The sequence below is a fragment of the Alkanindiges hydrocarboniclasticus genome (assembly GCF_001982605.1).
Taxonomy (GTDB): domain Bacteria; phylum Pseudomonadota; class Gammaproteobacteria; order Pseudomonadales; family Moraxellaceae; genus Alkanindiges; species Alkanindiges hydrocarboniclasticus.
This window is the reverse complement of the sequence record NZ_MLCN01000008.1, coordinates 230,686-288,356: the sequence shown is the minus strand read 5'-3', so window position 1 is coordinate 288,356 and position 57,671 is coordinate 230,686. Positions and strand designations below refer to the sequence as shown.

The following is a 57,671-nucleotide window of genomic DNA, read 5'->3' as shown; positions in this document are numbered from 1 at the left end:
GCTGGTTAATCTCCAGCTTTTTCAGCATTTGCTGGGTATCCAGACCTTTTAAGGTATGGGTTACATTGGGGTCGCTATCCAGACGTTTACGGAGCTGGGCAAAGGTAGTGCCTTCAATCACCAGCACACGATTCATCTGCGCCAGCTTGCCATTACTCAGCATTTGCAGCAATTGCTGAACAGTTGTGCCTTGTTGAATTTCATAAACACCGGCTTTTAAGGTGTCATGGATAAACAGGCGCTGATAAATTTTAGCCATGACCGGCACCCGAATCTGGCCTTTTTCACTAAGCTCTGCAATTAAGCCTGAATAGGTTTGGCCCTGTTTGATATTTAGCATCTGGCTCTGGCTGCGCATGGGAATTTCACGCCAAAGTCCCTGCCATAGCAGCATCCATAGTACCAGTAGGCCTGCAATGGCAGCCACTACCAGCAAACGTATGCTTTTAGACTGGAGAATACCTGCCCCGGATTTTGCTGCTGTGGTTTTGGGTTTTGCTTTCGTGTTAACAGGACGTTTTGCCATAACCGGTTGATGCTGAACAAAGGTAAGCAAGCATAGCAGAACTTGATGGCAAAATTGAGCAGTTCAGATTAAGCCCAACCCAACCTGCTGATTAAATCAGCAACAGTCTGAGGAAATTTTAATAAGACAAACCATGCAGCTTCTGCTTTAACTGCTCCACAGGTTTAGTATTTAAGGGGCGGCTATTTAGGCTTTTTACAGGCACAATGCCACTTAAGGCATTACAAAAAAACAGGGCTTCAATCTGGTCAACCACTGTTTTGGGAATGTGGGTAATAAGATGGGGGATATTGTCGGCCAGCATTTGAGCCAGAATTTCGGCACGCATCACCCCTGCAATACCGGCCTGATCCAGCAAGGGCGTATACCACTTGTCGTCCATGTAAAAAAAGCAATTGCTGTAGACACCTTCTATCAGGTTACCCTGAATATCAGACACCAGCGCTTCAGGCCATGTTGTTGCAGCCAGTTCCTGCCGTAACAAGACCTGCTCCATGCGGTTTAGGGTTTTTAAGCCGGCAATGGCTGGCATCACATGGCCCAAGGTTAGCTGTAATAAACCACTCTCAATAGGCTGTGCTGGTTCAGCAACAACTTCCGGTTTTTCGGCAGGGAAAAACTGGATATAAATATCGGCACTTTGTTCAGGTGGTAAATAGCCACGCTCGCCCAAGCCACGGCTCACAATAATTTTGACGATTCCAAAGGAGCGATCATGGTCTTTGAGGAAGTCCTGAACCTGCTGCTCCAGCACTTCAATATCCAGATTAAAGCCCAGCTGATCGGCACACTGAATCAGCCGCTCGATATGACGCTGCCACAGGCAAAGCTTGCCGTCTTCCAGCCTGATGGTGGTAAAAAAGCCATCACCATATAAAAAAGCACGATCCTGACAGTCAACCTGCTGACAATATTTGCCATTTTTAATACTGATCATGATGCGTCCTCAAACTGGCCATGTTGATGATAACCCTTGCTAGTATTTCCTGAATTCATCTTTCTTTAAATCATATTTTTTCATAAGAAATGCTTTTTTTATTGTTTTTTTATTTGTACAGAAGTTTTTATGCTTATTCCAATCAGTGATGAAAAGCACTGTTCTTCATCTTAAAAAGTGCAAAATTCTGGAGAAATAAAATGGCAATTCGTTTTACCACAAGTTTGACTGCTGGCCTTGCGGCTATTTTGTTCAGTAGCAGTGCTTTGGCAGCGCCTATCAATTTTTTAAATGTGTCTTACGATCCAACCCGCGAACTATACGATGACTTTAATAAGTCTTTTGGGACTTACTGGCAACAAAAAACCGGACAAGAGATTAATTTTCGCCAGTCACATGGTGGCTCCGGCAAGCAGGCCCGCTCGGTTATTGATGGTCTGGAAGCCGATGTGGTAACACTGGCGCTGGCTTCGGATATTGATGCCATTGTTGACAATACATCTTTAATTAAAAACAAAAACTGGCAAAAACAGTTTCCGCAAAATTCTACGCCTTATACCTCCACTATTGTTTTTCTGGTGCGTAAGGGCAATCCAAAGCAGATCAAGGACTGGGGCGATATTGTAAAGCCCGGCGTTGAGATTATTACACCCAACCCAAAAACTTCTGGTGGTGCGCGCTGGAATTATCTGGCGGCTTGGGCTTGGGCCAAACATCAAAAAGGTGGAAATGATACTACAGCGCGTGAATTTGTCCGTCAGGTTTATCAGCACACCAAGGTGCTGGATTCCGGTGCACGTGGCGCCACCACTACTTTTGTTGAACGCGGTATTGGGGATGTGCTGCTGGCCTGGGAAAACGAAGCGTATCTGGCTATTCGTGAGCAGCCGGACAAATTTGAAATCATCACCCCCAGCCTGTCTATTCTGGCAGAACCGCCAGTAGCCATTGTGGACAAGAACGTGGACAAGCATGGCACCCGCAATCTGGCAACCGGCTACCTCAACTATCTGTACTCTCCAGCAGGACAGGAAATTGCAGCCAAAAACTTTTACCGCCCGCGTAATGCGCAAGTTCTCGCCAAATATAAAAACGTGTTCAGGCCGTTAAAGCTGATCACGATAGACAAGGAATTTGGCGGCTGGAGAAAAACCCAGAAGGCACATTTTGACAATAACGGCGTCTTTGACCAGATCGTGGCCCAGAACTCGGGTAAACAGTAGCCAGTCAGGGCTGGATCAAATCAAGAATTGGGCAAGCTTGGGAGTAAGGTGATGAAACGCTTAATTGTTCCGGGTGTTGGTGGTAGTGAAGCGCAACATTGGCAAAGCTGGCTGCAACACGTTCTGCCTGATAGCGAGCGCGTTGAACAGCAAAACTGGCACCAGCCTGTACTGCAACAATGGGTTGCCCAACTGACCAAGGTTGTGCAGCAACAGAACAAGCCGGTGCAGATTGTGGCACATAGTTTTGGCTGCCTGACCAGCGTTGCTGCGCTAAAACAACACCCGGAATTAGCTGATCAAGTGGACTCACTCATTCTGGTTGCGCCTGCCAATCCTGAACGGTTTTCTGCCACTGGTTTGCGCCAATCTGGTCAGGCCAGTATTGCACAGTTGCTACCCAATACATTTGCTGGCAGTACCTTACCAGTCCCTAGCCTGCTGATTGCCAGCCAGACTGATCCATGGCTTGACTTTGAAGCCGCCAAAATACTGGCCAGCCAGTGGCAATCAAGGCTGGTTGATCTGGGCAATGCCGGTCATATCAATGTGGCTGCCAGGTTTGGTACATGGCCACAACTCTTGCCCTATCTTGACCTTTTAACAGCAGGATCAGCCCGTTCACCTTTAGCGCCTGTACGCCAGCCGCTAAACCGTAGTGCCCGAATGCGGGACTTGCCCACCACACAACACTTCCGGTTTTCTCACTCGTTTTAGCAGTTTATTTGAGGTTATTTATGGCAAATGTTAGGGCTAAACAAACCCGCGTCCTGCCAGGTTTTGGGTTATCACTGGGTTTTACCTTATTGTATTTATCGCTGGTGGTACTGGTGCCGTTGTCAGCAGTATTTATCCGTTCACTGGGCATTGGCTGGGATGGCCTGATTGAAATTCTGACTTCTGAGCGAATCCTGAAAGCCTTGCAACTTAGCTTTAGTGCAGCACTGATTGCAGCCCTGGTGAATGTTGTGTTTGGCTTGCTGTTAGCCTGGGTACTGGTACGTTACAGCTTTCCCGGCAAGCGCATTGTGGATGCACTGGTTGACCTGCCCTTTGCCCTGCCAACTGCTGTGGCAGGTATTGCCCTGACCACACTATATTCCAAAAATGGCTGGCTGGGTCAATACCTTGAACCGCTGGGCATTCAGATTGCCTATACCAGCCTTGGCATTACCCTTGCCCTGATTTTTATTGGCCTGCCTTTTGTGGTACGTACTGTGCAACCAGTATTGGCTGATCTGGAAACTGAACTGGAAGAAGCAGCAACGGCTTTGGGTGCTTCGCGTCTGCAAACCATCACCAAGGTGATTTTTCCCATTCTTTTTCCGGCATTGCTCACTGGCTTTGCACTGGCATTTGCCCGTGGCGTAGGTGAATACGGATCAGTAATTTTTATTGCCGGTAACCAGCCATTTAAAACTGAAATTGCACCTTTACTGATTATTTCGCGGCTTGAAGAGTATGACTATGCCGGTGCAACCACCATTGCTGTGGTCATGCTGGTGATTTCATTTGCATTGTTACTACTGATTAACTTTTTACAGGCTTGGGCCAGTCGCCGTACCGGAAGGGTTGCATCATGAGTTTATCTATTACTAGTGGGAATGCCCTGTCAGACCGCTTGCAATCACGTGATGCCACCCGTGAATCGCCGCTGGTGCGCTATATCGTGTTAACCATTAGCCTGATTTTCTTTGCAAGCTGCCTGTTATTACCCCTGATTCTGGTATTTGTTGAAGCCTTTAAACAGGGCATCGAGGTGTATTTTCATGCGCTGATCGACCCAGATACCTTGGCAGCAGTCAAACTCACCCTGCTCACGGCAGCCATTGCGGTGCCTGTGAATGTGATTTTTGGGATTGCGGCTGCATGGAGTGTGGCCAAGTTCAGGTTTCGTGGCAAATCCATTTTAACCACCTTAATTGACCTGCCATTTTCGGTATCGCCAGTCATTGCCGGTTTAATGCTGGTGCTGCTGTTTGGGGCACAAGGCTGGTTTGGGGAAACCCTGCGGGATCATGACATTCAGATTTTGTATGCAGTGCCGGCCATTGTACTGGCTACGGTATTTATCACGGTTCCCTTTGTTGCACGCGAGCTGATTCCACTGATGGAAGCGCAAGGCACCGAAGAAGAGGAAGCAGCCATTGTGCTGGGTGCCAACGGCTGGCAAACCTTCTGGCATGTCACTTTGCCCAACATTAAATGGGGCCTGCTGTATGGCGTGATTTTGTGTAATGCACGGGCTATGGGTGAATTTGGCGCGGTGTCAGTGGTGTCTGGTCATATTCGCGGTGAAACCAATACCCTGCCGCTGCATGTCGAAATTTTATACAACGAGTATACCTTTAGCGCCGCGTTTGCCGTGTCGTCCCTGTTGGCCTTACTGGCGATTTTGACCCTGATTCTTAAGGTATGGATTGAATCGCGCAGCAGTCAGCAAGATAACCGCACCGATTCCACCGCCTAAATCCCGCTTACTTCGATAGTCCATTTTCGACACCCCATTTTTCGATACCAAATTATAGGACACAAGCCATGAGCATTCAGGTTAAAAATATTGATAAACAGTTTGGCAGTTTTCATGCCCTAAACAACATTAGCCTCGATTTTCCCGAAGGTGAACTGGTGGCGCTGCTGGGGCCTTCCGGTTGTGGCAAGACCACCCTGCTGCGTATTATTGCCGGGCTGGAATCAGCCGATGGCGGACAAATCCTGCTGGAAGGTGAAGATGCCACCGATACCCATGTGCGCCATCGTCAGGTGGGTTTTGTGTTCCAGCACTATGCCCTGTTCCGCCACATGACCGTATTTGACAATGTGGCCTTCGGCTTACGTGTACGCCCCCGTAAAACCCGTCCTGTTGAGGCGGAAATCAAAAAACGGGTCAGTAAGCTGCTTGATCTGGTGCAACTGGGTTTTCTGGCAGACCGTTTTCCCGCCCAGTTATCCGGTGGCCAGCGTCAGCGGATTGCCTTGGCACGCGCCCTTGCCGTAGAACCACGCGTGTTATTGCTGGATGAACCATTTGGTGCGCTTGATGCCAAGGTACGTAAAGAACTGCGTCGCTGGTTGCGTAGCCTGCATGATGAACTACACATTACCTCAATTTTTGTCACGCATGATCAGGAGGAAGCACTGGAAGTAGCCGACCAGATTGTGGTGATGAACAAAGGCAATATTGAACAAATTGGTAGCCCGCGTGAGGTTTATGACCATCCCGCCACTCCGTTTGTCTTTGACTTTTTAGGACAGGCCAACCGGCTGGAAGGCCAGCGGCAAGGCAACCGTGTGATATTTTCTGACGACCAGCTGGTGTTACCCCAACATTATCAGCATCCACAGTCCCAGCATGAACCATCTCAGGCTAATAGCCAGAACAATGTCATTGTATTTGCCCGGCCCAATGAGCTACACATTCATACACAAGCGCCTGCCGAGCCAAGTTTGCAGGCCAAGGTTATTCGTGATGTCTGGCTAGCCGGACAAATCCGGATAGAACTACAGGACAGGCAAGGCCGCTTGCTTGAAGTGGCCCTCACGCAGGAACAACAACTCAACCTGACGTTGCAACCGGGGCAAACTGTCTGGGTGACAGCCAGCAACCTGCATCTTTTTAATGGTTATGCCGCTTAATTCGATTTGATGCCAAGCCATAGTGCTTTATGATTCAGGCGTTCATCAGCGCCTGTTTTCCTATTTATTGCAGTTTCAAGTGCAGCATAACGTATAGAAAATCTGGAGATTAACGATAATGAATTTTCAACAATTACGGATTATCCGCGAAACAGTACGCCAGAATTTTAACCTGACTGATGCCTCAAATGCCCTGTTTACCTCACAATCTGGTGTCAGCAAACACATCAAGGATCTTGAAGATGAACTGGGCGTGCAACTTTTTATCCGTAAAGGCAAGCGCATCCTTGGCCTGACAGAACCCGGCCAATCTTTGCTGGGCATTGTCGAACGCATGCTGCGTGATGCCGATAATATTAAACGGCTTTCTGATGATTTTAACCGGGTGGATCAGGGTGAACTGATTATTGCGACCACGCACACGCAGGCACGTTATATCCTGCCGCCAATTGTGGCCAAGTTTAAAAAAGCCTTTCCCAAGGTTCACCTGATTTTACAGCAGGCCAGCCCGGTTGAGATTACGGAAATGCTAATGCACGGCGAAGCAGATATTGGCATTGCGACCGAATCCCTAACGCAAGAAGAAAGTCTGGCCAGCGTGCCCTATTACCACTGGTATCACAGCATTATTACCCCACAGGGCCATCCGTTATCGCAGCAGCAAACCGTTACACTGGATGAACTGGCACAGTGGCCACTGATTACCTATCACGGTGGATTTACCGGACGCTCCAAAATTGATGCAGCATTTGCCAATGCCAGCCTAACCCCTGATATTGTTATGTCTGCACTGGATGCCGATGTGATTAAAACCTATGTCGAACTTGGCATGGGCGTAGGTATTGTGAACTCCATCGCCTATGATGCAGACCGTGACCGCCGCCTGCATCAATTACAGATTGACCTGTTTGGTGAAAATACTACCTGGATTGCTGTGCGAAAGGGCCATTTGCTGCGTGGTTATGGTTACGAGTTCATTTCCCTATGCTCACCCGAGGCAGATATTAAAGCGTTAAAAAAAGCTGCACAGCCTGAGGTTTAACTTGGGCTTTGTAGCGTTAGACCACCCTACTCACTCAATTGCTTTATATGTTTAAACCATAAAAAAAGCAGACCGAAGTCTGCTTTTTGGTTTTACAGGAGGCCTGTAGATTAGAAGCGGAAGCTCAAACCTACTTTACCAACTGGCATCCACTTGTATTTGTCATCATTGCGGATATCGCGTTCTTCTTCATCCAGAGCAGCACGCAGGGTTTGACCATCGTTACCAAGTGCCAATGGCGTATCAGTGTCTAAATGCACTTCTGGGTTACCATTATAGAATGCACCTACCTGAGCAAACAGGCCAATGCGGCTGGTAATTGATGGAGATACACCAAAGCCGATATAAGGAACGATGTCATTTTTGTAGTTGATACGGCCACGGACATTGGCAGTTGCATTATCAAACTCAGTTCCGTTAATTTTGATATCGCCACGGTTGTTACGGGTACTTACCTTATACTCATTGTCATTGTAAGCAGTACCTAAAGCAACGTGGAACCAGTTACCAAATGGACGAATTTCAGCATTCAGATAAGCAGTGTTGTTGTCCTGTTCCAGATCGTATTCAACACCATTATATTTTACTTCGCCACCTACCAGATCAGCAGCATCACCACCGTTGTAACCCAGCACCAGATCAGTATACTGGTTTACACCGTAAGCAATCGCACCACCGTAACCAGTAGTACCACCCTCAATACGTACAGACGCAGGCTTAAAGAAAGAGAAAGTAGCAATACCTTCATCAGTTACTACTTTTTCATCAGCAAATGCTGGGCTAGTCGCTGCAAGTACAGCAGCAGATACTGCTAAAACACGTAAAGTTTTCATATGATTGCTCCTCAAAGGATTATTACGTCTATCTATCGGTCAAGTGCTATTAAACACAGGTTAAAAAAGAATTTCAGTCACCAAATTCATTATTTTTATAGAGTTTCTGTAAACTTTTGACACAATTTATAAAAAGTGTTTAATTTTCAGTAAGCTATTTTTTATCTTTAGCTATAAGCAAACTTCATAATTCCTGTGTGTTTGTTACGTTGTATCAAGATTATGGCTTAAAAGTGCTTATTTCTCAGCTTTTTAACAAAATCCTCTCGTTTTAAATTATTTATTTGCTTATTTTTTCTGTAAGTCTTGGAACCACTGCAACAATTGCGTAAAATTAGCGGGTCTCGAGGGGTGCTGCAACAGTAAAGTAATATACTGCCAGGCTCGAGCATGTCATTTATTGAACGGCATCCGCGAATTGATTGATCTTAAGGAGATCCCTCATGAACGCGGTTAGTGCGTCTATTCAAAATACCTCCGGATTTACTGATTATAAAGTTGCTGATATTAGTCTAGCCGACTTTGGTCGTAAGGAAATCTCGCTGGCCGAAGCAGAAATGCCAGCGCTGATGGGCCTGCGCCGTCGCTATGCCAGTGAAAAACCACTGGCTGGTGCCAAGATTCTGGGCTGCATTCACATGACTATTCAGACCGCAGTGCTCATTGAAACCCTGATTGATCTGGGTGCTGAAGTACGCTGGACGTCCTGCAATATTTTTTCAACTCAGGATCATGCTGCAGCAGCTATTGCGGCCAGTGGTGTGCCGGTATTTGCCTGGAAAGGTGAAACTGAAGCCGAGTATGAATGGTGTCTGGAACAACAGATTCATGTGAATGGCACGGATGAGTTATGGCCAGCCAACATGATTCTGGATGATGGTGGCGACCTGACCGGTTTAATCCATAAAAAATATCCGCAGCTGCTGGACAACATTCACGGTGTCACTGAGGAAACCACCACTGGTGTAATGCGTCTAATTGAAATGCATCATGCAGGTTCATTAAAAGTACCGGCCATTAATGTGAATGACTCTGTCACCAAATCCAAGAATGACAACAAATACGGCTGCCGTCACTCCCTGAACGATGCCATTAAGCGTGCTACCGACATGCTGTTGTCTGGTCGTCGTGCGCTGGTAATTGGTTATGGCGATGTGGGCAAAGGCTCTGCGCAATCACTGCGTCAGGAAGGCATGATTGTCCGTGTATCTGAAGTTGATCCGATTTGCGCCATGCAAGCCTGTATGGATGGTTATGAGGTGGTTTCTCCCTACAATAATGGTGTTGTTACGGGTAAAGAAGCAGATATTAACCAGGCCTTGCTGGGTTCAACTGATCTGATTGTCACTACCACTGGTAACGACAAGGTATGCGATAGTGCCATGCTAAATACCCTGAAAAAAGGGGCTGTGGTGTGCAACATTGGTCACTTCGATACCGAAATTGATACAGCTTATTTGCGTAACAACTACCGCTGGGACGAAGTGAAGCCACAGGTGCATCAGGTATTCCGCTCTGATGCCAGTGATGACTACTTAATCCTGTTGTCTGAAGGCCGTCTGGTGAATCTGGGTAATGCAACCGGTCACCCTTCCCGCATTATGGATGGTTCGTTTGCCAATCAGGTATTGGCGCAAATGCACCTTTATAAGGAAAAATTTGCTGACTTGCCAGCTGATCAGAAAGCCAGCCATATCCGGGTAGAAGTTCTGCCTAAAAAACTGGATGAAGAAGTAGCGGCTGCCATGGTTGCAGGTTTTGGCGGTGTACTAACCCAGCTGACCCAGTCACAAGCTGATTATCTGGGCGTTCCTGTGGAAGGGCCATTTAAAACTGATAGCTATAAGTACTAATTTTTAAAGATAGCATGCCGCCAGCAGTATTTTGATCTCTGGCGGTTTTTTAAAATCCGTATTTATTTTATCAATGGTTTTGACATGGCAACTTCAATTTCTTTTGAGTTTTTCCCGCCCAAAACTGATGTGGGTGCAGAAAAACTAGTTGTGGTACACCAGGAGCTTCAGCAGCTTAATCCACAATATTTTTCAGTCACCTATGGTGCTGGTGGTTCTACCCGTGAACGTACCTTGTCCACGATTGATGCATTGCATGGTCAGGGTGCGCCTGTAGCGCCTCACCTGTCCTGTATTGGTGATGATAAGGCACGCATTGCTGAACTGCTGGACATTTATAAGGCCAAAGGCATTAACCGTCTGGTGGCACTGCGGGGTGATTTGCCATCTGGTCAGGTTGGCTTGGGCGAACTGCCTTATGCCACTGATCTGGTGCGTTTTATCCGCGATCATTCTGGGGATTATTTTCATATTGAAGTGGCTGCTTATCCAGAAATGCATCCGCAAGCGTCCAGCTTTGATCAGGACATCGAGCGCTTTGCCGGCAAGGTTCGTGCAGGTGCCAATGCTGCCATTACCCAGTTTTTCTTTAATGCAGACAGTTATTTTTATTTTATTGACCGCATTCGACAACTGGGCATTGATACGCCAATCATTCCCGGCATTATGCCCATTACCAATGCCAGCAACCTGATCCGTTTTGCTGATTCAACTGGTGCTGAAATTCCACGCTGGATTCGCAAGCAACTGGCAACCTACGGTGATGATAGTGCCAGCATTCGTGCGTTTGGCCATGATGTGGTGGTTAAGCTATGCCAGCGCCTGATTGAAGGCGGTGCGCCTGCATTGCATTTTTACACCATGAACCAGACTGAACCAAACCGTCAACTGGTGAAGGATCTGGGCTTGGCTTAACACCGGGCCAACCGACTCAATGCGCCTTTTAAGTATTCTCAAGGTCTTGTGGCTTATATGCGGCATTACCTTGATGATATTTGGTTTATTGCTCATGATGCTGATGATCGTACTGCCCGGTTTTGTTATGGTGGTGCTGGGCATTGGACTGCTGACAAACCAGTTACTGCGCAGCATTCGGTTGTTGGCTGTACTGGTGGCGCTGCTTATTTTTTATAAGATTGCTGCAAGCCATTTATCTCCTTTGGCAAATTCTCTGCTATGGTTGAGTCTGGCATTGGCCCTGCTGTTATATGCCATATTTGCCCAAAAAATTCAGTACCTATTGATGCAATCAATGCGTAAATCAGCCCATCATTTTTTCAAACTTTAATTTTACGAAAAGACTTGTTATGCATGCTTCTGCACGAACTTCTGCATTGTGGCATCCCTGTACCCAGATGTATCAGCACGATGCCAATCCGGTGCCGCGTATTACCCGCGCCAAGGGTGCTTATCTGTATCTGGACAATGGGCAGCCAGTGCTGGATGGCATTAGCTCATGGTGGGTCAATTTGCATGGGCATAGTCATCCGGCGATTAATGCAGCCATTACCGATCAGCTGCAACAGTTTGAACAGGTGATTCTGGCGGGATTTACCCATAGCCCCATTGAACAACTGGCGGCCAAGCTGGTTGATGCCACACCTGCGCCACTTACGCGCTGTTTCTTTGCCGATAGCGGTTCGGCAGCCGTAGAAGTGGCCTTGAAAATGAGCTTGCAGTTTTGGCATCAGACCACGGAGCAGCAATCAGGCAAACCTGAACGCAATACTTTTATCTCCCTAGAAAACGGTTACCATGGCGAAACACTGGGCAGCCTGAGTGTGACAGACATTCCGCTGTTTTCCAGCCAGTACCGGCCGTTACTGATTCAGCATTTGCGTGCACCTACGCCAGACCTATCCCTAAAAGAACATGACCAGTCTGATGAAGATTTCCTGTTACAGCGCTTTGTCCAGCTTAAAATCCTAGTTGAAGAAAACCAGCAGCGCATTTGCGCCATTATTGTCGAACCGCTGGTACAGGGTGCAGCGGGCATGAAAATGTATCCGCCAGTTTACCTAAGCTGGTTACGGCAATTGTGTGATGAATACCAGATTCATTTAATACTGGATGAAATTGCAGTTGGGTTTGGCCGTACCGGCACCTTGTTTGCCCATGAGCAGGCAGGCATTTGCCCTGATTTTTTATGCCTGTCGAAGGGGTTAACTGCTGGCTATTTGCCCATGTCATGTGTGATGACCACCGATGAGGTGTATCAGGTATTTTATAGTCCGGACGTGGCCAAGGGCTTTTTGCATTCGCACAGCTTTACCGGTAATCCACTGGCGGCCCGTGCGGCACTCGCCTCTCTGGCTATTTTTGAGCAGGAAAACACCCTACAAAAAAACCAGCAGCATATACAGCAGTTTAAGCACAAGCTGGCTGAACTAGGCAAGCACCCCAATGTAGCAAACTGCCGGCAAACTGGCATGATTGCCGCCTTTGATCTAGTACAACCAGATGGCCTGTCTTATCCGGCAACACAGCAGCGCGCCCGCCTGATGGCACAATATGCCCTGCAACACGGCTTACTGATTCGCCCGATTGGCAATCATGTGTACTTTATTCCGCCCTACTGTATAACTGCCGATGAAATTAACCAGATGTTTGAAATAACGATCCATGCAATTAACTGGGCCATTAGCCAGCCTGTTGCAACAGGCACCCACCATATGTTGCACTCCGGCCTGAATCTTCCCTGATTTTCAACGATCTGGTTTTGGCAGCCTGACCCAGTCGCAAACGAATTAACTATTAAGCAGAGCATTTATGACCCGTTTTTATGTGGATGTTCCTTTAAACCTGAATGAAACATTAATCCTGCCTGAAAACGTGTTTCATCACTGGGTGCGGGTGCTGCGCGCACAAACCGGTGAACAGGCTGTGCTGTTTAATGGTCAGGGCGGTGAATATACCGCCACGCTCACTGATATCCAGAAAAAAACAGCCAGTGTGGTTTTGCAGCAGTTTGATGGGCAGGATCGCACGCCGGATTATCAGGTTACACTGGGTCAGGTCATGAGCAAAGGCGACCGTATGGACTATGCCATCCAGAAAGCCACCGAGCTTGGCGTTCATGCCATACAACTGCTGGTCAGTGAGCGCTGCGAAATGCGCCTGAAATACGAGCGTGACCAAAAAAAAATTGAACACTGGCAACAAGTGGCCATTGCAGCGTGTGAACAATGCGGCCTGAATCGTGTGCCTGCTATTTTGCCCCCACTCTCGCTGGAAGACTGGCTAACCCGGCTTGAATCCGTAGATGGGCGTAAACTGGTATTGGCCCCAGCACGCCAGCCTGTGAGTTTTACTGCGCCATTTCCACAGTCATTGTATTTGCTGGTTGGGCCAGAAGGCGGTTTAAGTGCCGCAGAGATCGAACTGGCCAGTTCAAATAATTTTGAATGCTGGACACTGGGTGAACGAATTTTAAGAACCGAAACAGCGCCAGTGGTTGCTATGTCCGCGCTTTTATTTGCTTATTCTTCCTGCAAACACACGGATCTTTTTTAAAAATTACATCATTTGCGAAGACTTTATGGGCATAATGATTGAAGTTCGTTAATCAACAAGCTATGTTATAGTCAGGCGGTATGGTAGGGATTACCAGAAATTGATCTGTTCGTTATCGCGTTCAAAATCAAGAAGCACTATTTAGGATAAACATGTTTAAGTCAGCGCCAGCAACCCCAGTTTTAGATAAATCATCCGTTAGACCAGTAGGAATGCGTGGAGCTTAATCAGGATGATTGAACAGCGCCTCGACAAGGATCTCTATCAGCGTATTTTTAATATGCAGATTACAGAAACCCAGCAGCAGCAAAACCTGCAACTATTGGGCGCTGTAGGCCTTATTCTTATTACTTACCTGTTTTATAAACAATCATCACTGGTTAATTACAATTACCTCACCACATGGTGCATGGTTTCTACCCTGCTGGTGGCACTATCAGCCATTATCAATGTTCAGCTTAATGCCAAAACCTATAAGCTAAAGGCCGCATTTGCTGACTTATACCTGCAAATCAATTCGTTTATCTTTGGTCTAATTTTTGCCTTTGGCCAGATTATTATGGGACTGGAACTCATTAACGTTCCCCATAGCAACCCGCTTGAACCCAACTTTTATGTATTTGGCACCATTGTAGTTTTTGCGCATGTGCTCGGTCTGATCAGCCTGACCATCCGTATTCGCTGTTTTTATTTACTGGTCCTCACCAGCATGGCGCCAATTTTGACCATGCAGCTGAGCAACTGGCCCAGTTTTTCACTCAATGATCCGTTTTACCTGATTAATGACATTTATATACTGTTTATGCTGTTCTGTGGTCACCACCTGTACAAGACCCGTGACCGATTAACCTGGCTGGTCATTCGCAATGACAATCTGGTTGAGCATGCTGAACACCAGCGTAGCATTACCGAGCAGGCCTATCAGCAACTGGAACAGGAAATGCTGGAGCGCCGTGCGGTTGAATGGAAACTCCAGCAAACCAATCAGCGCCTTGAAGAAAAAGTCCGTGAACGCACCTTTGACATTCAGCAAATTAACTCAAGCCTTGAGCGCTCCAAGCAAAGTTTAGAGATGGCGCACCAGACCGCTGGTATTGGCAGCTGGGACTGGGATATTAAAAGCAGAACCATCCAGACCACCAACTTTGACCAGATTCTGGGTTACCAGAATGAAGAAATTAATGATTACAGCGGCAATATCCGTCGCCTGATTCATCCGGAAGATTTTCCCAAGGTACGTGCAGCAATTTCCACTCATTTGCGCAACCACAGTGACCGCTACGAAAGCGTGTACCGTATTCGTCATAAAAAAGGCTACTGGGTGTGGGTGCATGACATGGGCCGCGTAATCCAGCGTGACCCTAAAAACCAGCAACCGCTACGCATGGTGGGTATCCGCCGTAACATCAATGATGAAAAATTAGTGGCCGAACGCCTAAAACTGTCTGCCAGTGTATTTGAACGTGCGGCTGAAGGGATTTTTATTCTGGACAGTAAACTGCACTATCTGGACACTAACCCGCGTTTTGAGGAAATCATGGGCCTGCCGCGTGACTATTTTATTGGTAGTCATGTATTTAGCTATCAGCATCATGGTGAAAAAATCCAGAAGCAACATGCAGAAATTCTGAAATCACTAATGCACACTGGCGAATTTGAAGGCGAAATTGTTGAACGCGATTCCAAGGGTGAAGAGTTGCCGCTATGGATTCACATTAATTCCATCAAGAATGAAAATGATCGTATTACCCACTATATTGGCATTTTATCTGACCTGACCCAGCGCAAAAACGATGAGCGTCGCCTGTCGTACCTGTCCAACTATGATGCCCTGACCGACCTGCCCAATCGCAACCTGTTTAAAACCCAGTTGCACCAGCTCATGATTGGCAGCCATGACAAGAAAGAAAAATTTGCGCTGATGCGCCTTAACATTGACCGTTTCCGCTTTTTAAATGATTCGCTACAAAATGATGGCGGCGATGTTTTGCTGCAACAGGTGGCCAAGCGCCTGCGTACCCTCAGTAGTGATTCCATTATGGTAGCGCGTCTGGGTGGCGATGATTTTGCAATTATTTATGAAAGTACCCGCTTTAGAAATTCTGACGTTAAGTCACAGTGCAAAAAAATCATGCATGCGTTTGAGCAGCCCTTTACGGTGCAGGATCAGGAACTGATTGTAACCCTGTCAATCGGGATTGCCATGTATCCGGAACATGGCCGTCAGGTTGACAGCCTATCCAACCATGCCGAAAAAGCCTTGCAGGAAGCCAAACGGCTGGGTGGCAATACAGCGCGCTTTTATACCAAGGATGAGCGTGTTCCAGCCAGCAACCGGGTTAACCTTGAAAATGCCCTGCGCAAGGCATTAATTAATGATGAATTTGTGGTGTATTATCAACCCAAGATTAATGTTGCCACCGGTAAAATTACCAGCTTTGAAGCACTGGTGCGCTGGCAGCATCCGGAACATGGACTGGTGCCGCCAATCCAGTTTATTCCTTTGGCTGAAGAAACCAGCCTGATTTCCAACATTGGTGAAGTGGTCCTGAAAAAAACCTGCCAGCAAATCAAGGCATGGCTGGCGCTGGGCTTCCATGACATCAAGATTTCGGTCAACGTGGTGGCGCAACAAATTCAGCGCGGCAACCTGATTGATGAAATAGACGATATCCTTAGTACTTACCAGATTAGTCCAAGTTCGCTGGAGCTGGAAATTACCGAGTCTTCCCTGATGGATGATTCCGAAGTGGCCAGTGATGTATTGCAGCAACTTAAGGCACGTGGCATTACCATTGCACTGGATGACTTTGGGACAGGCTACTCCTCGCTCTCCTATCTGGGTCAGTACCCCATTGATGTGCTTAAGATTGACCGCTCATTTGTGTCTAAAATTGGGGCACACTGTCATCAGGAAGCCATTGTCAGGGCTATTCTGGCCATGGGGCACTCACTAAACATGGAAGTGGTGGCAGAAGGTGTGGAAACTGAAGCCCATGCCAACTTCCTGATCAATGAAGGCTGTGATGTATTACAAGGCTATCTGATCAGCAAGCCGCTTAGTTCGACAGATGCCACGCAGTTCCTGCAACATGCCTATTCGCTTGACCATTTTATGACCACAGCACGCTCATGATTGTCGGGTGAACCCAGTATTAAGTAAAATGATTTCAAATAAATTACTTAAACTAAAAACTGACCAGTAAACAGATAATTGTGTATAAGTCCTGACATCAGTCTGATCTAATGCTATAGTTTCGCACTTGTTTAACCGTGTATCCCTAGCCTTTGTGTTGCTAGCCGGTACCTTTGCGAAACCAGAGAACGAGATGGATGATCAAGCATTAAAAAAAGCCGCGCTGCATTATCATGAATTCCCACAGCCTGGCAAAATTAGTGTCACTCCAAGCAAACAACTAGTCAATCAACGTGATCTGGCACTCGCCTATTCGCCTGGGGTCGCTGCACCCTGCCTTGAAATTGAACGTGACCCTTCAACTGCTGCCCTGTATACCGCACGTGGTAATCTGGTGGCAGTCATCAGTAATGGTACTGCGGTACTGGGCCTTGGCAATATTGGGCCGCTGGCTTCCAAGCCGGTTATGGAAGGCAAAGGCGTTCTGTTCAAAAAATTTGCCGGTGTTGATGTATTTGACATTGAAATTGCCGAGAATGACCCGGACAAGATTGTTGATATTATTGCTGCGCTAGAGCCTACCTTTGGCGGCATTAACCTAGAAGACATCAAGGCTCCCGAGTGTTTCTATATTGAACGCAAATTGCGTGAACGCATGAACATTCCGGTATTCCACGATGACCAGCATGGCACCAGTATTATTGTCGGTGCAGCACTGCTCAATGCGCTGGAACTGGTGAACAAGAAAATTGAAGACATCAAGATTGTTGCCTCAGGTGCCGGTGCAGCCGCGCTATCCTGCCTTGACCTGCTATGCGCCCTTGGTGTGAAACGTGAAAACGTCATTGTGGCCGATTCACGTGGCCTGTTAACCACTGCCCGTCTGGGCAGTATGGATGAAAGCAAGGCACGTTATGCACAGGATATTCCGGCTACTCAATTGCATGAAGTCATGCAGAATGCCGATATGTTCCTTGGCTTGTCTACCGCTGGCATCCTGACGCCTGCTATGGTCAAGCAAATGGCCAAAGACCCGATTATTTTTGCACTGGCCAATCCAAATCCGGAAATTTTACCGGAACATGCCCGTGAAGCCCGTCCGGATGCCATTATTGCAACCGGTCGTTCTGATTATCCCAATCAGGTTAACAACGCACTGTGTTTCCCGTATATTTTCCGGGGTGCGCTGGATTCCGGTGCAACCACCATCAATGAAGCCATGAAAATTGCCTGTGTGTATGCCATTGCGAAAATGGCGCACATTGAGCCGGACAATGCCACCTATGGTGAAAAAGCCCAGACCTTTGGCCGCGAATACCTGATTCCCGGCCCACTGGACCCACGCCTGATTCTGGAGATTGCCCCGGCTGTTGCCAGGGCTGCCATGGAATCCGGTGTTGCAACCCGTCCAGTTCAGGATTTCTCAGCCTATCGCCAGCGCCTGTCCGAGTTTGTCTATAACTCGGCTTTCCTGATGAAGCCAATTTTTGCACAAGCCAAAACTGATCCAAAATGCATTGTATTCTGTGAAGGCGAAGATGACCGTGTTTTGCGTGCGGTGCAAATTGTGGTCGATGATGGTTTGGCCAAACCCATTCTGGTGGGCCGTCCTGCCGTGATTGAACAGAACATTGCCCGTCAGGGTTTACGCCTAAAAGCGGGTGTAGATTTTGAAATGGTCAATCAGGATGATGATCACCGTTACAAGGATTTCTGGCAGCATTATTACAATATCATGCAGCGCCGCGGTATTGGTGTGGAACTGGCCAAGCGTGAAGCCCGCCGCCGTACCACCCTGATTGGTTCACTGCTGGTTCATTTTGGCTATGCCGATGGCATGATTTGCGGTACGTTTGGCTATTATGACCTGCATTTGGGCTATGTGCGTGATGTTATTGGCACCAAGTCCAGCAGCAAGAATTTCTATGCCATGAATGTGGTCATGCTGGGTGATCGCAACCTGTTTATTGCAGACACTTATGTAAACCCAAATCCGACGGCCGAACAACTGGCTGAAATGACCTTGCTGGCTGCTGAAGAAGTTAGACGCTTTGGTATGGCCCCTAAAGTAGCCCTGCTATCGCACTCCAGTTTTGGTAGCGCTCATGATGATGCCAGTGCCGAGAAAATGCGTGAAGTGTATCGCCTGTTGTCTGCGCAGGCGCCTGAGCTGGAAGTAGAAGGCGAAATGCATGGTGATGCAGCCATTGATGAATCCATCCGTCTGGAACAGTTTCCAAACTCGCGCTACAAGGGTTCAGCCAACCTGCTGATTATGCCAAGTCTGGATGCAGCCAATATTGCCTTTAACCTGCTTAAAGCAACTGCAGGCAACAATGTGACCATTGGCCCTATCCTGCTGGGTGCTTCGAAGCCGGTTCATATCCTGACCCCGACTGCAACCACACGTCGTATTATCAATATGACAGCCTTAACTGTAGCTGAAATCCAGCATGCAGAATTGCACCAAAACTAGGCAAAAAACGGATTAATACCCTTTTTGCCTTGTCAAAGCCTCTATTGTCCTGCATTCTGTAGCGGCATATAGGGGCTTTTTAATGCAAGTGTATTTGGTAGGTGGTGCGGTGCGTGACCAGCTTTTGGGTCGCACAGTTAGTGAACGTGATTATGTCGTCGTGGGTGCCACCCCTGAGCAAATGCTGGCAGCTGGCTACATGCCGGTTGGCAGTGACTTCCCGGTGTTTTTGCATCCGCACAGCAAGGAAGAATATGCCCTTGCCCGAACCGAACGCAAGTCTGGAGTTGGCTATGGTGGCTTTACCTTTTACACCTCGCCTGACCTTTCCCTAGAAGAAGACCTGATCCGCCGTGACCTGACCATCAATGCAATGGCACTGGCCGAAGATGGCCGTGTTATTGATCCCTATGGCGGCCAGCAAGACTTGCAAGATCGCCTGTTACGCCACGTATCCCCAGCCTTTATTGAAGACCCTTTACGGGTATTGCGGGTTGCACGCTTTGCTGCGCGTTACGCGCCACTTGGTTTTACCGTAGCACCCGAAACACTAAGCTTAATGCAGTCACTGGTGAATCAGGGCGAAATCAATCACCTGACGCCGGAGCGTATCTGGAAAGAAACCCAGCGTGCACTTACTGAAGACCGTGCAGATGTGTACTTTGAAGTATTGCGTGACTGCGGCGCGCTCCAGGTGATTATGCCGGAAGTCAATGCCTTGTTTGGCGTACCCCAGCGGCCAGAATATCATCCTGAAGTTGACACAGGCATTCATACCCTGATGACCCTGCAACGGGCCTGTGAAGCGCAATACAGTGACCGCGTGCGTTTTGCAACTGTCATGCATGATCTGGGCAAGGCACTTACCCCTGTCGACCTGTTGCCGCGCCATGCCGACCATGAAGCACGCGGCGTTGAGCCGATTAAAAACCTGTGTAAACGACTTAAAGTGCCTAGCCAGTATCAACAACTGGCCGAGCTGGTATGTCGTGAGCACCTGTTGTGTCACCGTGTGATGGAACTGCGTCCCGGAACCATCTGGCGGCTGTTGCAACGACTGGATGTGTTACGGCGTCCCGAGCGGGTGGAAGAATTTATACAGGCCTGTGAATGTGATGCGCGCGGTCGGCTTGGGCTGGAAAAACGTCCTTATGAGCAAGCCGACTTCATGCGTGAGGCCATTCAGCGGGTAAGAAACATCCGTGCTGTTGATCTACCGTCCCATATTCAGGGGCCAGACATTGGTGAAGCCTTGATTGAAGCACGCATTGATGCCATTACCGTACTTAAAAATAGCTATGCGGATATTCAGCAGGGCTAAAAACTCATGCGTTAGTTTTTAAAACCACAATAATCAGCTTTCTACCTGTTTTTTAATTCTATTAATCTTCACAATCAGGCTGTAGTGTAGTGATACGTAAAACTGGCCTGATTATTTTTCAGGCAGGTATTTTTTCGGTAAAACCCATAATTTTAATAATTAGCTATTTTTTCATGATTTTTTAACCTCCTATATCACTATTTCTGCTTAAAAAATATTCGAACCTATATTCTTACTCATTTACCTCATCACAACAGATCATTCAGACAGTGAATTTTTTTTATATAACTCGCCTATTGTTAATGTTATTGAGCCGTTTTAATCGCTGCTTGTAAGGAAACGCACCAAATTGGAATATTTGGTACTTGTTCTTTAGCGGGGCTTTAAACCTGAAGGTCAAGAGACGGAGCGGTAAATGAAATTCAAAAAATTTATGATTCCCGTGCTGGGGGTGTTGATCCCGCATGGTGCCTTTGCAGATTCTTCATTATTTAGTATTAAAGATGGCGATGGATTTAAGCGTTTTGCTGTGTCTGCGGGCTGGCTGCATGTGATGCCACAGGGCAAGCCTAATAACCTTGGCAATAAAACCGTCATTCCCGAAGGCTATGAAGCCGGGGTTGGCCGTATCCGGTTAAGTGATATTACCGAAAACGCAGTTGATAAAAATGGCTTAACTGCCCTGCTGGGTTTACTGGACGATACACAGATTACGGGTGGCTATTTGCCTGATCTGGGTCTAAAAGCCAATGTTTATGGCCTCGAGCAATGGCAATCGCCCAATACGGGTCTGGAAGCACAGGATGTGGATACGCTGGGGCTGGTGTTTAATTATTATTTTACCGATCATGTTTCAGTAGAACTGGTGGGTGGCATTCCACCAAAAGTAGATTTAAAAGGCATCGGCAATGTAACTGCTCCCTTGTCTACTCACACTAGCGTGCTTGGCCTTGCTGATCTGGATCTGCAAAAAGACCTGCAAATCACCAATCTTGATTCTTATGACACAGCGGCGTCAGTGCGCGCCTGGACACCGGCAGTAACCTTGCAATATCACTTTGGCCAAACCGGTATAAATAAATTCCGGCCTTATATTGGTATTGGTGCCATGTATGCGTGGTTTGATGATATCAAGCTGAATAAAGGCATTGAAGGCGACCTGATTGCCGCTGGGCACCAGATTCAGAATGTTCTGGATGGCAAGGCTGGCGCTGCATTATCAGGTGAAACATCTTCGGCCAATCCCTATGTGAAGGTTAAGGCAGATACCGGAATTGCACCTTTTGCCACTGCCGGCTTTAGCTATGACTTTAATGACCGCTGGTTTAGCACGGCCTCTGTATCCTATGCAGCGCTAAACAATAAGGCCAAGATTCTGGTGATTAGTGACAAGGACCAGTCGGAGCTGATTCGCTCCGAAACCAAGGTAGACATTAATCCGGTGATTACCTATCTGGGCATTGGCTATCGTTTTTAGCTAGCTTTTTCCAGCGCTGACAACTACAAAAATCCTGCTGCTTGCACTTCCTACCGATCAACTTTTCCTCCTTCGTTGATCGGTTTTTTTATTTTCAACTGTCAACCTGCATAACACTATTTTTAAGGTATGAGGCAAGTCAATTAATGCAGCATTGCTTTTTAAAACAGCCGGTTCATGCCATTGAGTGCAGCCACACGATAGGCTTCCGCCATGGTGGGATAATTAAAGGTGGTATTAGCAAAATAATGCAGGCTATTGTTGGCTTGGCTCAGCATGGCAGCCTGTCCAATATGAATAATTTCTGCTGCGTTGTTGCCAAAGCAGTGAATTCCCAGAATTTCAAGCGTTTCGCGGTGAAACAGAATCTTGAGCACACCCACGGTTTCACCGGTAATTTGCGCCCGCGCCAGATGCCGGAAGGAAGCCTGCCCGACCTCATACGGGATTTTTTCATCGGTAAGCTGTTGCTCGGTTTTACCAATGGATGAAATTTCAGGAATGGTGTAAATCCCGGTAGGCACATTTAGCACAGGCTGTACATTTTGCTCACCCACCATATTGGCTGCTGCACAGCGGCCCTGATCATAAGCCGCAGAAGCCAGTGACGGCCAGCCGATTACATCGCCAGCAGCATAAATGTGCGGTACATCGGTCTGGTACTGGCTGTTTACCGCCAACTGGCCACGGCTGTTTGGTGCAAGGCCAACATTTTCAAGTCCCAGCCCATCGGTATTGCCGGAGCGGCCATTACACCACAAAATGGCATCAGCCTTAATTTTCTTGCCGCTTTGCAAGTGCAGCACCACATAGTCATCATGAGTTTCCAGATGGTCAATTTGCTCATTATGCCGAATTAGTACACCCAGCTCACGCAGGTAATAAGACAAAGCATCGGCAATCTCATCATCCAGATAATTGAGCAATTGCGCTTGCGTGTTGATCAGGTCGACCTTGTAATCCAGCCCAATAAAAATAGAAGCATATTCCGAACCAATGACCCCTGCCCCATAAATAATAATTTTATGAATTGGATAGTTCAGGGTCAGGATTTTATCGCTATCAAAGACCCGCGGATGGCTAAAATCCAGTCCTTCCGGCTGATACGGACGGCTACCCGTGGCAACCACTAGCTGGTCAAAACTCAAGGTTTCACTGCCCCCGTCCAGCATATGCACAATAACGGTGTGCTCATCCTGAACATAAGCACGCCCATGGTGCACATCAATCTGGTTACGCTCATAAAAGCGCGTGTGGGTATCGACCTGCGCTTCAATTACCCGGTGTGCATTGCGTAATACTTCCGACAATGGCACCTGCTTCCATTCGCCCACTTTCTGGAATAACGGGTCACGCTGGTAGCGCATAATATTAAAAACGGTTTGCCGTAGCGCCTTGCTGGGAATAGTCCCTACATGGGCACAGTTGCCACCCACCTGATGCCGCTGGTCAATAACCGCAACCCGCTTGCCGGATTTTGCCAGCTTCATGGCAGCACCTTCACCGGCGGGGCCAGCGCCCAATACAATGGCATCATACTGGTAAGACTGCTTTTTGGTGGTTTTTTCCCGGCGCGCCATCAACTGATCTCCTGATGAATGCTAAAGTAATAATGCTTTATGATAAGGCTATTCAAGCAAATGCAGACGTTTACGCTATGGTACGCCAATTGCATTGCCTTGCGATGCAAAATTTTGAGTTCAAGCTACTACTTTAGTCTGTCGTATGCCACTAACTCTGCAATATTTATGCAAAAATGATACAAGCGTCCTACGTCAGCCTGTGCATAACTTATCGTGCATTTAAGCGAACTGACGTATACTGTACGCCTGAATTTTTCTGACATTCTTCTGCTCAAAAATGCATGGCTCAGCTGAAGGCAGCAGCTTTTTTGAACCATGGCAAGGAATACCGGCATGACCTCACCCAATGCTCCTGTCAACACCTCTGGCCAGCGCGCCGTTCAGGGAGAAAAGCTCCGTGGTGCTGAAAAAGTAGCGCGTATTCCCATCAAGATTATTCCCACGGTTGAAGTACCGCGTAAACCGGACTGGATCCGGGTCAAGATGACTGCGCCCAATGAAGTGCAGCGTATTAAGGACACCTTACGCACGCAAAAGCTGCATACGGTGTGTGAAGAAGCCGCCTGTCCCAACCTGCCGGAATGTTTTGGTGGGGGCACGGCAACCTTTATGATTATGGGCGATATCTGTACCCGCCGCTGCCCATTTTGTGATGTGGCCCATGGCCGCCCCAATCCACTGGATGTTGATGAGCCGCGCCACATGGCAGAAACCATTGCTGGCCTTGGTCTTAAATATGCGGTCATTACCTCGGTAGACCGTGACGACCTGCTGGATGGCGGTGCGCAGCATTTTGTCGATTGCATTCTGGAAGCCCGCAAGTTAAGTCCAAATACCCTGCTGGAAATTCTGGTGCCGGATTTTCGTGGCCGCATGGATGTTGCCCTGCGTATCATGAGCGAATGTCCGCCGGATGTGTTTAACCACAATATTGAAACCGTGCCGCGCCTGTACCGTGCCATGCGTCCGGGTTCGGATTACCAGCACTCGCTGAACTTGCTAAAAAAATTCAAGGAAGCATGCCCGGATATTCCCACCAAGTGCGGCCTGATGGTTGGGCTTGGCGAAACGGAAGAAGAAGTTATTGAGTTGCTAAATGACCTGCACGCGCATGATGTGGATTACATTACCATTGGCCAGTATTTGCAGCCTTCCAAAAATCATGCGCCAGTAAGCCGCTTTGTGCATCCGGATGAATTTGAGCGCTATGCTGAACATGGCCGTAGTCTGGGCTTTCGGAATATCTGGTCTGCGCCAATGGTACGTTCCAGCTATTTTGCGGATCGCCAGTATTACGGCGAACCCTGTCCGCCAGTGCGCCGTGGTGTTAAGGCGGTTGAAGCTTAATTTTGCTATTGAATGTGTTTTTTCATTATTTTCAGGATTTGACTCATGTTACCGACGGGTTTAAAAAAGAATTTACTTAAAGCTGGCCTGCTGAACGTGATATTTGGTCTTACAACGACTACAGCTTTTGCAGCGGATAATCCACTCAGTGTGCATGTGCTTAACCTGCAAAGCGGGCTGCCCTCTGAAAATGTAGCCGTCGTTCTGGAACAGCAGCACAAGGATGGCTGGAAAAAACTCAATGCAGGGACGACCAATCAGCAAGGGCGTATTACAGCGCTATATCCTGCTGATCAAAAGCTGGCCAAAGGCATTTACCGGGTCACCTTTAAGACTGGCGACTGGTTTAAGGCACATCAGCAGTCGTCATTCTTTCCTGAAGTACCAGTGATTTTTGAAGTAGATGGCAGCGTACCGCATTATCATATTCCGCTATTGCTGAGTCCTTACGGTTACTCGACTTATCGCGGTAATTAGTTTTGTTAATTTAGTTGCCATAATCAAGTCTTAAATTTGCGCTGAGCAGCATGAACCCTCTATGGCGATATTGGTTGATGTCGATAGGCTATATGCTGCTAGCGTCTTTTATGGCCTTGCTCAGTTTCACGAGCTTGATGAATTTAGGCAAGCAATTTAGCCAAGCTAACTTTTTTAACAATGCGACCAACCTTGCTTTTATTGTTTTTTTGATAGGTACAAGTGTGGCGGGTTTAATTTATTTAACACTTGCTATTCGCCATTTTTCTTTATCCAGAAATAATATTAAATGCTTGCAACGCATTTCTTTTATCGCCCTGTTACCTGCTTTATTGTGGTTTTTATGGATGTTTTTATTCCATTTAGGGCTTTAGGCTGGATGCTGACCCAACCCCTATATTTTGCTGTACAATATTGCCAATTTTGATTCAATAATGGATTTTTAAATGAGCCAACTTGCCCAACTGATTGAACAAGCTTTTGAAGACCGCATGCAGTTTTCACCCGCCAATGCCCCAAGCGATGTGCGTCAAGCCGTAGAAGAAGCACTGGCTGGACTGGATAATGGCAGCCTGCGCGTTGCTGAAAAAATCGATGGGGAATGGATCGTTAATCAGTGGCTCAAAAAAGCCGTGTTGTTGTCTTTTCGCCTAAATGACAACGTGCCAGTAGATGGCGGCGAAGGCTTGCAGTACTTTGATAAAGTGCCCACCAAATTTGCGGGCTGGACTGAACAGCAGTTTAAGGACTCAGGCATTCGTGTTGTACCTCCTGCCACTGCACGTAAAGGCAGCTTCATTGCCCGTAACGTGGTATTGATGCCCTCTTATGTCAATATTGGCGCTTATGTTGATGAAGGCTCCATGGTAGACACTTGGGCGACTGTCGGTAGCTGTGCGCAAATTGGTAAGAACGTACATTTGTCTGGTGGTGTTGGTATTGGTGGCGTGCTGGAACCGCTTCAGGCCAACCCAACCATTATTGAAGACAACTGCTTCATTGGTGCGCGCTCTGAAATTGTGGAAGGCGTGATTGTGGGTGAAGGCTCAGTAATTTCCATGGGCGTTTATATTGGTCAGTCCACCAAGATTTTAAACCGGGCAACCGGTGAAGTGACCTATGGTCGTATTCCCCCATACTCGGTTGTTGTTTCAGGCAATATGCCGTCTGCTGATGGGACACACAGTTTATATTGCGCCGTGATTGTCAAAACTGTTGATGAAAAAACCCGCTCTAAAACGGGTTTGAATGAATTATTGCGCGTTGATTAATAAAGCAAGGATTAATTAGCACGCTGATTATTCATTGTTTATGCGCCTTGTATTGCTAAATTTATAATTATGGCAAGCAAGGCGTCATTTTTTGCTGCATGGTTTTACCGTACTGTTTTTGCTTTATGCTATTGGCTCAATAGTTTTGCTTGGTGATGTTTTTATAGTTCTGTTTTATGGTTTTCTGCGGTATTGTTTTTAGGCTTAGGTGCTTTTGTATTTTTATCCCTTACAGGTTTTAAACCACCCTTATGCGTTCTGCCCAAATTCCTGTTACTGATCCGGCTGCCGGCCTGCGCCTGACCGAAATCTTTTATTCGCTACAAGGCGAAGCCAATGAATCGGGCTGGCCTTGCGTTTTTGTACGGCTGACTGGCTGCCCGCTGCGCTGTACCTATTGCGATACCACCTACTCCTTTGAAGGGGGTGAACGGGTGTCGCTGCAAGCCATTATGGATCAGGTCAACGAATTTGGTGTCAGGCACGTATGCGTAACCGGTGGCGAGCCACTGGCCCAGCCCAACTGTATTCCATTGCTCCAGCAGCTATGCGATGCTGGCTTGCAGGTGTCGCTGGAAACCAGTGGCGCGTTGTCAGTTCAGGCAGTTGATTCACGTGTTTCCAAGGTAATGGATCTAAAAACCCCGTCATCAGGCGAGCAACACCGCAACATGATGGAAAACCTTGATTTTTTAACCCAGCACGACCAGATCAAGTTTGTCATTTGCAATCGTGAAGACTATGACTGGGCCAAACAGCAATTACAGCAGTATGGCCTGAATGAACGGGTTAGTACCGTATGGTTTTCACCAGCCTTTGCCATTGATAAAACCAGAGCCACCCTACCGGCTTTTGCCCGGCAACTGGCAGACTGGATTGTGGCAGACCGCCTGCCCGTGCGCTTTCAATTACAGCTTCACAAGCTGTTGTGGAATGATGAAAAAGGCCGTTAAGCCACTAGCCCGGCTAACAACGTCCAAGGTAATGTTATGACTCAATCTTCTTCCCCTGATTTTTCAAGTCCCCGTATTTCAAACGACAATGTATCGCCTGCGAGTTCACAAAAGCCGCGGGCCATTGTACTGCTGTCCGGTGGGCTGGATTCAACCACCTGTCTGGCATGGGCACAGGCCCGTTACGAATGCTTTGCCTTGAGTTTTTCCTATGGCCAGCGTCATTCCAGCGAACTGGATGCCGCCAGGGCCTTGGCAAAGCGAGCGGGTGTAGAGCATCGCATTATTGATATTGACCTGCGCCAACTGGGCGGTTCAGCCCTGACAGATGATTCCATTGACGTACCTGAAGATCAGAGCGATGAACTGCCAGGCAGCATTCCGGTCACCTATGTACCTGCGCGTAATACCATCTTTTTATCCTATGCACTGGCTGCAGCAGAAGTTATCAATGCAAGCGCTATTGTAATTGGAATCAATGCTGTAGATTACTCAGGCTATCCCGATTGCCGTCCCGATTATATTGACGCCTTTGCCAAAATGGCAGCTTTGGCCACAAGAGCGGGTGTCGAAGGTAACCCAATTACAATAGAAACTCCATTATTACAATTGACAAAAGCAGCTATTATACAGCTGGGTCTAGAACACGGGGTAGACTACTCGCAGACCATCTCCTGTTATCAGGCGGACGTTAACGGTTATGCGTGTGGTCGGTGTGACAGTTGCCGCTTACGTCGCCAGGGTTTTCTGGATGCGGGCGTTAAGGATCCCACGTTATATCAAGCAGCGACCAATCAAGATTAGGACTAATATGATCAAATTTTCTTCTGTACGTTTAGCATTTATTGCCAGTGTAGTGGCCTGCTCCAGCACAACTTTTGCTGCCCCAACCGATATCAAGTCTGCCATGATTGAACGCTGTGCGGATGAAGCCGTCCAGCTTAAAATGACAGATTCTTCCAGTGCAAAAAAAGTATGTAGCTGTACCATTAATGTTCAGGCCAGCCAGCTGAAACTGGGTGAGTTCTGGGATATTCAAAGTGCTGCGATGAAAGGCCAGAATCCCAATAACCTGTCTGCATTAAAACGCATCAAGGGTGATCTGGATAAATGCCGGTCTGGAGTAAAAATGAGTGAGCCCCAGTTCCCTGCTGCCAGCAAGAAATAATCAGGCTTGCCAATCCTGCATTCTTGCCTGTTAAAATAAATTGCTGAACAAGGCCCGTTATATTTAATGGGCCTTGTTTTTTTAATCTTATTTTTTAATCAAGTGATTAAAACGTCTTAACAGCTTTGGCTTGATCAATCCTGTTTTATACTTATCATTATTTAGCCTGTAAAAAAACCTATGTCTTTACTGCCAGTTTCTACGCCTGAACAACCTGCCGCACTGCCTGATTTAACTGTTGATAGCACCCAAGGTAGTTTTAACCTGCAAACACTTCAGGGCCATTACACACTGCTGTATTTTTATCCAAAGGATTTAACCGCAGGTTGCACTACGCAGGCACAAGACTTTCGTGATTTATTGCCTGATTTTGAAAAACTGGGCATCAAAATTTATGGTGTGTCACGTGACAGCCTGAAATCCCATGATAAATTTACACTCAAGGAAAATATTCCATTTGCCTTGATTAGTGATCCTAATGAAACCCTGTGCCGCTATTTCGATGTGATTAAAACCAAAAATATGTACGGCAAACAGGTTCAGGGCATCGAGCGCAGCAGTTTTTTGTTTGACCAGCAAGGTCAACTGGTTCAAAGCTGGCGCAAGGTAAAGGCAGCGGGACATGCGGCTATGCTATTGAATTTTATTCAGCAGCAAGGCTAATTTAATTTTTACAGTTTTAATTTAAGACTTATTAAAGCCCATAAAAAAGCAGAGTGCTCAGGGTAGAGCCTCTGCTTTTTTAACAACAAATTTTTAAACACTGAAGACTTAAAGCGGGTTTAATACCTTTCACACATTAACTGGTTGCGCTCAGCCGAGCCTGAATAGTCAGATCAACCTGATCAGAAGCCAGTTTTGAATAACCGTCCATGCCCCACTGACTGCGCTTAATGCGGGTATCGGCAGTAAAGTGCAATTGCTGGTCATTACTACGGGCTGGGTCAATTTGCATATTCCAGCTGACAGGCTTGGTTACTCCATGCATGGTGAGCAAACCATCAACTTTTATATTGTTACCAGACTTTGGAATGACCTGTGTGCTGCGAAAACTCAGCGTTGGATAATCATCTACATCAAATACTTTTTCGCCCTTATAAATGGCGGTTTTGGCACCGGCATCTATACTGTTGCTATCAATGATAAAGTTGATTTTCAAGTCTTTAATATTGTCCGGATTATAATTGGCCGTACCCTGAAACTTGCTGAAACTTCCACTGGCACCACCCACACCTTTTACCTGAAAGGCAACACGGGTTTGGGCAGGATCAACCTTTAAAGCCGCAGCTTGTGCAGCAGTGGTTGTTAGGGTTACCAGCAACGGTAGCGTTACAGCACAGCAGGCAATTTTCATTTTCTGAGCAATCATGGATTCACCGATATAGCTGTTAAGTACAGTTATACCTTAAGCGATTGCTGCACCTGTTGCTGTAATGCTCTATAGCTTGATGTTTGCTGAAACTTAATCAGGAAGCTTAATGTGGAGGCTGGAACCTGCATTAAAGTGGGCAAATGGCCGAGCAAGTACTGCTCGCGAATGGGGGTTGCCGATAAATGAAAATAATTGTCCAGCTCAACCAGGGGCCACTCTGGAAACAGCGACAAATAATAGGAGCTCTGATCCTTGAAATGACCAATTAGCCCAACTTTACTGGCTGGATGTGAGTGGCCAGCCTGCATACTGTGCTGAATAATAGCCTGCACCGCCTGCTTGACCATGGCTGTCCACTTTTCATCATTAAAAACATCCACTAAGCCTGCAAAATGAAGCTGGCCTTGTTGCGCTGGTGCAAAGCCAGCACGGATCATTTGCTCACGCTCATCAGCCGTAAATACATTTTTGAGGGTGCGCTCCGGTTGCGCTGAACCCAGCAGGATAATCACTGACTTACTGTGCTTAAAAGCTTCCTGAATTACAGCCTGATGGGCCAGATGAAACGGCTGGAAACGTCCAATAAAAACAAGAAAATCAAACACGGGTAGTACCTGCAAAATTGTGGAGATGCCTTAATGATGCTTACAGGCTGATACCTATTTTAAATGAGTTTAACGACTTTGCTGTCAAAAAATTATTTTTTCTTAATGCTGTAAACGCCTGCTCAATCACCATACAGGCGTCTATTTTTAATTATTGTTGATTAAAAACCCTTTACAGGCTTTTACCATGAAATCAGTTGAATCACATCAAAAGCAGGATGCTCATAAGGATGGGCTTCTTTCATTACCTGCAAAACCTTGGCCAGTTTGTCCCGTGGTAAAACCACCTCTACCCGCCACTCAGGCACCAGCTCAATTTTTCCCACCTCGCCAATATGCGGGTTGGCTCCCTTAAGCGGGCGAAACTGCCCCTGCCCCAATACTTGCCATGCGCAACATTCGTAGTCACCAACCTTGCCTGCACCTGCGGCAAAGATTGCTTCTTTAACCTCATTCACATGGGTATCCGGAACAAAAAAAACCAGTTTGTACATCAATCATTCCTTAACTTTTAATTTATAACCCGTGGTTAATCTGTGCAAATGACGCTGTAAGGCAATCGACAGGTCCCTACTATATGAACCCTGTATTGACTTGCATGTCTTGTTGTTTTGGCACAAATACCAATTATTATGTGTTGTAAAGATAGCGTTAAAAAATAGACACGTCCATTTATTTTCGCTTTAATTTGAAGCCTGAAAACCAGTAAAAATGCCGTGTCATTTGACACGGCATTTTTCTATATACAACCACGACTAAGCTAAGAATTAGCCAACAAAGCGACGCGCATTGCGGAATAAACGCATCCACGCGCCATCATCCTGCCAGTCTTCCGGTTTCCATGAATGCTGCACAGCACGGAAGGTACGCTCCGGATGCGGCATTAAAATAGTGGCACGGCCATCAAGGCTGGTAACGCCAGTAATGCCATCCGGTGAACCATTTGGATTAAGCGGATAATGCTGGGTTGGATTACCCTGACTGTCCACATAGCGCAAGGTAACCTGTTGCTGCGCCGCCAGACTTGCCAAGGCATCTTCGCTGGCAACCACACGGCCTTCACCATGAGCAACTGCAATCGGCAAAATCGAACCAGCCATGTCTTCGAGTAACACAGAACGGGATTTTTCCACACGCACATTCACGGTACGTGCTTCAAAGCGTTCACTGGTGTTTTGGTAAAAACGCGGCCACTCGCTGGCACCGGGAATCAGGTCTTTAAGCTGTGACATCATCTGGCAACCATTACAGATGCCCAAGCTAAAGGTTTCCTCACGCTGGAAGAAACGGGCAAACTGGTCACGCAGGCGGGTATTGAACAGGATGGACTTTGCCCAGCCACCGCCCGCACCCAGTACGTCACCATAACTGAAGCCACCACAAGCCACCAGACCTTCAAAATCATTCAGGTCAATATGACCAGCCAGCAGGTCGCTCATGTGAACGTCGATGCTACAGAAACCGGCTTTTTCAAAACCTGCTGCCATTTCCAGTTGGCCATTGACACCCTGTTCACGCAGGATTGCCATTTTTGGCTTGCGTATATTGATAAACGGCGCTTCAATCGGTTCGTTCAAATCAAATGTTGGCTTAGCAATCAGTCCCTGAAAATCAGGATTACCAATCAGGCTAAATTCCTGATCGGCTCCCTCACTATTATCGCGCAGACGCTGGATTTGATGGCTGACTTCTGCCCAGGCCTGTTGCATGTCCACACGCGACAAGGTCAGGCCAGCCACAGTCAACTGGTCACTCGAATTGACGCGACCAATTTGTACAATGGCATCCTGTAACAGGTGACCTTGTAACTCTTGCTGTAGTTGTGCCCAGTTTGCAGCAGTTAACTGCACCACCGCGCCAATTTCTTCGGCAAACAGTTCAGCCAGTGTATCATTGCCAGTCAGTTGCAAGTCAGCGCCAAGGCGTGATGCAAACATCATTTCACTCACAGCCGCCAGCAAGCCACCGTCACCAATATCATGGTATGCCAATAGCAAGCCACGCTGGTTCCAGTCCTGAATCAGGTTAAAGAAAGCTTTGAGGTCATCGGCAGAATCAAGGTCAGCTGTGGTTTCACCCAGAGACTGATACACCTGCGCCAAAATGGAAGCGCCCAGACGGAATTTGCCACGCGACAGATCCAGACGTACCAGCACCGTGTCTTCAACCCGCTTCAGTTCTGGCGTCAGGGTTTTACGCACGTCCTGCACTGGGGCAAAGGCAGAAATAATGGCAGACATGGGCGAGGTTACCGCCTTGTCTTCACCGGTTTCTGCATCCTGCCATGTGGTCCGCATGGACAGCGAGTCCTTGCCCACCGGAATGGCAATATCCAGCGCCGGACAAATTTCCATGCCCACGGTTTTTACCGCTTCAAACAGCGCCTGATCTTCACCCATCTGGCCAGCCGCAGCCATCCAGTTGGCAGACAGTTTAATGTCACTGAGTTGCTTGATGCGGGTGGCACTAATGTTGGTAATGGCTTCTGCCACGGCCAGACGTGCCGACGCTGCCGGATTAAGCAAGGCAACTGGTGGACGCTCACCCATACTCATGGCTTCGCCAGTATAGGTCTGGTAGCCAGTCGTGGTAACGGCACAATCGGCTACAGGCACTTGCCATGGGCCAACCATCTGGTCGCGTGCCACCATTCCGGTAATTGAGCGGTCACCAATAGTAATCAGGAAAGACTTGCTGGCAACCGAGGGATGGCGCAGTACACGGAAAATCGCATCTTTTAAATCAATCGTGCTGGTATCAAAGTGGGTTCCTTCACGCGTCATGCTGTCAAAACTGCGCTGCATGCGTGGCATGCCACCCAGCATCACCTGCATGGGAATATCAACCGCCTTGTTGTCAAATAACGGATCTTCAACAGTTAAATGACGTGCTTCGGTGGCTGCACCCAGTACGGCAAACGGACAACGCTCACGCGCGCACAATGACTCAAACAGTTCCAGCGAATCCGGGCGAATGGCCAGCACATAACGTTCCTGTGCTTCGTTTGACCAGATTTCCATCGGTGACATACCGGACTCCAAGGATGGAATCTTGCGCAGGTTTAGTACTGCACCCAGCTTGTGGTCATTCACCAGCTCAGGCATGGCATTGGATAAACCACCTGCGCCCACATCATGTACCGATACAATCGGGTTACGGTCTTCCATGCCCCAACAGGCATCAATGACTTCCTGGCAACGGCGTTCCATTTCAGGGTTATCACGCTGTACCGATGCAAAATCAAGCTGCTCGCCCATGGTGCCGCTGTCCACACTGGAAGCTGCACCACCGCCCAGACCAATCAGCAAGGCTGGGCCACCAAGGACAATCAGCAAATCACCGGGTTCAATCGGATTTTTTTCTACATGCTCAGGCCGGATGTTGCCATAGCCGCCTGCAATCATGATTGGCTTATGAAAGCCTTTAACCTCAACGCCTTTTAAGGTTGGAATAGCCTGCTCAAAAGTACGGAAGTAACCACACAGGTTCGGACGGCCAAACTCATTATTAAATGCCGCAGCGCCCAGTGGTCCGTCAATCATGATCTGTAATGCAGACGCCATGCGCGATGGCTTGCCATATGGCACTTCCCAAGGCTGTTCAAAGCCGGGAATGTTCAGGTTGGACACGGTAAAACCGGCCATACCCGCTTTGGGTTTACCACCCCGGCCCGTTGCACCTTCGTCACGGATTTCACCGCCCGAACCAGTGGCTGCACCGGCAAACGGCGCAATGGCCGTTGGATGGTTATGGGTTTCCACTTTCATCAGAATATGTACGGCCTGATTACGGTAGCTGTATTCATGCTGTCCGCTTTCAGGCTGATACTGCTGGTAAAACCGTGCGGCATCAAAACCAACAATCACCGAGGCATTGTCTTTGTAGGCGGACAACACATCATTGGGGGATTGCTTATAGGTATTTTTAATCATCTGGAACAATGACAATGGCTGTTTTTCACCATTGATTGTCCATTCCGCATTAAAAATTTTGTGGCGGCAGTGCTCGGAGTTGGCCTGCGCAAACATCATCAGTTCAATGTCATGCGGATTACGGCCAAGCTGGGTAAAGGCATCGGTCAGGTATTCAATTTCCTGCATGGACAGCGCAAAGCCAAATTCCTGATTAGCCTTAACCAGCGCATCCTTGCCATGACCCAGAATATCTACCGATTGCAAAGGCTTGGGCGCAGTTTCACTAAACAGCGCGGCACCGGATTCAATCGTGGCAAAAATGGTTTCAGTCATGCGGTCATGCAGTAATGCAGACACTTCTGCATTAAGCTGGCTCAGGCCACGCAAGGTATATAAAATCCCGCGTTCCAGGCGATGCACCGGCGCATTACAGTTCTTGAAAATATCTGTGGCCTTGGATGACCATGGCGAAATCGTGCCAATGCGGGTAGTTACCAGCACCTGCACATCGCCAGATTCAGCGACAGTCAGGGTATATTTCTGGCCATCGTTAAGCAGTTTATCAGCAACAGACTGCTGATGCGCGCTTAAGTCCTGATCAAAAAGGTAAACAAATTGGCTTTCTATCGTTGTAACAGTGTTTGCAACTGAGCTAAGCGCAGAAATACGGGATAAAAGCTGACGCTGCTTGAAGGCAGAAAGTGCTGAAGCACCGGCCACAATAAACATGCTGAAACTGGCTCCATGGGCTTGTTACAACTAACAAAACCACAATGTTTGAAAGAAGCGCTATATGATACGCGCAAATGATCAAATCAGCTAGGCTTTCATTTGTAGTGGTCACATTTTAAGCGCTATATTTTTGCTTTCTTTATTTTAATAATTCTGGGTTAGTTTTAAAAAAAGAGAGCCGAAGCTCCCTTTTTGGTATGTCTTATATGTGCCATTACTTAAGGCTATGCCACTTAAGACTGTGTCACTTAACGGGCATCTACATGCGCATGGCCTTGGGTGCCGACCTTGCCGATGCCAGTATTGACATGAGCCTGATGACTTACCTTAACGCTGGCATCAGGTGTATTGACTTGCTGTTTGGTTTTTTCCACACCAGAATGGATCTTTTGGCTGGTTTTACTGACCAGTGTTTTGCTGCCATTAACAGTTTTGTCATAGGCCTTTTTGCTTGTGCTAACCGTGGCATCTTTGGCATTGCCAGCTTTGTCCGCCACATTGGCACTAATACGTTTACTGGTTTCTACCGTGGTATGCGCAGTTTTGCGAGTGCCATCAACAGCCCGATCCGTTACAGTTGCACCCGTTTGCTTGGTTTTATCCCATGCTGCTTCGGTTTTGTCGCCTACATAAGTGGTAGCAGATTTAGTTTCATTAACCACAACCCCACCGGCTTTTTCAAGGCCATTTACAGCACTGGAGCCTAGGCTCTTAATACCGCTTAATACCCCACTACCTTTTGCATCAGCATTGGCATTAATGGATACTCCAGCGTTGGCATTGCCTACTTTAACAGTGGCGTTATTCTGGCTATCAAGGCTGGCAGCAAACGCTGAACTGGCAAGCGCCAGAGACAAGGTTGAAACGGCAAACAATGTTTTTGTACGGAATAGCATATTTTGACTCCACTTTTTAAACTTGATCAATGACTTGAGATAAATTCAAAACTTTTATTTCAGGTGCATTGCTCTCTTTGTGAAGCCAGCATGCCTGTCTCATCATCTGTATGTCGTAATGAATCACACTGTTTTATAGTAAGATTTTTATCTATTTTGCTAAAAGCTGGAAAATTGGGTAGGCCAAAGCGTTTTTAGCAATATTTATCAGTAAAATAATATGTTTTTGTTAAAATAACTTGTATTTTTTACTAACTAACCGAAGCAACCTCCAGCTCAAGTACGTCATATTTTGACGCTTCTAACTTCTGCAAGCCTCGCATAAGCGGATAATTTTTGGCATGATCAGTTATAATTAGCCTTCTGAATAATACTATTACATTCTATGCAAGTCATGCGTTGGGCACAGCTACTTTCCCCCATTCGGCTGGGTAGTAAAAAAAACCGCACATCAGATAAAAGCGGTGAGCAGGGCCGTACTGCCTTTCATAAGGATTATGACCGGATTATCTTTTCCAGCAGTTTTCGGCAACTCAACCGCAAGACGCAGGTGCATCCCCTCACCCAAAACGATGGGATTCACACCCGCCTGACCCATTCGCTGGAAGTGTCCTGTATTGGCCGCTCACTGGGAATGCTGGCCGCTGAAAAAATCCGCGATGAATTGCCTGCATGGATTGATGTGGCCGATGTTGGCGCGATTATTCAGGCAGCCTGTCTGGCCCATGATATTGGTAATCCGCCATTTGGCCATGCAGGTGAATATGCAATTCGTGACTGGTTTGAAGACCCGAAACACCAGCATTTGCTGATTTCACTAACCGCAGAACAGCGCGCTGATGTATGCCAGTTTGAAGGCAATGCTCAGGGTTTACGCGTACTCAGCCGGCTGGAATATCACCCCGATGATGGCGGTATGCGCCTGACTTATGCCACGCTGGGCGCTTATTTAAAATATCCATGGCTGGCAAAACCGCTTGATCCAGCCAGCCTGCATCCCTCGCATAAACGTGCCAAGTTTGGCTGTTACCAGAGTGAAAAAGGCATTTTGCAGGAAATTGCCGAGCATCTGGGCCTGATTCAAACTGGTGATTATCAGTTTTGCCGCCATCCGCTGACTTATTTGCTGGAAGCAGCAGATGACATTTGCTATGCACTGATTGATCTGGAAGATGGCTTGCAATTGGGCATGCTGCACTATCATGAAGTCGAGCCACTGTTTTTAACGTTAATCGCCGATTATGGCGCACCGGATGAAATTAGCCGTAATGTGCCCATTCCACAAAAACTGGCTGCCCTACGCGGCCGTGCCATGAAACGGCTGGTGGATGAAGTAACCGATGCCTTTAAGCGCCAGCATGACCAGATTCTGGCTGGACAGCTTAAAGGCAGTTTGCTGGATCACTGCCCCCCAGATTTGTGTCATGGTGTGGAAGCTGCCAAAAATCTGGCCCGTGAGCGGATTTTTACCCATCCGCAAAAAGCGCGTCTGGAGCTGGTAGCCAATTCCAGTTTGCATATACTGCTGGATGCGTTTATGCCGCTGGCAGTTAAGCAGCATCATTTAAGTTTTCGAGAACAGCGCCTGATGCATATTTTACACGCGCATGGCGCGGTGCTGAATGAAGACCCTAGCTTTCATTATCACAACATCATGCAGATTCTGGATATGCTCAGCAGCTTGTCAGACCATCAGGCCTATGGACTGTCACAGGAACTACAAGGCAACCGGGTTACCCTGCTTTAACGGATAATCCAGGTTAAGCCACTTTGTTGTCACATTCATTTTTCTTTGAGTATTTATATGATTGGTTCCCTAACTGGTGTGGTGCGCGCACTGGAAGCGCCGGTAGTTTTACTGGAAGTCAACGGTGTGGGTTATGAAATTGACACGCCACTGTCCACTTTTTGCCAGCTTAATCCCGGCCAGAATGTAACCCTATGGACCCATCTGGTGGTACGTGAAGATGCGCATTTGCTATACGGCTTTTCTGACACCACCGACAAAGCCCTGTTTCGTACCTTGATTAAGGTTAATGGCGTTGGGCCAAAGCTAGCACTCAGCATTTTATCCAGCATGAGCAGCGCCATGATGATTCAGGCGATTGACATGCAGGACGTGACAACCCTAACCCGCATTCCTGGCGTTGGCAAAAAAACCGCCGAGCGTCTGGTGATTGAGCTGCGTGATCGCCTGCAAAATTTAAGCAGCAGTGGTAGCGATGGTAGTAGTCTGGGCAGCCATCAGTTTGGCATCACCAGCGTTTCACCGGTGGCCGAAGCCGAAGCAGCGCTAGTTTCTTTAGGCTATAAACCGCTCGAAGCGCAAAAAGCCATTGGCGCCGTAAAAAGTGAATTCACTGAAACGGCTGACCTGATTCGTGCTGCCCTAAAGTCAATGATGAAGCAATAAGTGATTAAGTAAGCCTATTTCACATAATGATTGAGTGAGAAGGTTGAGCAAAAAATTAGGTGAGGAATCATGCAAGATCGATTAATTACGGCCACTGAAAAGCCAGAAGATCATTTTGATCGTGCGATTCGTCCTACCAGTCTGGAAGACTATGTAGGGCAGCCGGTTGTGCGTGAACAAATGGAAATTTTTATTCATGCGGCACGCAGCCGTCAGGAAGCGCTGGATCACACCCTGATTTTTGGTCCGCCGGGTTTGGGTAAAACCACACTGGCCAATATTATTGCCCGTGAAATGGGCGGCAACTTAAAATCCACCTCTGGCCCGGTGCTGGAGCGTGCAGGTGACCTGGCTGCCCTGCTAACCAACCTTGAGCATGGCGATGTGCTGTTTATTGATGAAATCCATCGCCTGTCGCCTGTGATTGAGGAAATCCTGTATCCGGCCATGGAAGATTACCAGCTGGATATCATGATTGGTGAAGGCCCGGCGGCGCGTTCCATTAAGCTCGACCTGCCTCCTTTTACACTGGTGGCAGCAACGACACGCGCCGGTTTATTGACCTCGCCGCTGCGTGACCGTTTTGGGATTGTGCAACGACTGGAATTTTATTCGGTTGCCGACCTCACTCATATTGTGCATCGCTCGGCCAGCCTGATGGGTATTCCCATGACCCCAGATGGCGCTCAGGAAATTGCCCGACGCGCCCGTGGCACACCGCGTATTGCCAACCGCTTGCTGCGTCGCGTGCGTGATTATGCCGAAGTCAAAGGCAATGGCGAAGTCACACAGGATATTGCCCAGCGCGCATTGGATATGCTCAACGTGGATAAAAACGGACTGGATACGCTGGATCGCCGTTATTTGCAAATGCTGCTGGAACGCTTTAATGGCGGGCCTGCCGGTATTGAAGCACTGGCCGCCGCCATGGCAGAAGATAGTGGTACATTGGAAGACGTGATTGAGCCTTACCTGATTCAGCAAGGTTTTGCCATGCGCACTGCACGTGGCCGTATTGCCACCAATCAGGCCTATTACCAGTTTGACATGGTACCCCCTGAGCGAGGAAATAGCGGAAATTGAGAATTGCTGTCCTAAACGAGTTTAAATTAGTAATTTAAGCGAAGTACAAGACGCAGTGCGCAAGATGAGCGCTTCGCTCAAATGCAGGGAGAAGCCTTGCATTTGAGTAATATATTCCGCAAGTTCTCATGCCGTGCCCCTGCGCAAGACGAAGGCTATGCCTGAGTGCTAAAGATAGCTCACCCACTTGCAAGGCGAAAAGCCATGTCTGGCCTGAATGGCAAGAATTAAGCTTGTTATTCAGGGCAAGCTGGTTCAATTGAGCATGCTGTAAAAAACTTGTAATCATATTCAAATTGAATAATCAAAATATCAGTGCACCAGTTCACACTTAGGCTATTCCAGCCTTTATCTTTTTTATTTTCGTCCATACCAACATCATGACACTTCAAGTAGAATGTGTGCGCTTTGTTAATTTAAGTAAAGCACAATTACAATTTGGGGTAAAAGATGAAAAAAATTGCAATTGCAAGCCTTCTTGCAATCCTGGCTTCCGGGTGTACTACACAAACTTATTTGATGGCGAATGGCGGAAACAGCACACCGTCATACAATAAAATGCAGCCTTTCTTTGTTTCCGGTATTGGTCAGGAACAAGAAGTAAATGCAGCTGAAGTATGTGATGGCGCTGACAAGATTGCCAAAGTTCAAACGCAACAGACCTTTTTAAACGGGTTGCTGGGTAATCTGACCTACGGTTTATTTACCCCGCGTCAAATTCGTGTTTACTGCAAATAACTGGAGAATAAGTCAATGAAAAAAATTCTATTAGCGGTTGTTATGGGCAGTACTTTATTGGCGAGCGGTTGCGCCACCCAAACAGGTTTAATCAAGAAAAATTCACAAACCGTGCCTAAGCATTCTGAATCCCAATCGTTCCTGTTCTGGGGCATTGGTCAGGAAAAAACGCTTAATGCGGCACAAATCTGTGGCAGTGCCGATAAAGTGGCCAAAGTTCAAACCGTACAGGAACCCATGGATATTATTCTGGGCGTAATTACCATTGGTATTTATGCGCCACGTACTGCCAATGTCTATTGCCAGTAATCACTGCTAATTGTCGTGGTATCGAAAGTTGTCATATGTCTGGCAGCTTTCGACAATTCAATGCCCTTGATCTTTAAACTGACATGATCTTAAAAGTTTATAAACTGCTTCAGGCCCCGCACAGATTCAAGCAGCTTCAATACTTTTTTCATTAATTAATGCCTTAATTTAATGAATTAATCACACACTAACACTTGCTGACTGCAAAATTCTTATAATATGTTATTGCATTAATTCCTGTTTAGACTGACGTTACAGTCCTCCCCTACTTGCTTAAACCTCTTAAATAAAATTTAGTCGGTAAAACAAAGGAGCTTGCCTTGACTACATTCCGGTTTCCCATTCGGGTTTATATTGAAGATACCGATGCCGGTGGTATTGTGTACCATGCCAACCATATCCGTTATTTTGAGCGGGCACGCACCGAATGGCTACGCGCGCTGGGTGTCCAGCATTATTGGGACCAGCACGATTATTCATTTGTGGTACACCAGATCAATGTGCAATACCATAAGCCCATTTTTATGGATAATTTACTGGTTGTGACTGTTGATGTAAGTTCGTGTAAATCAGTATCATTTACCTTGCAGCAAAATATTTACCGTGATGAAATGCTGCTGGCTTCTGCAAACGTTACACTAGCCTGTCTGGATGCTCAGTTAAAACCCCGAAGAATTCCAGAATTTATCCATGATCTGATTGTAAAATCAGCCCCTTAGTTTCATTATCCCTTTTTATTTTTGTGAAATAACCATGCCGACCACTGCAACTCCAACATCACTCAATATTTCTGATTTGATCCTGCATGCCAGTCCGGTGGTTCAGATTGTCATGCTGATCTTATTTCTGGCATCCATTTATGGCTGGTTTTTAATTGCCAAACTGGAAATGACATTTCGCAAGAGTAACCAGCAGGATAGCAGCTTTGAAAAGATTTTCTGGTCGGGTGCAGACTTAAAAACCCTCTATAAAAATGCCCAGACCCACCCGCATCGCCAAGGAATTGAATCAGTATTTTACGAAGGCTTTACCGAATTTTTAAAACTGAAAAAACGTCAGGCCAGTCGTGAAGATACTATTTCTGGTACAGAGCGCATGCTGCGTGTGTCACTGTCGCGCGAACAAAATGTGCTGGAACAGGGAGCATCAACACTGGCCAGCATTGGCTCGGTTTCACCTTATGTGGGCCTGTTTGGTACGGTCTGGGGCATCATGAATGCGTTTATTGGCTTGGCACAGGTTGAACAGGTCACACTGGCAACGGTAGCACCAGGCATTGCCGAAGCCCTGATTGCTACCGCGATTGGTTTATTTGCAGCGATTCCTGCGGTACTGGCATATAACCGTTATAGCGCCAAGTCTGAGGCAGTTTATCAGCAGCGCGCCCTGTTTGCCGAGGAAATGACTGCACTGTTACAGCGTGAATCCCTTGATGGCACCGGTACAGGTAGTCAGGCCAGCAACCAGATGGCTGGTTCCCTGCGTGAGGACGCCTGATTATGGCATTGCAAGGCAGCCCGTTTGGCCGGATTAAAAAGCCCTTAAAAAGTGATATGAATGTAGTGCCCTATATTGATGTCATGCTGGTATTGCTGGTTATTTTTATGGTGACAGCTCCCATGATTACTTCTGGCATTACCGTTGATTTACCGCAAGCCAAGAGTACTCCTTTTCAGTCTGAAACCCAGCCTGCTATTGTCACAGTTGAAAGTGATGGTCAGTATTCCCTGAAATTCGGTAATGATATTGACCAAGTAACGCTCGATGAACTGAAAACCCGACTGGCCGAAGCCCAAAGTGAAGCCGAACAAAAACAGCAAAAACTGCTGGTACTGGTTAATGGCGACGAAAATGTGGCCTACGGTAAAGTGGTAGGTCTCATGTCCACCCTACAAGAGGCCGGTCTGAGTCAGGTTGGCTTACTCACTGACCAACCAAAATCCCAAGGCTAGCAATCACGTATGTCAATGAAACGGCCTTTGCCATCGTCTTTTAAACAAAATCGCCTGCCACTGGCTATTACTCTGATTTTGCATGCCAGTCTACTGGGTGGTTTGCTGTATTTTGGAACAAGTGATCCGCTCATTCCGCCCAAGCCATTGCAAGCGATTTTGGTCACTCCAGAACAATTAGAACAAATGCAGGATAGTGCTGCTTCATCCACTCCGCCTCCCTCAAATGAAGCCCCTGCAACTGAACCGGTTACAGAGCCAGTCATAGAGCCAGTAGCCGAGCCTGAACCTGCGGTTGAACCAGCACCCATTGTGGAGCCTGAGCCTGCTGGCCCAACGGCTGAACAACTGGCTGCCCTTAAAGCTGCTGAGCAAAAAAAGACTAAACAACAAGCTGATGCTGAGCAGAAAAAACAGCAGGAAGCCCAACAAAAAGCACGTGATGCAGCTAAGCAAGCAGAAGCCCAAAAAGCTGAAACCCGCAAAAAGCAAGCTGAGCAAAAAGCCGAACAACAAAAGCAGGCTCAGGAACAAGCTGCTGAAGCGAAAAAGCAACAACAGGAAAAGGCCTCGCAACAAGCAGCCGAAGTCAAACAACAGCAAGCAAAAGCCGATGCTGAACGCAAGGCTGAGCAAGCTAAAGCCGATGCGCAGGCTAAACGTCAGGCAGAACTGGATGCCAAACGCAAAGCTACCCAAGATGCCAAACTAAAAGCGGCTGAAGAAAAGGCTGAAACCAAACGTAAAGCGCAAGAAGCAGCAAAAGCAAACGCCGCTGCAGAAGCCAAGCGTAAGCAACAAGAAACTAAACAGCAAGAGAAGCAAAAAGCGGCTGAGCAAAAAAAGAAACAAGCTGAAGAAACTCAACGTCAGGCTGATGACGCCAAGCGTAAAGCTGAACAGGCACGTAAGGCTGAGCAGGAAACCAAAGCAAAAGCCGCTGAAGAGAAAAAACGCAAGGCAGCCGAAGCTGACCGCAAAGCCAAAGCAGATGCTGAAAAAGCCAAGGCAGACACCGAGAAAAAACGGGCACAGGATGCACAGGCTAAAGCAAATGCTGATGCCAAACGTAAAGCCGACGCTGATGCTAAGGCAAAATCTGATGCTGAGGCTAAACGAAAAGCGAACGCCGAGGCAAAAGCCAAAGCCGATAGCGACGCTAAAAAGAAAGCTGCAAGTGATGCCAAAGCAAAAGCAGATGCCGATGCCAAACAAAAAGCCGCGGCTGATGCCAAAGCCAAAGCAGCGAATGAAGCAAAAGCGAAAGCTGCTGAAGATGCTAAACGTAAGGCAGATGACGCTAAGGCAAAAGCGGCCGAAGATGCCAAGCGCAAAGCAGAAGATGATGCACGCGACAAAGCTGAGAGTGAGGCAAAAGCGAAAGCCGATGCCAAGGCAGAAGCTAAAAAAGTAGCTGCTGTTTCAACTGCAGGTTTCCAGAATAGAATGAAAAGTGCGTGGCGTAAACCGGCAGGCTGTGATGGTAACTCGGCCAAGGCACGAATTAGCCTCACTACCAGTGGTCAGATCGCCTCGGTCGTCATCACCAAGTCAAGTGGAAATGATGACTGTGATGCCAGTATCCGCGCTGCGATTGAACAAGCAGCACCATATGACATGCCGGATGATCCAGAAGCACGCAAACTGGCACAGCGGCTTGAACCCACATTTAAATAATGGAAAAAAATTGCTATGGTAGCCCAGTCAAAAATCAATCAAAAAATAGTCACGAATACTTAAGGAGTTGCTAAACCATGCTTAAATTACGCTTACTCACTGCCTGCATTGTTGCCAGCAGTGCATTTTTGCCTGCTTTAACAACTCAAGTCGCCCACGCTGCCCTTACTTTTGAAGTCGCCAAAGCTTTTGAAGAAGCGCCGCAAATTGCAGTGGTGCCATTTGCTTCTGATAATGTGGTGTATTCCATTGTTCAAAGCGACTTGCAGCGTTCGGGCAAATTTAACAGCGCCTCGACTAACCTGCCTGAACGCCCTACCAGCAGTGCTGAAATCAATGTTGCCACATGGCAAAATAGCGGCATTCCCTATGTGGTGGTAGGTAAAGTGACGCCGTCAGATGATGGCCTGCAAATTCAGTATGAACTGTTTGACGTCAAGAAAAATACCCGTTTGCTGGGCGAAGTGCTGCAAGTGCCAGCCAGTCGCCAGCGCGAAGCTGGTCACCTGATTGCCGATAAAATCTATCAGGCATTAACCGGTATTCAGGGTGATTTTTCCGGTCAGATTGCCTATGTCCTGCGTAATCGCGAAGCAGGCAAACTCATGTACACCCTGCAAATTGCCGATACTGATGGCCAGCAGCCCAAAACCATTCTGGAATCACCAGAGCCTATTTTATCGCCTACCTGGTCACCAGATGCACGCAAGCTGGCTTACGTTTCCTTTGAAACCAAGCGTCCGGCTATTTATTTGCAGGATCTGGCCACTGGTCAACGTGAAGTGCTGGCCCAGTTTAAAGGCTTGAATGGTGCGCCCAGCATTTCACCGGATGGCCAAAAAATGCTGTTTACCGGTTCCATGGATGGCAATCCTGAAGTATATGAAATGAACATCGCCACCAAGCGCATTTCACGCCTGACCCGTGACACCGCCATTGATACCGAAGCACGTTATAGCCCCGATGGCAAATCGTTTGTCTTTACTTCAGACCGGGGCGGCACACCGCAAATTTATCGCTATGACCTGGATGACGGCAGCACCCGCCGCCTGACATTTTCTGGCCCGTTTAATGCACGTGGCACCTTAAGCAGTGATGGCCGCAGTCTGGCACTGGTACACCGTAAAGCTGGTAGCCAGTATCAGGTGGCAGTACAGGATCTGGCTTCTGGTGTCATCAGTATTTTAACGCCCACACCGCTGGATGAGTCACCCAGCTTCTCGCCTAATGGTCAAATGGTGGTGTATGCCACCCGTGAAGGCAGTCGCGGCATGCTGTCCATTATGTCCGTGGATGGCCGGTTTAGAATGCGTTTGCCCAGTGAACAGGGTGAAGTACGGGAGCCAGCCTGGGCACCACGTCGCTAACGTGGCAAGCGCTTGAAATCACCTTCAATAAAGCTTCTCTACAACACTTTGATTCTTTTTTAAAAAATGTAAAAAGTCATTGAAATGTTGTGGAGAAGCGTTAAGGTAGATACTGATATAAAATTTGAACTGGAGATTAACCATGTACCCATCATCATTGAAAGCCATGCACGCGTTAATGATTCCTGGTCTTGCAATTGCACTCGCCATGACCGGCTGTGCCAACCGTAAACCCGCTACTTCTGCAACCACCACCACTACAGCTGGTAGCAATACAGGTGCAGGAACTGGTGCATCGAGTACCGGTCTTGGCAACAATGGTGACATTAACAGTAGCGGTATGAACGGCAGTGGCGCAAATGGTAATGGTCCAATGGATGCAGTTCGTCAGGCTCTGGCAGCGCGTGTTGTCCATTTTGATTATGACAGCAGTGATTTATCGCAAACTGATCTGGCAACCTTAAATGCGCATGCACGTTATCTGTCCCAAAATAATGGTGCTCGCGTTACCCTGACTGGTCATACTGATGAACGTGGTACCCGTGAATACAACATGGCACTGGGTGAGCGTCGTGCCAAATCGGTACAGGCCTTTTTGGTGACCAATGGTGCACGTAATGAACAGATTGATACGGTCAGCTATGGCAAGGAACAACCGGTTAATGAAGGCCATAACGATGCGGCCTGGGCAGAAAATCGCCGTGTTGAAATTAATTACAGCGCAGGTGCCCCTAACTAACTTATAATAGCCCCGCTTTAAAGCTGGCTGGATTCACAACAGGTTGCAAAGGCAACCTGTTTTTATTGATCAGCCTGTTTTTTACGGGCATAGCCTACCCGCTTTTGTACAAAAATCGTGTGTCATACCCTGTATTTAATTTTAGAAAAACTGTCTTAGAACCACTTGAGGAGCAACCGATGTCTAATATTACCTTGAATCAGTACTTACTGGATCGACAGCAAAGTTTAGCGCATCTGACTCCTGACCTGACCCAGTTGATTGTGCAGGTTTCTATTGCCTGTAAAGCCATTAGTGCAGCACTGCATAAAGGCGCACTGGCCAATATGCTGGGTAGTGCTGGCAGCGATAATGTACAGGGTGAAGTCCAAAAGAAACTGGATGTGGTTTCCAATGTGCTGATGGTAGATACATTGTTAAGCGGCGGCAAAGTTGCAGCATTGGCATCCGAAGAAATGGACGAAATGATTGCAGGCAATGATGATGCCAAATATCTGGTATTGTTTGACCCACTGGATGGCTCCAGCAATATTGACATCAACATGAGCGTCGGTACTATTTTCTCTATTTTGCAACAGCAGAGTACCAGTGCAGCCTGCTTTGAAGACTTCATGCAGGAAGGCCGCAAGCAGATTGTAGCCGGTTATGTATTATATGGCCCGTCTACCATGCTGGTTTTAACCTTAAGTGATGGTGTTGATGTCTTTACACTGGATCGTGATATTGGCGAGTTTATCCTGACAGCCGAACGCTTGAGCATTCCTGAAGATACTCAGGAATTTGCGATTAACAGCTCCAATACCCGTCATTGGGAAGCGCCAGTTAAACGTTATATTGACGAGTGTATTGCAGGCAAAACCGGTGTGCGTGGCAAGGATTTCAATATGCGCTGGGTGGCCTGCATGGTAGGTGACATTCATCGCATCCTCACGCGTGGTGGCATCTTCATGTACCCTTATGATCTGAAAGACCCAAGCAAAGCTGGCCGTTTACGTTTGATGTATGAAGCCAATCCCATGGGCATGCTGATTGAACAGGCTGGTGGTGCAGCCAGCACTGGCCGCTTACCCATTCTGGATGTTAAACCAAATGACCTGCACCAGCGTATTCCAGTAATTCTGGGTTCCAAGAATGAAGTAGAACGTCTGGTGAGCTATCATCAGGAAACCACTTCAGCTTAATACAGGTTGGTAATATCCACGATGCGCTGGCTGAATTTTTAGCCAGCTCCCTCATTTTTAATTCCTGTTTTAAATTAGCTTACTTTTTAATCCAGACTATTTTCAAAATCAGACGATCTGCCAATGAGTTTATCTTTTATCGACATTCAAGCCAAAGACAATAATAAGGTTAAGCACCTGCGCGGCTTGTGCGAGCAAGTCAGCTACCGAAAAAAACAACAGCAAACGGTGCTTGAAGGTGTGCATTTAATAGAGGCTTATCTTAGAACCGGGCAACCCATTGAAGCGTTTTACCTGACCCGTCAGGCACTGGAAAATCCCGAAGTGCAGCAACTGCTTGATCAGAATATCCACGCACCTCTCTATGTACTGACAGAAAGCCTGTATCAGGATGTACGTACACTAGGGCCGGGCATTGATATCATGGCTATTATCCCAACACCACGTTCCCCTGCTGACATTAACCGATACAGCGACATGCTGGTATTAGAAAATTTACAGGATCCCGGCAACGTGGGTACTCTGCTCCGAACCGCTGCTGCCGCAGGCATTAAACAGGTCATTTGTAGCAAAGGTACCGCTGCAATCTGGTCACCACGGGTATTGCGGGCTGGTATGGGCGCCCAGTTCAGCCTGACTATTTTTGAACATATTGCTTTAGAAACTTTTATACCTGCCCTTTCCTTACCTGTATATGCGACCAGTTCGCATGCCCAGCAATCGCTGTATCAATTAAATCTTCAAAACCCCTGTGTCTGGCTCATGGGTAATGAAGGCCAAGGCGTAAGTGAAACGTTAATGCAGCACGCAGAAGGCATTGCCATTCCACAACCGGGTGGTCAGGAATCTCTGAATGTTGCTATAGCGGGTGCAATATGCCTGTTTGAAATGGTACGCCAACGTCTTGCCTAGTAATCAATTCTACTTACAGATGTCTTTAGACAATCTGGTTCATATTGTTTAAACTTTTTTTAGCTAACCTTAATTTGATGTCAACGCACCATTGGCCACAGACGTTATAGATACATAGAACTGTATTTGTATTCTGACCACTGATGGAGCATATATGGTGACGGGATATTCCATACCCATGGATTCTTTTCCAAAGTCTGATGTGCATGTCCCCACTGCTGACTCAACCGAGAGTATAGAGCAGCGTCTAAGCCTGTTTATCAAACAGGTCAGTGGTCGTGCGCTGATCATGATGGAAGCGGCTACGGGACACCATGATGTTGCCCGTGATCTGGTTCAGGAAAGCTTTATTGCATTGCACCAGCACTATGCTAAGCGGCCTACTTCAGAATGGACACCACTGTTTTATACGATATTAAATAACCGCTTAATGGATTGGCGTAGACAGGAAACCCGCAAACAAAAGCGGTTTGCATGGCTAAGACCCAGTATTGTAGAGGATGACCAGGAACTGGACTCCAGTTTACTGATTGAAGATGAGCAGAATATTAACCCGGCAGAATTTCTCAATCAGGAATTTACGCTTCAGGAAATCCAGAAAGCCATATCCCGGCTTCCATTACGACAGCAACAGGCCTTTATGTTGCGGGCATGGGAAAATATGGATACCAAAACCACAGCAAGTATCATGGATTGTAGCGAAGGTAGTGTAAAAACCCATTACCACCGTGCCATACAAACCTTGCGCCTCCATCTTTCACAATTTAATCCCGAATAACCATGAGGACCTTATGATGACTCCCCATGATCCGTTCATTAGTAAAATTGTTCAGACACTGGAAAAACAGGCTAGGCATCATCCCGAAAAGGATCAGGTGTTAAACCATGTTATGCATGCCATTCAACAACGCCCAGCCGCAAAACGGCACGTTTGGGCCATGGGTGGTTTTGCATTGGCTGCTGCCATTACCGGTATTAGCCTTGTGCCAAACCTCTTATCGCATCAACCCAATGTTGAACCTCAGGCTATGAGTACCGCTAAGCTTTCACCGCAAATGATTGAAGATCTAGAAATGCTTAGCCTGCTGGGTACGGAAACCAAAAAATATGGCAGCTAACTATTTTAATGCTATGTTGGCATTGCTAATACTGAGTTTATCAGGGCCTGCCATGGCTGCAAATCCAACAAAGAAAATAGAAAAATCAGAAGCATCTGTGCCTGATAGCTCCATGCCAGCCACTTGGCAAAAACTAAGTGCGGAAGAGCGCGCTGAATTATTAAAATCCTATCAGGCCTTACGTCAATTAGATGATAAAGACCGTCAGGATTTGCAGCAACGCATGGAATGGTTCAGTCAGCTTCCTAAGGATCAGCAACAGCGGATGCGGGAAGTCTGGCAAAACATGAGTGATACTGAACGTGAACACTGGAAAGCCCAGCTTAAAACGGCCAATTCTCCCGAAAAGCGTGAAGCATTGCGTGAAAAAATTATGCAAAAATATGATTAATTAAATGTTCAAGTTATTAAAAAACCCATCGTATTGATGGGCTTTTTATTATGAACGAATTATATTAGTTCATCTTGCGTCGCATAAATGCTAAGCCAAATAGTCCCAGTAAGCCAAATAATCCTACAGAACCGCCACCACTACTACTTCCACTACTTCCGGAACTACTACCGCTATCTCCACGAGTATCATCAGTAGTGGTTGCAGTATTGATAATTTTCACCGTGGCTTCATTAGATTCAGCTCTATCTTGATCCAGTACTTTATAGATGAAAGAATCATTAAAGGTTGAAAATGAGCTTTTTGGGGTATAGGTCATTTTACCGCCGTAACAGGTTTCTTCAGGGCGTGTATTTGAGTTATCTGGACAAGGCTGCTCATATTCAAACTTTAGCGTACCCAAAGTGGGCTTAGTAACCAGCTTGATATTGGCATAGCTTCCAGACCCTGCATTTTGGTAAAATTTTGGATAGCCTGCAGGATAATCTGCAACGTCTGAGCCACCATCGCCATCATCATTATCGTTGGCCAGAACATCCAGCGTAACGGGCGTTACTGAACCATATTTGACGACATATTGATCGTCTTTGGCAATCGGTGCAATATTGACAATTCGTGCCTGCACATACCCTGTCGAGCTTACAATAGGAGGATTTATAGTCTTAATTGTATATTTGCAATACTCATACTCACCTGCTGGTGTAGTGGCCGCTAAAATACCAGAATTATCGGTACGCCGAATTAAAATTTGGCGCAAATCTTTATCCCACGTGCATATTAGGTTGCTATCAGCCGCTTTAACATTAATGTCTCTAATATCTTTAGTCTGAATGAATTGATCAGAACCCCGTCCAATAACTTCAACATCTACCTTATCTATCTTATAATTTTTACTAAAATCATTACCGAACTTTTGTAGCTCAGTCGCAATTTTATCACTCTTAATAGTGTATTTTTCTTCCTCAACACTAGTATCAAGTACACTGGCATAAACTTGTCTGTATGCACGACTTGCTTTGAAAGCTGCTAGGGCTTTTTTCTCTGTATCAATGAGTTCCTTATATCGATTTACCAGTTTGGAATCAAGGCTTTTATCATTATATATATTTTCATAAAATTTAATATTATCTTCATACTGTTCTATTGGGGCAACCAGCGAAGCATTGCTCATGCTTAATAAATCTGCAGCTCTGAGTTTACCAACCTCGACAGCACCAATATCACAAGTTGTCGCATCAGTATCAGTAGACGTATTACTGCGTGTTAAACCCCTTTGATCCGTTAAACTACAGCCGCTAGATCCCTTATCAATTAAAGTTTCACCAGTACCTATATTTCGTCTAGGCAGGTAAGCTGGAAAAAGTCCCTCTGCTGACTCTAGAACCTGATTATTATCATCAAGGTATAAAGGAGCTAGTACCTGTGAAAATGTATTAGACATTAAATTAACGAAAGTATCTTTATCGCCAGTTACTTTATAAAGATGTCCAGGTAGCTCACACTCCCCTACATTTACATTAGTAGCGCTTGGCTTGGTTAATGCATTATAACTTGATTCAATTTGACTTTTTTCCAACTTGGCAGCTTCTGCTGCACCTAATGCATAGCTACAACTTTTACCACTGTTATAAGCAATAACACTATTATTTATATTTAAGAATCCTACATTGTCATAAAGTAAAGTTGCAATTCCAGTATTTTTTACAAGAGTACTGCTAACTAAATTTAAATCACTGCTTGGATGCAAAGGATAATTATTACTGTGGACGTACTTAATAATATTATTACGGGCCTGATTATTTGCAATAGTTGAAGAACTAATAGTACTGATTACAGTGCCGCAATAATCAATAATGCTTTGAGTAGTATTTGAGCCATTCCCATAAACACTGGTACGCTCTAGAGAAATAGAATGCTGGGTCCATGCAACATTATCAAGGCAGGACATGCCAATTACAGCACCTCGGCTTGCTGTATTTTGATCAAAAAGACTATCGGTTACACTTAAATTAGCACTACTTCCCTCTAGATAAATAGCACCACCCACATCAGTTGCGCTGGAATTTGAAATGCGTACCCGGCTTAAATTTACAGTGCCTCCAGCTCGTATTGCTCCGCCCCGGTTACTTTTGCCATTTTTCAAAATGACATTATTCAAACTTAAGACGCTACGTGAAGTTGTACTATCAAACAGAGTAAATGCCAAACCATCAGCAGGTTGAATGGTTGTTTCCAGTCTACTACGTGCAGGATAAACATTAGTAAATGGATCTACTTTATCAAAGTTGGCGGCATCGCCCCCTGTAATCGTCATGTTAGAGCCAATAACCAGTGATCTCTTAAGCTGATAAATTCCTGCTTTTAATTTAATTTTTTCAGTGAGGTCAAGCTGGCCAGCAATACAGCCACCATAGGCACGATTGGTTGTTGCTGCATAAATAGCTTCACGCAACGAACACGCACTGGCATTTTCACCATCTTCATCTTCGAAGGTACTGACATATATGGTTCTGTCAGTTGCTGCTGTAACAGGTAATGCAGCCAGAACAACAAGTGCTAATAACGACTTGCGATACATTATTTTACTCCTTGTAAACGGCGACGTATCCATACGAGACTGAGCATTCCCAATAGGCTTATGATTCCTGTACTGCCACCTGATGTTTTAACTGACTTATTTTGAAAATCGTTTTCGGGTTCCTGCACTACAGTGCCGCGTAAGGTAACACTGCGGTCATTGACACCTTCTGAAAAACGGCTGGTGGTGGTAACCACTTTAATGGAAAAATCATCACTACCATGAAAATTTTTAAAAGGTGTGTATTTTAATAAAGCATTTTCATCAAGAATCAGGCTACCTTTTTTAGCCTCTTTACCTTGAAGAAATTGTAAGCACCCGGGTTGCCAGTCGTTTCTAACCGGTGGATTATCAAGATCCTCGAATACTTGATTACATGATTCTTTAGGCCAAAGCTGCCCGTCTCCCAAAGAATCTGTCAAGTCAATTTCAGCAATTTGATTATATTTAATATCCTGACCAATTTTTCCTTGATCTTCAATAACCAGCTCTACAGAACCAATATCACAAAGTACAGTAGTTTCGCGACCTCTACCACGCTGGTCTGTACTTTCACAAGTTAGCGTATTAGTTGTACCTCCCCCACTAATGACCCTACCGCGGTTTACAATGGGAGAGTCTGAAATTGAAGAATACTGGGTCAGCAACCGAGGCTTAAAAAATCCATTGAAGATTTCTTTTTCTGTAGCAAAAGGACATAGTAGCCCTACAGCTGGTGGCTGATCACATTTGCCTTCCAGTCTACCGTTAAGCCCTGCATTCGCAATTAATTGTATAGGGGTACTTAGTGTATCCAGATCTTTATTTGGGTTATCTGACTCGCCTGCACCACATCCTGTATTGTATAGCAGATTATTAGTAACCGCTTTATTGCCCTGAGCAACAATACAGTCATTACTTTCATTGCCAGCAACGATACTATTAGAAAGATTGGCTGAGCCAGTCGCCGAATTTAAATAAATACCAGCTGTATTTTTAATAATAGTACTGTTATTAATCACCATGCCATCAAGCAAATTGGCAACACGGCCTTTATTGGAAAAGAATGTAGAGTTACGGATATTTCCCGTTCTTACGGTAGTAGAATTACCATTTGTAGTAGTGGCATCACCAGCACGGTTTACGAATACAATGGCACCTTCTTCTGCTGTTGCCTCATTATCGCGAAATACTGACCCTGTAATCTCATAGCGGGGCTGGATACTATAGATAGCTGCGCCTTGAGCCGCCTTATTGTTCAGAAATAGAACATTGGTCAATGTTAAGAGACCAGCAGCTGCACCAGCGCTAGAACCTGTTCCAATTCCTTCATTATAAATAGCGCCGCCATTTGCAGAAGCAATACCACCTTTAAGTCGTGAAAAACTGAGTTGTAAATTTTCCCGGTTAAAAATCAGGCCGCCAGTTGGCGCACATGCACTCGTAGCTTTTTCAGTCCCACAACCAACCAGATCCACCTGCGCCATAATAACTGTAAGATTGGCGATATTCGGATTATTGTCATCAATGGTAAATAGCCGATGAGTACCTTTGGCCTGAATAATGGCATTATTTTCACCATTATATTTAGTACCATTACCAGCTTCATCCAGCACATTAATACTTAATGCTTTTTTAATGGCTACTTCTTTATTTAAGGTATAGGTTTTGCCAGTTTCAAGCACAATGATAGGACTTGCTTCTTTACCATTGCAACCGCCGTAGCCTGCTTCTGGAATCTTGTTGTTTGCATCTGTCCGATTGATCAGTTCAATGGCTTCACGCAGCGAGCATTTATCATTTTCGATACCATCTTCATCATCGATAGTATTGACAATAATGTTTGCACTGTAAGCATGACTAGCCATACACAGAAGACCCAGGCCAATTGTGCGCTTGAGCATAAACGCGACTCCTTTTCGAGCGTTATTATTTTTACAGCCATTTGTACATTCAATAAGGAATGTATTTCCTTGGCGGCACGATACTTTGGCATACCAGCAGCGAACAGACAAGCTTTTTATTAATGTCCAGTTTACTTTTAGCTGGTTTTGTTGTACTCATCAATTAGCGCATAAATTTGCCTGCGGGTGCTGTTGGCAAGCTTGCGGCGATCGCCATGCAGCAGAGCGTCCAGTTGCTCAATGGTTTTGAGCAATGCTGCGGATTTATGTGGGCCATGATGAATCAAATAATCAATAATCTGGGCATCAAAAATAAGGCCACGACGCTTCAGTACTGCTTCTACCAGTGCTTTGCGGTCTGCCAGATTGCTACCGTCAGGCACTTTCAGGCTTACAGCCTGTGTCAGGCGGGACTGCAAATCAGGTAATTCAAACTTAAGCTCGGCAGGTGACACCCTTGATGAAAAAATAAGCTGCCCCCCTCCTTCTCCACTGGAGTTGATCAGGTGGAAAATAGCACGTTGCCAGTGAATGACACCGCTTATCGTTTCGATATCATCAAGTGCCACCAGATCATAGTTTTCTAGCGATGTAATGGCATCGATGGGTGCATCCAGTAAATCCAGCAAGGAGACCTTGATGGCACTGCGCTGCATGTCCAGATAGGATTCACAAATAGCTGTTAACACATGGGATTTGCCAGTACCTGCTTCCCCATACAGATAAAAGCGGTTAAGTAAGCCTAAATGCATTTGCCGGGCTGTATCAATCACGGGTTTCCAGCCCGGTCCTTCGAAGTCACTGATCTGGGCATCAAGGTGTGGTTCGATATTTAAACTGATTTGCCGCATTATGAACCGTTATTTCCATGCTTTGATGAATGGTTTAATGGGGAGCTTGAATAATTGGCTGGATGCTCTAATACGGGGCTATGCAAACCCAGTTCGGGCGCATCATCCTGCAATGTCAGGTGAGTTTCCACGTCTTGCTCAGTGATACTGGTTTCAGACAGTTCACTGCTGCTGGCTGGAACCTTTACACTGGCAGGCTGGCGATATCCCATATAAAATACGCTTCTTTCATAAGTATGGTAAGCATGTCGTAATAACACCACCAAAACAGCTGCCACTGGCAACGCTACCAGCATGCCCACGAAACCGTAAAGCTGGGCACCTGCCAAAACGGCAAAGACCACTGCAACAGGCGACAGGCCAATTTTATCACCCAGCAAGAATGGCTGTAACACATAGCCTTCAATTGCCTGGCCAATCATGAATACCACCAGTACCAGTAATAGCTGAACCCAATCCAGTCCATACTGTAATAATGAAGCCGCAAAAGCAGCAATAATACCGATAGCAAAACCCAGATAAGGAATAATACTACACAGGCCTGCAACTAGACCAATGATCAGGCCAACTTCAACGCCAATTAACTGAAGGCCCACGGCATAAACGATACCCAGCAATAGCATCACCAGCAACTGGCCTTTGACAAAGGCTCCCAGTACCGCATGGCATTCACGCGTGATTTGTACCACGGTTGGCTCATAGTGACGCGGAATTAGCAATTGCAGCCGGCGGATCATGCTGTTCCAGTCCAGCAGGAAATAAAAAGCAATAATTGGAATCAGTACCAGCAAGCCGCCGACATGAATAATGTTAAGACCGGATTGGGCAATACGGTAAACCATTTGCTGCACGCTATTAGCGCTGTAATTGGTTTGCACATACTCCATAATGGCTGCCGACAGCTCATCGGTATTGATGCGTTCCAGATCAAGATTAAAGTTGTTTTCCAGCCATGGCAGGGCATTATTGTTCACCCAGTTAATGGCAGCAGGAATATTGTCCAGTGCATAGCGTAACTGCTGCCACAGCATAGGCGCCAGATACCATGTCCCAATCCCTACCCCAACAATAATACCAAGAAAAACAATGCTAATCGTTAACCAGCGCGGCATGTTGTATTTGGCCATGCGCGCAACCAGTGGATTAATCAGATAGGCCAGAAAGAATGCCGCAATAAAGGGGGCAATAACTGGCATTAACAGGTAAATCACCCACCCACCCAGCACCAGTGCGGCGAGTATAAATATTCTTTTTAATACGGGGTCTTGCATTTTTGAATTACCCTCTGGCAGTGCCAGGAAACAGGCCTGTTTTGCAATATTTTGCCTTTGATTTGCCAAACATAAGCATTTTATCTGAGAAATACCATAGTCGTTTCGTTTATTCGCGCTATAATCTGCCCCCTACGCGGAGACTTAATCTTATGACCATATCATCTTCACCCCAAACCACCAGTTTAAGCTACAAAGATGCTGGCGTCGACATCGAAGCTGGAGATCATCTGGTTGACCGGATTAAGTCCGTCGCCAAACGTACCATGCGCCCTGAAGTCATGGGTGGTCTTGGTGGTTTTGGCGCGCTATGCAAAATTCCTAAAGGCTATGACGAGCCTGTGCTGGTGTCTGGCACTGATGGTGTGGGCACTAAGTTAAAACTGGCTTTGGCCCTGAACAAGCACGACACCATTGGTATTGATCTGGTGGCAATGTGCGTGAATGACCTGCTGGTGTGTGGTGCTGAACCGTTATTCTTTCTGGATTACTATGCCACGGGCCACCTGAATGTGGATGTTGCAGCGGATGTCGTTACTGGTATTGGTGAAGGCTGTGTACAGGCTGGCTGTGCGCTGGTTGGCGGTGAAACCGCTGAAATGCCCGGCATGTATGAAGGCGAAGACTATGATCTGGCTGGTTTCTGTGTAGGAGTGGTTGAACATGCAAAAATTATTGATGGCAGCAAGGTACAGGCTGGCGATGTGCTGATTGGGGTGGCCTCCAGCGGCGCACACTCAAATGGTTACTCCTTAATCCGTAAAATTATTGATGTTAAAAATATTGCGCTGGATCAGGACATTGATGGCAAAAAGCTGAGTGACGTTGTCATGATGCCAACAAAAATTTACGTCAAGTCTATTTTAGAACTGGCCAAACAGGTTGATATTCATGCAATGGCTCACATTACCGGTGGC

Annotated in this window: 53 protein-coding genes and 1 riboswitch (2 of these 54 only partly in view); of the genes, 40 read left to right on the top strand and 13 right to left on the bottom strand. The window is 46.7% G+C overall.

All coding sequences use genetic code 11. The features are described from left to right. Positions 1 to 526 carry the 5' end (the start) of an endolytic transglycosylase MltG gene (mltG, locus tag BKE30_RS04510; RefSeq protein ID WP_076877435.1) on the bottom strand. 587 nt of this gene lie to the left of the window's left edge, so only the first 526 of its 1,113 coding nucleotides appear in the window; its start codon is at positions 524 to 526; its stop codon lies off the left edge, out of view. A 118-nt stretch (positions 527 to 644) separates the two neighbouring features. After that, positions 645 to 1,463 (bottom strand): aminodeoxychorismate lyase, encoded by an 819-nt coding sequence (gene pabC, locus BKE30_RS04505; RefSeq protein ID WP_076877434.1) that lies wholly within the window; start codon positions 1,461 to 1,463, stop codon positions 645 to 647. 200 nt (positions 1,464 to 1,663) lie between these two features. On the opposite strand from pabC, the gene BKE30_RS04500 reads away from it, so the two are divergent. The 6 genes from BKE30_RS04500 (at position 1,664) to BKE30_RS04475 (ending at position 7,364) form a co-directional block, all read left to right on the top strand. Next, positions 1,664 to 2,686, top strand: a complete 1,023-nt coding sequence (locus BKE30_RS04500; protein ID WP_076877433.1) for a sulfate ABC transporter substrate-binding protein — start codon at positions 1,664 to 1,666, stop codon at positions 2,684 to 2,686. Positions 2,687 to 2,734: 48 nt separating this feature from the next. Beyond that, positions 2,735 to 3,403 (top strand): RBBP9/YdeN family alpha/beta hydrolase, encoded by a 669-nt coding sequence (locus tag BKE30_RS04495; RefSeq protein WP_076877475.1) that lies wholly within the window; start codon positions 2,735 to 2,737, stop codon positions 3,401 to 3,403. A 20-nt stretch (positions 3,404 to 3,423) separates the two neighbouring features. After that, positions 3,424 to 4,269 carry a sulfate ABC transporter permease subunit CysT gene (cysT, locus tag BKE30_RS04490; protein ID WP_076877432.1) on the top strand — a complete coding sequence of 282 codons (846 nt, stop codon included), beginning with the start codon at positions 3,424 to 3,426 and terminating at the stop codon, positions 4,267 to 4,269. Continuing rightward, positions 4,266 to 5,156: a sulfate ABC transporter permease subunit CysW gene (gene cysW, locus BKE30_RS04485; protein WP_076877431.1), complete on the top strand. Its 891-nt coding sequence runs from the start codon at positions 4,266 to 4,268 to the stop codon at positions 5,154 to 5,156. Before cysT ends, cysW begins: the two co-directional genes overlap by 4 nt. Positions 5,157 to 5,224: 68 nt before the next feature. Then, positions 5,225 to 6,322: a sulfate/molybdate ABC transporter ATP-binding protein gene (locus BKE30_RS04480; RefSeq protein ID WP_076877430.1), complete on the top strand. Its 1,098-nt coding sequence runs from the start codon at positions 5,225 to 5,227 to the stop codon at positions 6,320 to 6,322. Positions 6,323 to 6,440: 118 nt separating this feature from the next. Next, positions 6,441 to 7,364, top strand: a complete 924-nt coding sequence (locus tag BKE30_RS04475; protein WP_076877429.1) for a CysB family HTH-type transcriptional regulator — start codon at positions 6,441 to 6,443, stop codon at positions 7,362 to 7,364. A 110-nt stretch (positions 7,365 to 7,474) separates the two neighbouring features. Here the strand turns inward: BKE30_RS04475 and BKE30_RS04470 are convergent, their stop codons facing one another. After that, entirely contained in the window at positions 7,475 to 8,197 is a 723-nt protein-coding gene (locus tag BKE30_RS04470) for a hypothetical protein (RefSeq protein ID WP_076877428.1), read from the bottom strand. Positions 8,198 to 8,537: 340 nt separating this feature from the next. Continuing rightward, positions 8,538 to 8,617: riboswitch (S-adenosyl-L-homocysteine riboswitch) on the top strand. Positions 8,618 to 8,640: 23 nt separating this feature from the next. Between BKE30_RS04470 and ahcY the strand changes: the two genes are divergently transcribed. From ahcY to BKE30_RS04425, 9 genes are all read left to right on the top strand, one after another. Continuing rightward, entirely contained in the window at positions 8,641 to 10,050 is a 1,410-nt protein-coding gene (ahcY, locus tag BKE30_RS04465; protein WP_076877427.1) for an adenosylhomocysteinase, read from the top strand. A gap of 84 nt (positions 10,051 to 10,134) precedes the next feature. Then, a complete protein-coding gene (gene metF, locus BKE30_RS04460; RefSeq protein ID WP_076877426.1) occupies positions 10,135 to 10,965 on the top strand; it encodes a methylenetetrahydrofolate reductase [NAD(P)H] in 831 nt (276 codons plus the stop codon). Positions 10,966 to 11,059: 94 nt separating this feature from the next. After that, on the top strand, positions 11,060 to 11,338 hold the full coding sequence (locus BKE30_RS04455) for a hypothetical protein (RefSeq protein ID WP_143253645.1): 279 nt from the start codon (positions 11,060 to 11,062) through the stop codon (positions 11,336 to 11,338). A 19-nt stretch (positions 11,339 to 11,357) separates the two neighbouring features. Beyond that, on the top strand, positions 11,358 to 12,752 hold the full coding sequence (bioA, locus tag BKE30_RS04450; protein WP_076877424.1) for an adenosylmethionine--8-amino-7-oxononanoate transaminase: 1,395 nt from the start codon (positions 11,358 to 11,360) through the stop codon (positions 12,750 to 12,752). Between the two features lie 67 nt (positions 12,753 to 12,819). After that, on the top strand, positions 12,820 to 13,563 hold the full coding sequence (locus tag BKE30_RS04445) for a 16S rRNA (uracil(1498)-N(3))-methyltransferase (RefSeq protein ID WP_076877423.1): 744 nt from the start codon (positions 12,820 to 12,822) through the stop codon (positions 13,561 to 13,563). 232 nt (positions 13,564 to 13,795) lie between these two features. After that, a complete protein-coding gene (locus BKE30_RS04440) occupies positions 13,796 to 16,699 on the top strand; it encodes a putative bifunctional diguanylate cyclase/phosphodiesterase (RefSeq protein ID WP_076877422.1) in 2,904 nt (967 codons plus the stop codon). A 193-nt stretch (positions 16,700 to 16,892) separates the two neighbouring features. After that, entirely contained in the window at positions 16,893 to 19,175 is a 2,283-nt protein-coding gene (locus tag BKE30_RS04435; RefSeq protein WP_076877421.1) for an NADP-dependent malic enzyme, read from the top strand. Positions 19,176 to 19,257: 82 nt separating this feature from the next. After that, on the top strand, positions 19,258 to 20,496 hold the full coding sequence (locus BKE30_RS04430; RefSeq protein ID WP_076877420.1) for a multifunctional CCA addition/repair protein: 1,239 nt from the start codon (positions 19,258 to 19,260) through the stop codon (positions 20,494 to 20,496). A 415-nt stretch (positions 20,497 to 20,911) separates the two neighbouring features. Then, the gene (locus BKE30_RS04425) at positions 20,912 to 21,973 is read left to right on the top strand and encodes an OmpW/AlkL family protein (RefSeq protein WP_076877419.1); all 1,062 of its coding nucleotides are present in this window, start codon (positions 20,912 to 20,914) and stop codon (positions 21,971 to 21,973) included. A 161-nt stretch (positions 21,974 to 22,134) separates the two neighbouring features. Here the strand turns inward: BKE30_RS04425 and sthA are convergent, their stop codons facing one another. Continuing rightward, on the bottom strand, positions 22,135 to 23,553 hold the full coding sequence (gene sthA / locus BKE30_RS04420) for a Si-specific NAD(P)(+) transhydrogenase (RefSeq protein WP_076877418.1): 1,419 nt from the start codon (positions 23,551 to 23,553) through the stop codon (positions 22,135 to 22,137). Between the two features lie 336 nt (positions 23,554 to 23,889). On the opposite strand from sthA, the gene lipA reads away from it, so the two are divergent. The 8 genes from lipA (at position 23,890) to BKE30_RS04380 (ending at position 29,435) form a co-directional block, all read left to right on the top strand. Further along, positions 23,890 to 24,903, top strand: coding sequence for a lipoyl synthase (lipA, locus tag BKE30_RS04415; RefSeq protein ID WP_076877417.1), 1,014 nt, complete (start codon positions 23,890 to 23,892; stop codon positions 24,901 to 24,903). A 45-nt stretch (positions 24,904 to 24,948) separates the two neighbouring features. Beyond that, the gene (gene uraH, locus BKE30_RS04410; protein ID WP_076877416.1) at positions 24,949 to 25,380 is read left to right on the top strand and encodes a hydroxyisourate hydrolase; all 432 of its coding nucleotides are present in this window, start codon (positions 24,949 to 24,951) and stop codon (positions 25,378 to 25,380) included. A gap of 110 nt (positions 25,381 to 25,490) precedes the next feature. After that, positions 25,491 to 25,754, top strand: a complete 264-nt coding sequence (locus BKE30_RS04405) for a hypothetical protein (RefSeq protein ID WP_143253644.1) — start codon at positions 25,491 to 25,493, stop codon at positions 25,752 to 25,754. Positions 25,755 to 25,826: 72 nt separating this feature from the next. After that, positions 25,827 to 26,651 (top strand): 2,3,4,5-tetrahydropyridine-2,6-dicarboxylate N-succinyltransferase, encoded by an 825-nt coding sequence (gene dapD, locus BKE30_RS04400; RefSeq protein WP_076877414.1) that lies wholly within the window; start codon positions 25,827 to 25,829, stop codon positions 26,649 to 26,651. A gap of 251 nt (positions 26,652 to 26,902) precedes the next feature. After that, complete coding sequence (gene queE / locus BKE30_RS04395) at positions 26,903 to 27,604, top strand: 7-carboxy-7-deazaguanine synthase QueE (protein WP_076877413.1); 702 nt, start codon at positions 26,903 to 26,905, stop codon at positions 27,602 to 27,604. A gap of 36 nt (positions 27,605 to 27,640) precedes the next feature. After that, a complete protein-coding gene (queC, locus tag BKE30_RS04390; RefSeq protein WP_083698430.1) occupies positions 27,641 to 28,408 on the top strand; it encodes a 7-cyano-7-deazaguanine synthase QueC in 768 nt (255 codons plus the stop codon). Between the two features lie 7 nt (positions 28,409 to 28,415). After that, positions 28,416 to 28,772 (top strand): hypothetical protein, encoded by a 357-nt coding sequence (locus BKE30_RS04385; RefSeq protein ID WP_083698429.1) that lies wholly within the window; start codon positions 28,416 to 28,418, stop codon positions 28,770 to 28,772. A gap of 180 nt (positions 28,773 to 28,952) precedes the next feature. After that, positions 28,953 to 29,435, top strand: a complete 483-nt coding sequence (locus BKE30_RS04380; RefSeq protein WP_076877412.1) for a peroxiredoxin — start codon at positions 28,953 to 28,955, stop codon at positions 29,433 to 29,435. A gap of 136 nt (positions 29,436 to 29,571) precedes the next feature. Here the strand turns inward: BKE30_RS04380 and BKE30_RS04375 are convergent, their stop codons facing one another. The 5 genes from BKE30_RS04375 to BKE30_RS04355 form a co-directional block, all read right to left on the bottom strand. Then, entirely contained in the window at positions 29,572 to 30,141 is a 570-nt protein-coding gene (locus tag BKE30_RS04375; RefSeq protein WP_076877411.1) for a YceI family protein, read from the bottom strand. Positions 30,142 to 30,170: 29 nt separating this feature from the next. Then, entirely contained in the window at positions 30,171 to 30,749 is a 579-nt protein-coding gene (locus tag BKE30_RS04370; protein ID WP_227518340.1) for a nicotinate-nicotinamide nucleotide adenylyltransferase, read from the bottom strand. 182 nt (positions 30,750 to 30,931) lie between these two features. Then, positions 30,932 to 31,243, bottom strand: coding sequence for a Nif3-like dinuclear metal center hexameric protein (locus BKE30_RS04365; protein WP_076877409.1), 312 nt, complete (start codon positions 31,241 to 31,243; stop codon positions 30,932 to 30,934). Positions 31,244 to 31,516: 273 nt separating this feature from the next. Next, positions 31,517 to 35,392, bottom strand: coding sequence for a phosphoribosylformylglycinamidine synthase (purL, locus tag BKE30_RS04360; protein WP_076877408.1), 3,876 nt, complete (start codon positions 35,390 to 35,392; stop codon positions 31,517 to 31,519). 251 nt (positions 35,393 to 35,643) lie between these two features. After that, complete coding sequence (locus BKE30_RS04355; protein WP_076877407.1) at positions 35,644 to 36,291, bottom strand: hypothetical protein; 648 nt, start codon at positions 36,289 to 36,291, stop codon at positions 35,644 to 35,646. A gap of 385 nt (positions 36,292 to 36,676) precedes the next feature. Between BKE30_RS04355 and BKE30_RS04350 the strand changes: the two genes are divergently transcribed. The 16 genes from BKE30_RS04350 (at position 36,677) to BKE30_RS04275 (ending at position 50,171) form a co-directional block, all read left to right on the top strand. Then, positions 36,677 to 38,038 carry a deoxyguanosinetriphosphate triphosphohydrolase gene (locus BKE30_RS04350; protein ID WP_076877406.1) on the top strand — a complete coding sequence of 454 codons (1,362 nt, stop codon included), beginning with the start codon at positions 36,677 to 36,679 and terminating at the stop codon, positions 38,036 to 38,038. A gap of 57 nt (positions 38,039 to 38,095) precedes the next feature. Next, positions 38,096 to 38,704 carry a Holliday junction branch migration protein RuvA gene (ruvA, locus tag BKE30_RS04345; RefSeq protein ID WP_076877472.1) on the top strand — a complete coding sequence of 203 codons (609 nt, stop codon included), beginning with the start codon at positions 38,096 to 38,098 and terminating at the stop codon, positions 38,702 to 38,704. Positions 38,705 to 38,773: 69 nt separating this feature from the next. Next, positions 38,774 to 39,787 carry a Holliday junction branch migration DNA helicase RuvB gene (gene ruvB, locus BKE30_RS04340; protein ID WP_076877405.1) on the top strand — a complete coding sequence of 338 codons (1,014 nt, stop codon included), beginning with the start codon at positions 38,774 to 38,776 and terminating at the stop codon, positions 39,785 to 39,787. 450 nt (positions 39,788 to 40,237) lie between these two features. Further along, positions 40,238 to 40,525, top strand: coding sequence for a Bor family protein (locus BKE30_RS04335; RefSeq protein ID WP_076877404.1), 288 nt, complete (start codon positions 40,238 to 40,240; stop codon positions 40,523 to 40,525). A gap of 15 nt (positions 40,526 to 40,540) precedes the next feature. Further along, positions 40,541 to 40,834 carry a Bor family protein gene (locus BKE30_RS04330; protein WP_076877403.1) on the top strand — a complete coding sequence of 98 codons (294 nt, stop codon included), beginning with the start codon at positions 40,541 to 40,543 and terminating at the stop codon, positions 40,832 to 40,834. A 320-nt stretch (positions 40,835 to 41,154) separates the two neighbouring features. Then, entirely contained in the window at positions 41,155 to 41,553 is a 399-nt protein-coding gene (gene ybgC, locus BKE30_RS04325) for a tol-pal system-associated acyl-CoA thioesterase (protein ID WP_076877402.1), read from the top strand. 34 nt (positions 41,554 to 41,587) lie between these two features. Then, complete coding sequence (gene tolQ, locus BKE30_RS04320) at positions 41,588 to 42,331, top strand: protein TolQ (RefSeq protein ID WP_076877401.1); 744 nt, start codon at positions 41,588 to 41,590, stop codon at positions 42,329 to 42,331. 2 nt (positions 42,332 to 42,333) lie between these two features. Beyond that, positions 42,334 to 42,786 (top strand): protein TolR, encoded by a 453-nt coding sequence (tolR, locus tag BKE30_RS04315; RefSeq protein ID WP_076877400.1) that lies wholly within the window; start codon positions 42,334 to 42,336, stop codon positions 42,784 to 42,786. Positions 42,787 to 42,795: 9 nt separating this feature from the next. After that, the gene (gene tolA / locus BKE30_RS04310) at positions 42,796 to 44,463 is read left to right on the top strand and encodes a cell envelope integrity protein TolA (protein ID WP_227518339.1); all 1,668 of its coding nucleotides are present in this window, start codon (positions 42,796 to 42,798) and stop codon (positions 44,461 to 44,463) included. A 77-nt stretch (positions 44,464 to 44,540) separates the two neighbouring features. Further along, entirely contained in the window at positions 44,541 to 45,830 is a 1,290-nt protein-coding gene (tolB, locus tag BKE30_RS04305) for a Tol-Pal system beta propeller repeat protein TolB (protein WP_076877398.1), read from the top strand. A 157-nt stretch (positions 45,831 to 45,987) separates the two neighbouring features. Beyond that, complete coding sequence (pal, locus tag BKE30_RS04300; RefSeq protein ID WP_076877471.1) at positions 45,988 to 46,569, top strand: peptidoglycan-associated lipoprotein Pal; 582 nt, start codon at positions 45,988 to 45,990, stop codon at positions 46,567 to 46,569. Positions 46,570 to 46,748: 179 nt separating this feature from the next. Then, positions 46,749 to 47,750, top strand: a complete 1,002-nt coding sequence (locus tag BKE30_RS04295) for a class 1 fructose-bisphosphatase (protein ID WP_076877397.1) — start codon at positions 46,749 to 46,751, stop codon at positions 47,748 to 47,750. A 123-nt stretch (positions 47,751 to 47,873) separates the two neighbouring features. Continuing rightward, positions 47,874 to 48,662, top strand: a complete 789-nt coding sequence (locus BKE30_RS04290) for a TrmH family RNA methyltransferase (protein WP_076877396.1) — start codon at positions 47,874 to 47,876, stop codon at positions 48,660 to 48,662. Between the two features lie 157 nt (positions 48,663 to 48,819). Then, positions 48,820 to 49,440, top strand: coding sequence for an RNA polymerase sigma factor (locus BKE30_RS04285; protein WP_076877470.1), 621 nt, complete (start codon positions 48,820 to 48,822; stop codon positions 49,438 to 49,440). Positions 49,441 to 49,453: 13 nt separating this feature from the next. Then, positions 49,454 to 49,780, top strand: a complete 327-nt coding sequence (locus BKE30_RS04280) for a hypothetical protein (RefSeq protein ID WP_143253643.1) — start codon at positions 49,454 to 49,456, stop codon at positions 49,778 to 49,780. Between the two features lie 52 nt (positions 49,781 to 49,832). Further along, complete coding sequence (locus BKE30_RS04275; RefSeq protein ID WP_158073156.1) at positions 49,833 to 50,171, top strand: DUF3106 domain-containing protein; 339 nt, start codon at positions 49,833 to 49,835, stop codon at positions 50,169 to 50,171. Between the two features lie 64 nt (positions 50,172 to 50,235). Here BKE30_RS04275 and BKE30_RS04270 read toward each other — a convergent pair whose 3' ends face one another. The 4 genes from BKE30_RS04270 to BKE30_RS04255 all read right to left on the bottom strand — a co-directional run bounded on the left by BKE30_RS04270 (position 50,236) and on the right by BKE30_RS04255 (position 56,754). Then, the gene (locus BKE30_RS04270; protein ID WP_076877393.1) at positions 50,236 to 52,749 is read right to left on the bottom strand and encodes a CSLREA domain-containing protein; all 2,514 of its coding nucleotides are present in this window, start codon (positions 52,747 to 52,749) and stop codon (positions 50,236 to 50,238) included. Beyond that, positions 52,749 to 54,632: a rhombotarget A gene (gene rbtA, locus BKE30_RS04265; protein WP_076877392.1), complete on the bottom strand. Its 1,884-nt coding sequence runs from the start codon at positions 54,630 to 54,632 to the stop codon at positions 52,749 to 52,751. The genes BKE30_RS04270 and rbtA overlap by 1 nt, the downstream gene beginning before the upstream one ends. Positions 54,633 to 54,769: 137 nt before the next feature. Continuing rightward, positions 54,770 to 55,483: a DnaA ATPase domain-containing protein gene (locus BKE30_RS04260; RefSeq protein WP_076877391.1), complete on the bottom strand. Its 714-nt coding sequence runs from the start codon at positions 55,481 to 55,483 to the stop codon at positions 54,770 to 54,772. Then, on the bottom strand, positions 55,483 to 56,754 hold the full coding sequence (locus BKE30_RS04255; protein ID WP_083698434.1) for an AI-2E family transporter: 1,272 nt from the start codon (positions 56,752 to 56,754) through the stop codon (positions 55,483 to 55,485). The genes BKE30_RS04260 and BKE30_RS04255 overlap by 1 nt, the downstream gene beginning before the upstream one ends. A gap of 152 nt (positions 56,755 to 56,906) precedes the next feature. Between BKE30_RS04255 and purM the strand changes: the two genes are divergently transcribed. Further along, positions 56,907 to 57,671, top strand: the 5' portion of a protein-coding gene (gene purM, locus BKE30_RS04250) for a phosphoribosylformylglycinamidine cyclo-ligase (RefSeq protein WP_076877389.1). 306 nt of this gene lie beyond the right edge of the window; 765 of the gene's 1,071 nt are visible here — the first part of the coding sequence; it begins with the start codon at positions 56,907 to 56,909; its stop codon lies off the right edge, out of view.

Excerpts from the sequence above, each read along its gene's own strand:
- BKE30_RS04330 (WP_076877403.1), top strand. The coding sequence starts at position 40,541 with ATGAAAAAAATTCTATTAGCGGTTGTTATGGGCAGTACTTTATTGGCG.
- BKE30_RS04470 (WP_076877428.1), bottom strand. The coding sequence starts at position 8,197 with ATGAAAACTTTACGTGTTTTAGCAGTATCTGCTGCTGTACTTGCAGCG.
- tolQ (WP_076877401.1), top strand. The coding sequence starts at position 41,588 with ATGCCGACCACTGCAACTCCAACATCACTCAATATTTCTGATTTGATC.
- tolB (WP_076877398.1), top strand. The coding sequence starts at position 44,541 with ATGCTTAAATTACGCTTACTCACTGCCTGCATTGTTGCCAGCAGTGCA.
- BKE30_RS04380 (WP_076877412.1), top strand. The coding sequence starts at position 28,953 with ATGTCTTTACTGCCAGTTTCTACGCCTGAACAACCTGCCGCACTGCCT.
- cysW (WP_076877431.1), top strand. The coding sequence starts at position 4,266 with ATGAGTTTATCTATTACTAGTGGGAATGCCCTGTCAGACCGCTTGCAA.
- BKE30_RS04445 (WP_076877423.1), top strand. The coding sequence starts at position 12,820 with ATGACCCGTTTTTATGTGGATGTTCCTTTAAACCTGAATGAAACATTA.
- BKE30_RS04365 (WP_076877409.1), bottom strand. The coding sequence starts at position 31,243 with ATGTACAAACTGGTTTTTTTTGTTCCGGATACCCATGTGAATGAGGTT.
- BKE30_RS04280 (WP_143253643.1), top strand. The coding sequence starts at position 49,454 with ATGATGACTCCCCATGATCCGTTCATTAGTAAAATTGTTCAGACACTG.
- bioA (WP_076877424.1), top strand. The coding sequence starts at position 11,358 with ATGCATGCTTCTGCACGAACTTCTGCATTGTGGCATCCCTGTACCCAG.
- BKE30_RS04290 (WP_076877396.1), top strand. The coding sequence starts at position 47,874 with ATGAGTTTATCTTTTATCGACATTCAAGCCAAAGACAATAATAAGGTT.
- tolR (WP_076877400.1), top strand. The coding sequence starts at position 42,334 with ATGGCATTGCAAGGCAGCCCGTTTGGCCGGATTAAAAAGCCCTTAAAA.
- ruvB (WP_076877405.1), top strand. The coding sequence starts at position 38,774 with ATGCAAGATCGATTAATTACGGCCACTGAAAAGCCAGAAGATCATTTT.
- queE (WP_076877413.1), top strand. The coding sequence starts at position 26,903 with ATGCGTTCTGCCCAAATTCCTGTTACTGATCCGGCTGCCGGCCTGCGC.
- BKE30_RS04435 (WP_076877421.1), top strand. The coding sequence starts at position 16,893 with ATGGATGATCAAGCATTAAAAAAAGCCGCGCTGCATTATCATGAATTC.
- BKE30_RS04355 (WP_076877407.1), bottom strand. The coding sequence starts at position 36,291 with ATGCTATTCCGTACAAAAACATTGTTTGCCGTTTCAACCTTGTCTCTG.
- cysT (WP_076877432.1), top strand. The coding sequence starts at position 3,424 with ATGGCAAATGTTAGGGCTAAACAAACCCGCGTCCTGCCAGGTTTTGGG.
- BKE30_RS04405 (WP_143253644.1), top strand. The coding sequence starts at position 25,491 with ATGGCCTTGCTCAGTTTCACGAGCTTGATGAATTTAGGCAAGCAATTT.
- rbtA (WP_076877392.1), bottom strand. The coding sequence starts at position 54,632 with ATGCTCAAGCGCACAATTGGCCTGGGTCTTCTGTGTATGGCTAGTCAT.
- metF (WP_076877426.1), top strand. The coding sequence starts at position 10,135 with ATGGCAACTTCAATTTCTTTTGAGTTTTTCCCGCCCAAAACTGATGTG.
- BKE30_RS04350 (WP_076877406.1), top strand. The coding sequence starts at position 36,677 with ATGCAAGTCATGCGTTGGGCACAGCTACTTTCCCCCATTCGGCTGGGT.
- BKE30_RS04275 (WP_158073156.1), top strand. The coding sequence starts at position 49,833 with ATGGCTGCAAATCCAACAAAGAAAATAGAAAAATCAGAAGCATCTGTG.
- lipA (WP_076877417.1), top strand. The coding sequence starts at position 23,890 with ATGACCTCACCCAATGCTCCTGTCAACACCTCTGGCCAGCGCGCCGTT.
- dapD (WP_076877414.1), top strand. The coding sequence starts at position 25,827 with ATGAGCCAACTTGCCCAACTGATTGAACAAGCTTTTGAAGACCGCATG.
- BKE30_RS04455 (WP_143253645.1), top strand. The coding sequence starts at position 11,060 with ATGATGCTGATGATCGTACTGCCCGGTTTTGTTATGGTGGTGCTGGGC.
- BKE30_RS04335 (WP_076877404.1), top strand. The coding sequence starts at position 40,238 with ATGAAAAAAATTGCAATTGCAAGCCTTCTTGCAATCCTGGCTTCCGGG.
- BKE30_RS04385 (WP_083698429.1), top strand. The coding sequence starts at position 28,416 with ATGATCAAATTTTCTTCTGTACGTTTAGCATTTATTGCCAGTGTAGTG.
- tolA (WP_227518339.1), top strand. The coding sequence starts at position 42,796 with ATGTCAATGAAACGGCCTTTGCCATCGTCTTTTAAACAAAATCGCCTG.
- ahcY (WP_076877427.1), top strand. The coding sequence starts at position 8,641 with ATGAACGCGGTTAGTGCGTCTATTCAAAATACCTCCGGATTTACTGAT.
- purL (WP_076877408.1), bottom strand. The coding sequence starts at position 35,392 with ATGTTTATTGTGGCCGGTGCTTCAGCACTTTCTGCCTTCAAGCAGCGT.
- uraH (WP_076877416.1), top strand. The coding sequence starts at position 24,949 with ATGTTACCGACGGGTTTAAAAAAGAATTTACTTAAAGCTGGCCTGCTG.
- BKE30_RS04255 (WP_083698434.1), bottom strand. The coding sequence starts at position 56,754 with ATGCAAGACCCCGTATTAAAAAGAATATTTATACTCGCCGCACTGGTG.
- queC (WP_083698430.1), top strand. The coding sequence starts at position 27,641 with ATGACTCAATCTTCTTCCCCTGATTTTTCAAGTCCCCGTATTTCAAAC.
- sthA (WP_076877418.1), bottom strand. The coding sequence starts at position 23,553 with ATGGCGCGCCGGGAAAAAACCACCAAAAAGCAGTCTTACCAGTATGAT.
- BKE30_RS04270 (WP_076877393.1), bottom strand. The coding sequence starts at position 52,749 with ATGTATCGCAAGTCGTTATTAGCACTTGTTGTTCTGGCTGCATTACCT.
- BKE30_RS04295 (WP_076877397.1), top strand. The coding sequence starts at position 46,749 with ATGTCTAATATTACCTTGAATCAGTACTTACTGGATCGACAGCAAAGT.
- BKE30_RS04425 (WP_076877419.1), top strand. The coding sequence starts at position 20,912 with ATGAAATTCAAAAAATTTATGATTCCCGTGCTGGGGGTGTTGATCCCG.
- pabC (WP_076877434.1), bottom strand. The coding sequence starts at position 1,463 with ATGATCAGTATTAAAAATGGCAAATATTGTCAGCAGGTTGACTGTCAG.
- BKE30_RS04500 (WP_076877433.1), top strand. The coding sequence starts at position 1,664 with ATGGCAATTCGTTTTACCACAAGTTTGACTGCTGGCCTTGCGGCTATT.
- ruvA (WP_076877472.1), top strand. The coding sequence starts at position 38,096 with ATGATTGGTTCCCTAACTGGTGTGGTGCGCGCACTGGAAGCGCCGGTA.
- BKE30_RS04475 (WP_076877429.1), top strand. The coding sequence starts at position 6,441 with ATGAATTTTCAACAATTACGGATTATCCGCGAAACAGTACGCCAGAAT.
- BKE30_RS04440 (WP_076877422.1), top strand. The coding sequence starts at position 13,796 with ATGATTGAACAGCGCCTCGACAAGGATCTCTATCAGCGTATTTTTAAT.
- BKE30_RS04430 (WP_076877420.1), top strand. The coding sequence starts at position 19,258 with ATGCAAGTGTATTTGGTAGGTGGTGCGGTGCGTGACCAGCTTTTGGGT.
- BKE30_RS04375 (WP_076877411.1), bottom strand. The coding sequence starts at position 30,141 with ATGATTGCTCAGAAAATGAAAATTGCCTGCTGTGCTGTAACGCTACCG.
- BKE30_RS04260 (WP_076877391.1), bottom strand. The coding sequence starts at position 55,483 with ATGCGGCAAATCAGTTTAAATATCGAACCACACCTTGATGCCCAGATC.
- BKE30_RS04480 (WP_076877430.1), top strand. The coding sequence starts at position 5,225 with ATGAGCATTCAGGTTAAAAATATTGATAAACAGTTTGGCAGTTTTCAT.